A 57,671-nucleotide genomic window follows, 5' to 3' on the forward strand; every position below is an offset into this window, starting at 1 on the left:
ACCGGCGAAGAACACGAACACCCGGTCATCGCGCCCGGTGCGGTCGTCGGCCAGGCGGTCGTGGAAGGCGGCCAGGATGTTGTTGCGGGTGGCCTGCTGGTTCTTCAGCACGATCACCTGCGACGACGGGAAGCCGAACTGGCCGGTCAGGGTGTCGGCGATGGCCTGTGCATCGTGGCTGGCGTACTCCAGCTTTGGCCACTTGGCGTAGTCGTCGATGCCGATCACGATCGCCCAGGACTTCTGGTAACCGGTGGTGACGGTGGGCGCGCTGCCGGCCCCCTTGCGCGGGCGTGCCACGCTGAAGTCGCGGCCGTTCCAGCCGGCGAACTGGTAGCCATCGGCGATCAGCCGGTCCAGGATCTGCGGCAGCGCCTTGACCGCGCGGTCATGGATGTCGTGGAACAGGATGATGCCGCGCTGTTCCTTCTGCACCTGGTCGACCACGCGCTGCACGATCGACTCCGGCACCGGATCGGCCCAGTCCATCGAATCGATGTTCCACATGATCGACTTCAGGCCGGCCTCATTGAGCAGCTGCAGGCCTTCGGCGTTGCGCGCCCCATAGGGGAAGCGGAACAGCGGGGCGCGCTTGTCATCCACGTCCTTGAGCAGCGTGTCGGTGGACAACACCTGTTCGCGCAGTGCATCGCCGGTGGTACGTGACAGCTGCGCGTGGGTCAGGCTGTGGTTGCCCACCGCGTATCCCTGTTCCATCAGGTTGCGGCTGATGCCGGCCAGCGGGCCCAGCGTGACCTTGCCATCGGCCTTCACTTCACCAAGGTTGCGGCCTACTTCGAAGAACACGCCGGGCACGTCGTAGCGCTGCAGGATGGCCACCACTTCGTCGGTGTAGGCCTTGTGCGGGCCATCGTCGAAGGTGAGCACCACGGTCTTGGGCGGCAGGTCGCGGCCGAAGATCTCGCGGTCGCTGTCCTTCATCGACATCGGGTACGGCTCGATCACGCCGTAGTCGCGCAGGATGTCGTCGCGGCGGTACTGCGCGTGCAGGTGGGCGATGTAGCCGTCCCACTTCTCGCGCTTGAGCGCGATTGCCCGGGTGCGGTCGAAGCGGCTGAAAATACGGGTGATTTCCTGGTTGTAGTTGCGCTCGATCTCATCCAGCGCCTCCAGGTCCTCGCCGATCCGCTGGTGCAGTTTCACCGCCAGAAGCGACGAATCCTTGCCCACGCGCTCGTGCAGGTCACGCAGCACTTCGCGGAAGGCGAGGCGATCGGCATCGAACAGCTCCGGCGCCGATTCGATGTAGTCCAGCACCGTGCCCAGCGAGGCGAAGCGTTGCGGGCTGGAGCTGCGCAGCAGCGTGTCGAACTGTGTGGCGATCGCGGCGCGCTGCGCCAGGCCGTCGTGGAACAGCTGTTGGCCGATGCGGCTGGAGGTGGCGCGATCGGCCGGCGACTGTTGCGCCTCGTCGGCCAGCAGCACGACGATGCGGCGGTGGCCGTCGAGCTGCTTCTGCAGCGCGGCCAGCAGTGGCGCTGCGGCCGGGTCTGCCGCAGCGGCGGCCTGCGCGCTGGGCTGGGTCATCGCGCCGCTGTCGGCCGCCTCCTTGTCGCCACAGCCGGCCAACGCCAGGGTGAGCAGCAGCAGGGGCACGGGCAGGCGGAGCAGCGACGACGCAGGGGGCATGGGGTGGCTCGGGCAAACGGGGCAACGGTGGCGGCGATTGTATCGCCGCCAAAGAAAAACCCGCCGGATGGCGGGTTTTCCAGGGGCAACCGACCAAGGGTCGGTGTTATTTCTTCTTGATCGGCGCGGTGGTGGCGGGCACCGGATCGCTGCCGTGGCGCTTGGTCATCCACCACTGCTGCAGCAGGCCCAGGCCACCGTTGACCACCCAGTACAGCACCAGGCCGGACGGCATGAAGGCCATCATGACGCCGAACACCAGCGGCATCATCTGCATCATCTTGGCCTGCATCGGGTCCATGCCCGGCGCCGGGGTCAGCTTCTGCGTGGCCCACATCACCGCCACGTTGATCACCGGCAGGATGAAGTACGGGTCGCGTGCGGTCAGATCCTGGATCCAGCCCAGCCACGGCGCCTGGCGCAGTTCCACCGACTCCACCAGCACCCAGTACAGGGCGAAGAAGATCGGCATCTGGATCAGGATCGGCAGGCAGCCGCCCATCGGGTTGATCTTTTCCTTCTTGTACAGCTCCATCATCGCGGTCTGGAACTTCTGGCGGTCATCGCCATAGCGTTCCTTGAGCTGCGCGATGCGCGGCTGGAAGCGACGCATCTTGGCGCCGCTCTTGTACTGCACCGCCGACAGCGGATACAGCACCAGCTTCAGCAGCACCACCAGGCCGACGATGGCCCAGCCCCAGTTGTTGACCACCTTGTGGACCTGGTTCAACACCCAGAACAGGCCCTGGCCGATGATCGCCATCAGCGAGAAGCGGCTGTAGTCGACCACGCGGTCCAGGCCCTTCACGTCTTCCTTGGCGATCAGGTTGACCAGCTTCGGGCCCACCCACAGGCGCGCTTCGGTGCTGGCCTGCTGGCCGGCGGCAACGGTGAAGGCCGGGCCGGTGGCCTGGATCTGGTCGCGGCCGTCATGCTGGGACAGCACGTAGTTGGCGGCCTGGTCCGGCTGCGGGATCCACGCGGTGAAGAAGTGGTGCTGCAGCATCGCCAGCCAGCCGCCGGTGATGGTGCGGTTGAGGTTGCCGTCGTCCAGGTAATCCTTGAACGCGCGACGCTCATAGCCGTCCTGCGGGCTGAACCAGGTCGCGCCGTTGAAGCTGAACGAGTCTGGGTTGGTCATGCTGCGCGACAGGATGGTCGGGGTGCGGTCCAGCGTGCGGTACACGTAGCCGTTCCACGGCGCGGTGCTGCCGTTGACCACTTCGTCCTTCACCTTGATCGCGTACTCGTTGCGGCCCAGGGTGTAGGTGCGGCGGATGGTCACGCCGTTCGGACCGTTCCACACGAACGGGATCTGCAGTTCCTTCTGGCCCTTGCCCAGCACGAACGCATGGTTGTCGCCGACGAGCTTGAAGCCGTTGGCTTCCGGCACCGGCATGCTCTTGTCCTGACTGGTCCAGCCGCTCACCGCGCGATACGGGTGGGTGCTCTCTTCGGTCAGCAGGCGTACCGGCGGGCTGCCGTCAGCCTTGGTCTGCGGGAACTGCAGCAGCTCGGCGTCCAGCACCGTGCCACCGTCCAGCACCAGGCGCAGGACGTCGGTGGTGACGGTCACGCGGGCGGCGCCGGCCTGGGCCTGGGCGGCCGGCTGGTTGGCCGGTGCGCTGCCCGGGGCCTGCGGCACCGTCGCACCCGGGACCGACCCGGCGGCACCCGGCACGGTCGCCTGGGTCTGGGCTGCCACGGTCGGGGTGGCCGGCGCGGCCTTGTCGCGGCCCCACTCCATCCACAGCAACACGGCCACCATCAGCCAGGCAAAAATCAGGAAAACGCGGGTCTGGTTCATCAGCGGGCAGGCTCGACGGGGCCGGCAGGTGAGGCCGGCTCGGACTGGGAAAGGGGTGCAACGCCCAGGGGCGGCGGCATTGTGCCGTCCGCGCCCGGCATGGGCAATGCGCCAAGGCGGCGCAGCAGGCGTTCAAAGGCCTGACGGATGTCTGCATTGCTGGCGGTACGGGCGGCGCTACGGGCAACGACGACAAAATCGCCGGCACTCATCCACGGCCGTAGGTGGCGTGTGGCATCGCGCAGCACACGCTTCACTCGGTTGCGACCCACGGCTCGGGGATCGACTTTGCGCGACACGGCGAGACCCAGCCTGGCTGGCGTATCGCTCTTCAGCCAGTGCAGGGTCATCAGCGGATCGGACACACGGCGGGCGCCGTTGAAGACCGTTGTATATTCGGCACGCGTACGAACCCGCGCAGAGCGAGGAAATCGCTTGCGCGGGTCGGAACTGCTCACAGTCAGGATTGCGTCTGCCGCAGGAAGCGGCATTGCAATCAAGCGCTCAGGACTTTACGGCCCTTGGCGCGGCGACGCGACAGGATCTTGCGGCCGTCAGCGGTCTTCATACGGGCACGGAAGCCATGGTCGCGCTTACGCTTGAGGTTGCTGGGTTGGAAAGTGCGCTTGGTGGCCATGCGGGCCTCTATATGAAGGGGACGGAAAGAACCGGAAATTCTATAGACCCGACCAAGGTGCCGTCAAGTGTCTGGCACTACGGGATTTCATCGGGCTGTGCAATAGCTGTGGATCATTTTGTGAATAACTTTGGGACAACCATTCCCGCCCCCCCTCGTCGGTGGTAGTCTGCGCCATCCATTCTTCCCTCCTTCCGGCCTGCGGTGCGGCGGTTTCCTACGCCTGTACGCTGGCCCCAGACGATTATTGCCGATGGATGCCTGGTCCCGTTGTCTCGAACGCCTCGAAGCGGAGTTCCCGCCCGAGGATGTTCACACCTGGTTGAAGCCACTGCAGGCCGATCTGCGCGTGGACAGCCTGGTGCTTTATGCGCCAAACGCCTTCATTGTCGACCAGGTGCGCGAGCTGTACCTGCCGCGCATCAAGGAACTGCTGGCGCACTTCGCCGGTTTCGGCGACGTTTTTCTTGAAATCGGCTCGCGTCCGCGGGCCGTAGAGGCGCAGATTGCGCTCAATCCGGGCGTCAGCGCCCCGGCCGTGGCGGCCGAACCGCTGGTGCCGTTCGCCGGCAACCTGGATTCGCACTACACCTTCGCCAACTTCGTGGAGGGCCGCAGCAACCAGCTGGGCCTGGCCGCGGCGTTCCAGGCGGCGCAGAAACCGGGTGACCGGGCGCACAACCCGCTGCTGCTGTACGGCGGCACCGGCCTGGGCAAGACCCACCTGATGTTCGCGGCCGGCAATGCGATGCGCCAGGCCAACCCGGCTGCCAAGGTCCTGTACCTGCGCTCGGAACAGTTCTTCAGCGCGATGATCCGGGCGTTGCAGGAAAAAACCATGGATCAGTTCAAGCGCCAGTTCCAGCAGGTGGACGCGCTGCTGATCGATGACATCCAGTTCTTCGCGGGCAAGGACCGTACCCAGGAAGAGTTCTTCCATACGTTCAATGCCCTGTTCGACGGCAAGCAGCAGATCATCCTGACCTGCGACCGGTACCCGCGCGAAGTCGAGGGCCTGGAAGCTCGGCTCAAGTCGCGCTTGGCCTGGGGCCTGTCGGTGGCCATCGAACCGCCGGACTTCGAGACCCGCGCCGCGATCGTGCTGGCCAAGGCACGTGAGCGTGGCACCGAGATTCCCGACGATGTGGCGTTTCTGATTGCCAAGAAGATGCGCTCCAATGTCCGCGACCTCGAGGGTGCGCTGAATACCCTGGCCGCACGCGCCAACTTCACCGGCCGTGCGATCACCACTGATTTTGCGCAGGAAACCCTGCGCGACCTGCTGCGCGCCCAGCAGCAGGCGATCAGCATTCCCAACATCCAGAAAACCGTGGCCGACTACTACGGGCTGCAGATCAAGGATCTGCTGTCCAAGCGTCGGACCCGGTCGCTGGCCCGTCCGCGCCAGGTAGCCATGGCGCTGACCAAGGAACTGACCGAGCACAGCCTGCCGGAAATCGGCGATGCCTTTGCCGGCCGGGACCACACCACGGTGCTGCATGCCTGCCGTCAGATCCGGACGTTGATGGAAGCCGACGGCAAGTTGCGGGAAGACTGGGACAAGCTGATCCGGAAGTTGAGCGAATGATGCATGCACGCCGCACAGGCGTCATCGCATAAAACGGTGCAGAATCCGGTAGCAAGCAGGGGACAGGGTGTGGATAAGAAATCGGGTAAATTTCCCGGAGGATTTATCCACAGGTTCGCCCTCCCCCCGAGGGTTAGTAGTGCAGAGGGTTTCAATGCCTGAAACCTCTTTGTTTACAAAGACTTAGCTGTGTTTTCCAGCGATTCTGTTCCTACCATCACCACCAAGCTTTTGATTTATTCCATATTTTTTTAAAGCATAGGGGCACGGAACCACATGCGTTTCACACTGCAGCGCGAAGCCTTTCTCAAGCCGTTGGCACAAGTCGTCAACGTGGTCGAACGCCGCCAGACCTTGCCGGTTCTGGCAAATTTCCTGGTCCAGGTGCAGAACGGGCAGCTTTCGCTGACCGGTACGGACCTGGAAGTGGAAATGGTGTCGCGGATCGCGGTGGAAGATGCCCAGGACGGCGAGACCACCATCCCCGCCCGCAAGCTGTTCGAGATCATCCGCGCCCTGCCCGATGGCAGCCGGATCACCGTCTCGCAGACCGGTGACAAGATCACCGTGCAGGCCGGCCGCAGCCGCTTCACCCTGGCAACCCTGCCGGCCAACGACTTCCCGTCGGTTGACGAAGTGGAAGCCACCGAGCGTGTCGCCATCGGCGAAGCCACCCTGAAGGAACTGATCGAACGCACCGCGTTCGCGATGGCCCAGCAGGACGTGCGCTACTACCTCAACGGCCTGCTGTTCGATCTGCGCGGCGATGCCCTGCGCACCGTCGCAACCGACGGCCACCGCTTGGCGCTGTGCGAGACCGAGCTGGAAAAGGCCAGCGGCGCCAAGCGTCAGATCATCGTGCCGCGCAAGGGCGTGACCGAACTGCAGCGTCTGCTGGAAAGCGGCGATCGTGAGATCGAGCTGGAAGTCGGTCGCAGCCACGTGCGGGTCAAGCGCGACGATGTCACTTTCACGTCGAAGCTGATCGATGGCCGCTTCCCGGATTACGAGGCAGTGATCCCGATCGGTGCCGACCGTGAAGTGAAGGTCGACCGCGAAGCACTTCGGGCCTCGCTGCAGCGCGCTGCGATTCTGTCCAACGAGAAATACCGCGGCATCCGCGTGGAAGTCTCGCCGGGCAACCTGAAGATCAGTGCGCACAACCCCGAGCAGGAAGAAGCCCAGGAAGAGATTGAGGCCGACACCACGGTCAGCGATCTGGCTATCGGCTTCAACGTGAACTACCTGCTGGACGCCTTGTCCGCACTGCGCGATGAGCACGTGGTGATCCAGCTGCGTGATTCGAACTCCTCTGCCCTGGTTCGTGAGGCCAGCAGCGAGAAGTCGCGTCATGTGGTGATGCCGCTGCGTCTCTGACCTGACGCGTGGTTCCACGTGGAACCGATGCGTTGAAGAAGCCCGGTCTAGTGCCGGGCTTTTTTTTGTTCCACGTGGAGCATTGCGGTTTCGACGTAACGCGCAGCGGTTTGGATCCTGGTAGGCGGCCGCCGTGGAAGCATTGATCAACGACTCGCGACAGGGTTGTTCGCATCAGGTTTCGACGTAGGCAGATCCGACGGATTGCGCACCCGGTTCCCCCACTCCCAAGCCCTGCTTTCGCGTTCCATGCCGACGGCTCGTTTGGGTGCCCGGATCACTGCTCTATGCTTTAAAAACTGTATATAAATCTAAAGCTAGGTGGTGTTGGTAGGGCCAGATTTGGTTGAAAAGTACCTTATCTATTTGAAATTCAAAGGAATATTAGGTCTGAAACCCCCTACATAAGGCCCCCTGAGGCTGGGGGTGATCCTGTGGATATCTTTCAAGGCGGGTTTTTAGTCTGTTTTTATCCACAGTCCGTACATGGGTTGTGCATAAGTCATACAGAGCCCCTGTGGACAGCGAAATGCAGCCGCACGGTATTTCGCCAGATCTGAATACGCATGCCGGGTCCAGTGCAGCAGATTTCAGAGAATTCACCCACATGAGAAATCGGAGCACGCAGTGGGCGGACAAAAACGCATCAATTTTCTTGAAATCTGCAGGCCTGCCGCCCTGCCCGGCCGTCAGATTTCAAGAAATTCACGGTGCTGCGCGGGCAGGTGGCTGGCGTGGTCGCGCCCTGGCCGGTGGACGGGAGTGGATCCGGCCGCAGGAAGCGCGTTCACCCCGCGGCCCACGTGAAACACACCCGATGCAGTAAGCTGATCGATTACCCCTACCCGACTGCCGCCCTGTGCGGCCGTGATCGACTGCATGCACATCCGCCGCTTGTCCCTGCACCAGGTTCGCCGCTTTGAACGCGTGGAACTGGCCCCCGAGCCGGGCATCAACCTGATCACCGGTGACAACGGTGCCGGCAAGACCAGCGTGCTGGAGGCCCTGCATGTCATGGCGTATGGGCGCAGTTTCCGCGGCCGCGTTCGCGACGGTCTGGTGCGCGAAGGTCAGGATGCGCTGGAAGTGTTCGTGGAATGGGACGAATGCCGTGAAGGCGCGCCAAGTTCCACGCGGCGCAAGGCCGGGCTGCGGCACAGCGGGCAGGAATGGAAAGGCCGGCTGGATGGCGAAGACGTGGCGCAGCTGGGAAACCTGTGCGCAGCGTTGGCGGTTGTGACCTTCGAGCCCGGCAGCCATGCCTTGGTCAGCGGCGGTGGCGAACCGCGCCGTCGCTTCCTCGATTGGGGGTTGTTCCACGTGGAACCAGACTTTCTTGCACTGTGGCGGCGCTACTCGCGGGCGCTGAAGCAGCGCAATGCACTGCTGAAGCAAGGGGGCAACGCCCATGCGCTGGATGCGTGGGACCACGAGCTGGCCGAAGCTGGCGAACCGCTGACCACGCGTCGCCAGCACTACCTGGAGCGGCTGCAGGACCGAGCCATCGCGTTGGCCCAGGTGCTGGCGCCCAATCTGGGGGTACAGTCGATGTCGCTGAGTCCGGGCTGGCGCAAACAGGAGGTGTCCTTGTCGGATGCCCTGTTGCTGGCGCGGGAACGCGACCGCATGGCGGGCTACACCTCCGTCGGCCCGCACCGGGCGGACTGGAGCGTGGGCTTCGCCAGCATTCCGGGCCGCGACGCCCTGTCACGCGGGCAGGCCAAGCTCACCGCATTGACCTGCTTGTTGGCACAGGCCGAGGACTACGCCGAGCAGCGCGGCGAATGGCCGGTGATCGCGCTGGACGATCTGTCCTCCGAGCTGGATCGCAACCACCAGGCCCGGGTGCTGGACCGGCTGAAGTCCGGGCCCGCGCAGATATTCATCACCGCCACCGAGACCCCGGCGGCGCTGCACGACGCCACCGACATCACCCGGTTCCACGTGGAACATGGACAGGTCCAGCCTGTGCCATAGTGGTCGGGAGGGCGCATGCGCCCGGCTGGTATAATTGCTGTTGCAACCCCTTACCCACGGTGCCCCGCGTCAAGCGGCGGCCCGACCTGCGGAGCCTACGGCAAGCGCAATGACTGAAGAACAGAACACCCCGGCAAACAGCGGCAACTACGACGCCAACAGCATCACCGCCCTGGAAGGGCTGGAAGCTGTCCGCAAGCGTCCTGGTATGTACATCGGCGACGTCCATGACGGCACCGGTCTGCACCACATGGTGTTCGAGGTCGTCGACAACTCCATCGATGAAGCCTTGGCCGGCCACGCCGACCACGTGTCTGTGATGATTCACGCCGATGGCTCGGTCTCCGTCTCCGACAACGGTCGCGGCATCCCGACCGGCAAGCACGAGCAGATGAGCAAGAAGCTCGACCGCGACGTGTCTGCCGCCGAAGTGGTCATGACGGTGCTGCACGCCGGCGGCAAGTTCGACGACAACAGCTACAAGGTCTCCGGCGGCCTGCACGGCGTGGGCGTCAGCGTGGTCAACGCGCTGTCGCAGAAGTTGGTCCTGGACATATACCAGGGCGGCTTCCACTACCAGCAGGAATATGCCGACGGTGCAGCACTGCATCCGTTGAAGCAGGTGGCGGCGAGCACCAAGCGCGGCACCACCCTGCGCTTCTGGCCGTCGCTGAAGGCGTTCCACGACAACGTGGAATTCCACTACGACATCCTGGCCCGTCGCCTGCGTGAGCTGTCTTTCCTCAATTCCGGCGTCAAGATCGTGCTGGCGGACGAGCGCGGCGATGGCCGCCGCGACGACTTCCATTACGAAGGCGGCATCCGCAGCTTCGTGGAGCATCTGGCGCAGTTGAAGACGCCGCTGCACCCGAACGTGATCTCGGTAACCGGCGAGTCCAACGGCATCACCGTGGACGTGGCGCTGCAGTGGACCGATTCCTACCAGGAAACGATGTACTGCTTCACCAACAACATTCCGCAGAAGGACGGTGGTACCCATCTCGCCGGCTTCCGCGGTGCGCTGACCCGCGTGCTCAACAACTACATCGAGCAGAACGGCATCGCCAAGCAGGCCAAGATCAACCTGACCGGCGATGACATGCGCGAAGGCATGATCGCCGTGCTGTCGGTCAAGGTGCCGGACCCGAGCTTCTCCAGCCAGACCAAGGAAAAGCTGGTCAGCTCGGACGTGCGCCCGGCGGTGGAAAGTGCCTTCGGCCAGCGCCTGGAAGAATTCCTGCAGGAAAACCCGAACGAAGCCAAGGCGATCGCCGGCAAGATCGTCGACGCTGCGCGTGCCCGTGAAGCGGCCCGCAAGGCGCGCGATCTGACCCGCCGCAAGGGCGCGCTGGATATCGCCGGCCTGCCCGGCAAGCTGGCCGACTGCCAGGAAAAAGATCCGGCGCTGTCCGAACTGTTCATCGTCGAGGGTGACTCGGCAGGTGGCTCGGCCAAGCAGGGGCGCAACCGCAAGAACCAGGCGGTACTGCCGTTGCGCGGCAAGATCCTCAACGTGGAACGTGCCCGCTTCGATCGCATGCTGGCATCGGACCAGGTCGGTACGCTGATCACCGCGCTGGGCACCGGTATTGGTCGGGACGAATACAACCCGGACAAGCTGCGCTACCACCGCATCATCATCATGACCGACGCCGACGTCGACGGCGCGCACATCCGTACGCTGCTGTTGACCTTCTTCTACCGGCAGATGCCGGAGCTGATCGAGCGCGGCCACATCTACATCGGCCTGCCGCCGCTGTACAAGATCAAGCAGGGCAAGCAGGAGCTGTACCTGAAGGACGACCCGGCGCTGGATGCCTACCTGGCCAGCAGCGCGGTGGAAAACGCCTCGCTGATTCCGGCCGATGGCGAACCGGGCATCGAAGGTGTGGCCCTGGAAAAACTGCTGCTGTCCTACGCCTCGGCGCAGGAAGCCATCAGCCGCAACGCCCACCGGTACGACCGCCAGGTCCTTGAGGCCCTGATCGATTTCACCCCGATGGACCTGGAACACCTGCGCAAGGCCGGTGCCGATGAAGGCCTGGCCGCGCTGGCGACGCGTCTCAACCGCAGCAGCCTCGGCTCGCCGCGCTTCAGCCTGGAACTGCAGGAACCCACCGAGGAGCGTCCGGCCGCGCTGCTGGTCACGCGTCGCCACATGGGCGAAGCGTTGATCCAGGTGCTGCCGTTGTCGGCCTTCGAAACCGGTGAACTGCGTGCCCTGCACCAGTCCTCGCTGCTGCTGCACGGCCTGGTCCGCGCCGGTGCGAAGATCAGCCGCGGCGCCAAGTCGGCCGAGATCGAGAGCTTTGCACAGGCACGCGAGTGGCTGCTCGAGGAAGGCAAGAAGGGCCGCCAGATCCAGCGCTTCAAGGGCCTGGGTGAAATGAATCCGGAACAGCTGTGGGATACCACGGTCAACCCGGACACCCGCCGCCTGCTGCAGGTGCGGATCGAAGACGCCGTTGCGGCCGACCAGATCTTCAGCACCTTGATGGGCGATGTGGTGGAGCCCCGCCGTGACTTCATCGAAGACAATGCGTTGAAGGTCGCCAACCTGGATATCTGACACAATCGGGGCACGGCCGGCCGCCTGCGCACTGCAGGCGGGCCGGCCAACGTCTTCTGCTGCCAGGAATCCGATGTCTGCTACCGCACCGGCGTCCACCGCCACGCCCCCGTTGCCCCCTGCCTCGCCGTCGGCCTCCGGCGGCAAGCGCGGTTCCCCTGTTGCCGGCTTCTTCATCGACCTGGGCATCGCCGTGGTCGCGCTGTTCGGGCTCAGCCTGATCAGTGGACTGGCCTGGGGCCTGTATCGCGGTGCCGTCGTAGGTGCACAGGCGGCACGCGATGGCAGCACGCTCGATCCCGGCGCGTTGTCCCAGCAACTGGGCCAGCCCGGCGCCCTGGCGCAGATCCTGATGGCGTTGATCGCCACCGGCGGCGCCGCACTTCTGCTGTATTTCCTGCGACGTCGGGCCGACGCCGCCGAACGGCAGGCCTCGATGCAGGCCGCACGCCGTCCCTCCACCTGGGGTTGGACCCTGCTGGTGGCTACCGCTGTGGTGATCGGCAGCAACCTGATCGCCTATCTCGCCAGGCAGGCCGGCATCGAGCCGGTCCCCACCAACCTTGCCTTGATGGAACAGGCGCTCAGCCGTTTTCCGTGGTTCCTGGCCGTGTTCGCCGTCGTGCTCGCCCCCGCCTACGAAGAGCTGCTGTTCCGCCGCGTGCTGTTCGGGCGCTTGTGGAAAGCCGGGCGGATCTGGCTCGGCGTGCTGCTGAGCAGCTTGGCCTTCGCGCTGGTGCATGAAATTCCCGGCACCAGTGCCAACGGCCCGCTGGAAATCGCGCAGCTCTGGCTGGTGTACGGCGGCATGGGCGCCGCCTTTGCGTGGCTGTACCAGCGCACCGGTACCCTGTGGGCGCCGATCGTGGCGCACGGCCTGAACAACGCCATCGCCCTGGCCGCGCTGGTGTTTTTGGGCCTTCACTGATCCACCGCTTCGCTTGACGAAACTTTACGCCGCGCAGTTCCACACTGGGCACATGAACACGGGGGAGCTTCGATGAAACCAGTGCTGTTCGGGGTCGCGTTGGCGCTGCTGGTCAGCGCATGTGCCACCACCACTTCACCCACCGGCCGCCGGCAGATGGTGGGGGGCGTGTCGCAGGCCGAGCTGGACCAGCTCGGCGCGCAGGCATTCAACGAGACCAAGCAGAAGGAAAAGGTCAGCACCGACGGTCGGCAGAATGGCTACGTGCAGTGCGTGGTCAATGCACTGGTCGCGCAGCTGCCGCCACAGTACCGGGGCGTACGGTGGGAAACCGCCGTCTTCGTGGACGCCGAACCCAATGCATTCGCCCTGCCCGGCGGCAAGGTCGGCGTGAACACCGGCATCTTCACCGTGGCCAAGAACCAGGACCAGCTCGCGGCCGTGATCGGCCACGAGATCGGCCATGTCATCTCGCGACACCACGAAGAGCGCCTGACGCGCCAGATGGGCGCACAGACCGGCCTGGCCGTGCTTGGCGCGCTGGCCGGTGCCGCCTATGGCGATGGCGCGGCCGGCACGGTCAACCAGCTGGGCGGCATGACCGCGCAGACGGCCTTCCTGCTGCCGGGGTCCCGTACCCAGGAAAGCGAGGCCGACGTGGTGGGCCAGCGGCTGATGGCCGAGGCCGGCTTCGATCCGGGCCAGGCGGTCAACCTGTGGCAGAACATGATGGCCGCCAGCGGCGGGCGATCCCCGCAATGGTTGTCCACCCACCCCGATCCGGCCAACCGCATCCGCGAACTGCAGCGTGACGCGCCGGCCCTGAGTGGGGTATACCAACAGGCCCAGGCCGCAGGTCGCAGGCCGAAGTGCGGCTGATGCGACCAAAAGATGCTGTATTGCAGCATCGGAAACGATTTCTCACGCCATGAGTTTCTGATACGTTTGGCGGCTCAGATTTTTCTGACAGTCCGTTTTGATGCCGCTGCGGCGGTTCGATCGAGGTGAAAGATGATTTTCAGCAACTCAAAGCACGCCGTCCTTTCCGTCCTCATCGCGACCGCCATCGGTGGCGTCATGGTCACCGATGCGTTTGCCCAGTCGCGTTCGGCTGAGCGCAACAACGAGCGCCGCGGTGGCAAGAACAAGGCCACCAAGGCCGAGCCGCTGTATCCGCAGGCGACCCGCGTGGAGCCGGATGGCAAGTCCTCGGCCAAGCTTGGCACCAAGCTGCAGAAGCTGATTGACACCTACAACGACCAGAAGTTCCCCGAGACCCGCACGCTGGCCGATGAAATCCTGGCCAACAGCGCCGCCAACGACTATGACAAGTCCCTGGCCGCGCAGCTGGCCTCGCAAGCGGCCTACCAGACCGAAGACAACGTCGCGGCCAAGAAGTACCTGCAGCAGGTGCTGCAGTTCAACGGCCTGGACAACAACGGCCACTACCAGTCGCTGCTGATGCTGGCCCAGCTCCAGCTGCAGGACGACGAGACCGTTGCCGGCCTGGCCACCCTGGACAAGTACTTCGCCGAAACCAAGTCGACCAAGCCTGAAGAGCTGGTGATCAAGGGCCAGGCCCTGTACCAGACCCAGCGTTACGCCGAGGCCATCCCGGTGCTGCAGCAGGCCATCGCCGGCGCCACCGAGCCGAAGGACAGCTGGAACCAGCTGCTGATGGCGGCCATGGCCGAAGCCGGCCAGACCGGTGAAGCGGTCAAGCAGGCCGAAGCCATCGTCGCCCGCAACCCGAACGACAAGAAAGCCCAGCTGAACCTGGCCAGCATGTACATGCAGGCCGATCAGATGGACAAGGCCGCCGCGGTGATGGACAAGCTGCGTGCAGCCGGCCAGCTCACCGAAGAGCGCGAGTACAAGCAGCTGTACTCGATCTACGCCAATACCGAGAACAAGGAAAAGGACGTCATCGCGGTCATCAACGAGGGGTTGCAGAAGGGCATCCTGAAGCCGGATTACCAGGTTTACCTGGCCCTGGCCCAGTCCTACTACTATTCCGACGAGGTGCCGAAGGCGATCGAAGCGTGGCAGAAGGCCGCTCCGCTCTCCAAGGACGGTGAAACCTACTTGAATCTGGCACGCGTTTTGCATGCCGAAGGTCGCATCCCCGAAGCCAAGCAGGCTGCCCAGCAGGCCTTGGCCAAGGGTGTGAAGAATCAGGCCGATGCCAAGAAAATCATCAACCTGAAGTAAGTAGGAATAACGCCTGAACGCCTGCCACAGTGATGCGCAGGCGCTCAGGATTGGTATAAGCTTGGAGGTTCCTGCGGTGTCATGCACCGCTGATCATGGGCTACCTGTCCCCGGGTATCCCGGCCCCACTAATGAGCTCTTGGCGCATGACGGAACAACTAGTCGTTCACAGGTACGAACAACGCGATGACACCGGCTTAAGCTGGCCGCGAATCGTGGGTATCGCTTTTGTAATCGCACTGCATCTCGCCGCCTTCATGATGCTTCTGATCCCGGCTGTGGCTCCCAAGGCCGCTGCGGAGAAAGAACGCAACATCATGGTGACCCTGGTCGACGCTCCGCCGCCGCCCCCACCGCCGCCGCCGCCGCCGCCGCCGACGGAAACTCCGCCGCCGCCGGTGAAGAACCTGTCGCCGCCCAAGCCCTCGCCGGTGCCGCCACCGCCGCAGGCCCCCGTGGTCGACGTGCCGGAACCGCGCGCCAACGACATCGTCACCCCGCCGAGCCCGCCGTCGCCGCCCGCGCCGCCGAGCACGATCGAGGCAAGTGTCGATATCTCCTCGAAGAACATGAACCCCCCGCGTTACCCGCCGGCCGCATTCCGTGCAGGTATCCAGGGTGAAGTCATCCTGATCATTGATGTCGACGCCAATGGCAACGTCACCAATGTGTCGGTCGAACGGTCCAGCCGTAACCGTGACCTCGACCGCGCCGCAATGGAAGCAGCTCGCAAGTGGAGCTTCCGTTCTGCGGAGTCGGGCGGGAAGAAGGTCGCAGGTCGCGTTCGCGTCCCGGTCAACTTTGCGCTGAACTGATGGTCGCCGGTGGCCCGCCGGCCACCGCTCCGTCGGTCGTTTACAGCTACACCATTCATCACCACACACAACAAAGGTAAGCGTCATGCTGCAGGAACTCTTCATCGCCGCTGCTGCCGGGGGCAACCCGTCGAATGCCCTCTCGCAGATGGGCTTCGAGCATCTGATCCACGAAATGACCACCCAGCCGGGTGATTTCGCCGTCTCCTGGGTCGTGCTGCTGACCCTGATCATCATGTCGGCCATGTCCTGGTACTGGACCGTCATCAACATCTTCCGTGCTACCCGCCTGAAGAGCGCTGCCGACAAGGTCGTGAGCCTGTTCTGGGACACCCCGAACGCCCAGGACGCCATCCGTGCGATGGAAGAACAGCCGGCTTCCGAGCCGTTCTCGAAGATCGCTCTGGACGCTGCCCAGGCAGCTGCCCACCACCAGCGTGCCGAAGGCGGCGCAACCGGTGGCCTGGGTGAGAACCTGAGCCGTTCGGAGTTCGTCGATCGCGCCCTGCGTCAGGCCGTGACCCGCGAAAGCAACAACCTGCAGTCGGGCATGACCCTGCTGGCCACCGTCGGTGCAACCGCTCCGTTCGTCGGTCTGCTGGGTACCGTGTGGGGCATCTACGGCGCGCTGATCAAGATCGGTGCCACCGGTTCCGCCTCGATCGACGCCGTTGCAGGCCCGGTGGGTGAAGCACTGATCATGACCGCCATCGGTCTGTTCGTGGCTATCCCGGCCGTGTTCGCCTTCAACTTCTTCAGCAAGATCAACAGCGCCACGATCAGCAAGTTCGATACGTTCGCTCACGACCTGCACGACTTCTTCGCCACCGGTTCGCGCGTTCGCTAATTGCGACGCGCTTTACCTGGCGAGAACGTAGTCAACACGATCTAGACGGAGCCCGTTATGGCTTTCAGTAGTGGTAACAGCGGCGGCCCCATGGCCGACATCAACGTTACGCCCCTCGTGGACGTGATGCTGGTGCTGCTGATCATCTTCATCATCACGGCGCCCCTGATGTCCCACAAGGTCAAGGTGGATCTGCCGGAGGCCAACCTGGTGCAGAACCCGGAAGACGCTGAGAAGCGTTCGGGCCCGATCACCCTGGCAGTCAAGGAAGACGGCTCGATCTACTGGAACGACGAGGAAATCAACAAGCAGACGCTCGAGTCGCGCTTGTCGACCGCCGCCCAGCAGACCCCGCAGCCCCCGCTCAATCTGCGTGGTGACCGCACCACCAAGATGCGTGTCATCAACGAGATGACCAAGATTGCGCAGGAGCAGGGCATGCTCGACGTTGGCTTCGTTGCCACCAAAGAGAAGGGGCAGTAAGCCATGGCGTTCAGTACTGGTGGTAACAAGGGCCCCATGGCCGACATCAACGTCACGCCCCTCGTGGACGTGATGCTGGTGCTGCTGATCATCTTCATCGTCACCGCGCCGATCATGACGTACCCGATCGCCGTGGACCTGCCGCAGCGCGTGCTCAACCCACCGCCGCAGCTGGTCGAGCCGCCGCCGCCGATCGAACTCAAGATCGACGCCAGCAACCAGGTCTCGTGGAACAACAGCCCGGTAGCGACCGGCGAGTTGCAGCAGCGGATGGAACAGGAGGTCCAGAAGGACCCGACGAACCAGCCGGAACTGCGCATCGACGCCAGCCCGGACTCTGAGTACGACGTGATGGCCAAGGTATTGGCCGCTGCGAAGAACGCTCAGATGAAGAAGATCGGCTTCGTACAGCAGTAAATCGCACGACGCAGTCATGACGCGACTGGAAAACGCCCCTGGAGACAGGGGCGTTTTTTTATGGGCGGCTGCCGACCGCCGCGCCGGGTACGCGCGCAACGCACGCGGCCCGCTATCATCCGCGCATGCTCGCCACCTACCCTGCCCTTGCGGCCTGGCTCGACGCCATCCCGCACCTCCGTCCCCTGCTGGTGGCGGCCTACATCCTCTACCTGCTGTGGCTGACCGGCTGGATCATGCTGCAGAAACGCGAGCCGGTGGCCACGCTGAGCTGGATCCTGTCGCTGGCCGCCCTGCCCTACCTGGGGTTGTTCATCTATTACCTGCTGGGCCCGCAGAAGGTGAAGCGGCAGCGCCTGCGCCGCGGTCGCGCGCGCTCGGGCATGGAGCACTACAGCAGCGTGTGCCCGCCCGACGCGGACTGCACCGAGCTGGCCAAGATCGCCCAGGCCACGACCGGCCTGGCGCCCACCTCGGCCACCGAGGTGGAGTGGCTGGTGGATGGCGCGGCTACCTACACCGCACTTTTGGCCGCCATCGCGCAGGCGCGGGACCACGTGCACGTGGAGTACTACATCTTCAACCCCGACCATGCCGGTACCGCGCTGCGCGACGCCCTGGTCGAGCGCGCCCGCGAGGGCGTGCGGGTACGACTGCTGCTGGATGCGGTGGGGTCCTCGGCACTCCGCAGGCGCTTCCTGCAGCCGCTGCTGGATGCCGGTGGCGAAGTGGCGTGGTTCCATCCGCGTCAGCTGCTCAAGCCGTTCAAGCGCCCCGGGTTGAACATGCGCACCCACCGCAAGCTGGTGGTGATCGATGGGCGCACGGCGTTCACCGGCGGGATCAACATCACCGACGAGGAAGACGAACGCCGCCGCCCCGATGCCTACCGCGACCTGCACATGCGCCTGACCGGCCATGTGGTGCGCAGCCTGCAGCTGGTCTTCATCGAAGACTGGATCTACGCCACCGCCCAGCCGCCCGAGCGCTTCGCCATCGCCCAGCTGTGGCCCAACGACATGCCCTGCCGCGCCGACGGCAGCATCGATGCGCAGGTGCTGGTGTCCGGCCCCGACTCGGCCTGGGAAACCATCCACCGCCTGCAGGTGGCCGCCATCTACGAGGCGCGCGAGCGGGTCTGGCTGGTGACACCCTACTTCGTGCCCGGCGAGGCCGCGCGCATGGCGCTGACCTCGGCCGCCCTGGGCGGCCTCGATGTGCGTCTGCTGGTGCCGAAGATGAGCGATTCCTGGTTTGTCACCCAGGCCGCGCGCTCCTACTTCGACGAACTGCTGCAGGCCGGGGTGAAGATCTACGAGTACGGCCCGCGCATGCTGCACACCAAGGCCTTCATCGCCGACCACGACGTCTGCATCGTGGGCAGCGCCAACTTCGACCACCGCAGCTTCCGGCTCAACTTCGAGCTGTCGATGATGCTGGTGGACGCCGACCGCGTGGCAGCGCTGGAGCGCATCCTGGCGGCCGAGTTCGACGCCTCGGTGCGCGTGCACAACGACCGCGGCCGCTCCCTGTGGCGGCACCGGGTACCGGAAGCATTCGCCCGGCTGGCCTCGCCGCTGTTGTGACCGCGCACGTGGAACCACACCGGCCGGCGGCGCTACACTGGCGCGGTCAACGGGGAGAATGACGATGCATTGGCTGTTCCTGCTACTGGCGCTGGGCTGCTTTGCCCTGGCGTTGAAGGTGCCCCAGATGTCGCTGATGATGCTCGCCCTGTTCGGTGCGCTGGTGTTTCTGCTGGCGTGGGTGCGCGGGATGTACGTGGCGCGCTTCGGCACCCTCCAGCGCGACATCTCCAGCGTGATCGATCCCACTGAACTGCGCCGGCTGCGCGAACAGGCCCAGGCCCGTCGCCAGCTCGCCGAAGAAGACTCCGACCCCCTGTAGTGCCATGACCCAGCTCAGCGTCAACGTCAACAAGATCGCCGTCCTGCGCAACTCGCGCGGCGGCACCGACCCGGACGTGCTGCAGGCCGCCCGTGCCTGCCTGGACGCCGGCGCGCATGGCATCACCGTTCACCCGCGCCCGGACCGCCGCCACATCCATGCCGAGGACGTGCTGGCGCTGTCGGCGTTGACCACGGCACGTGGCGTGGAATTCAACATCGAGGGCAACCCGTTCGCGCCGCCGCGCGAGGGCTACCCGGGGTTGCTGCCGCTGTGCGCGCAGACCCGCCCGGCGCAGACCACCCTGGTGCCCGATGGCGACGGGCAGCTTACCTCCGACCACGGATTCGACTTCGGCCGCGATGCGGAGCGGCTGCGGCCGCTGATCGCCGAACTGAAGGCGTATGGCTGCCGGGTCAGCCTGTTCGTGGATGCCGGCAACCCGGACATCGCCCAGGCCGCGGCGATCGGTGCCGATCGCATCGAGCTCTATACCGGCCCCTACGCCGAAGCACATGCGGCAGGCGATGCCGGGGCCATGCTGGCTCTGTTCGCCGACGCTGCCCGCCGTGCCCAGGCCGCCGGCTTGGGCGTGAATGCAGGGCACGACCTGTCACAGGACAACCTGCGCGCCTTCCTGGCGGCGGTGCCGGACGTTCTGGAAGTGTCCATCGGACACGCGCTGATCAGCGAGGCGCTGTACGCCGGGCTGGACGCCACCGTGAAGGGCTACTTGGCGCAATTGGCCTCCTGACGGCCACGCGATGGCCGGTTCCCGGCCAGCGGCGATGTCCGATTCTGGCCTGTGGACAAGTATGGGGACCAATTTCGTCGATTTCGGTCGGAACCCAATGGTGGCAAGCCTTCCCCGGTTGACACAGGTCTGTGGTTAGCAATACTACTAACGCCGGTCGATGGGTTACCGCGCATGCTTCCCCACCCTGCCGTCGCAGCCACTGCGACACCCCGGCGATAGCCTCGACCGATGGGTATCGCGATCAAAGGCCGAGGTTCCACCACGCACCTGGCGGGCCGCTTCGAGGTCACCGTCAGCGAAGCCGTGCACGATGGCTGGGACGCCGGGGAGAGCGAGGAGTTTCTGGCACCGCGCCTGCGCACCGAGGTGCGGGCCGAGACCGCGCGCAGCATCATCAGCCGCAACAAGTCGCCGGACGTGGGTTTCAGCCAATCGGTGAACCCGTACCGCGGCTGCGAGCACGGCTGCTCGTACTGCTTCGCCCGACCGTCGCATGCCTACCTCAACCTGTCGCCCGGGTTGGACTTTGAAACCAAACTGTTCGCCAAGACCAACGCACCGCAGCTGCTGCGCAAGGAGTTCTCGCGCCCCGGCTACGTGCCGCAGCCGATCGCCCTGGGCATCAACACCGACGCCTACCAGCCGATCGAGCGCAAGCTGAAACTCACCCGCCAGCTGATCGAAGTCATGCTGGAAACGCGGCATCCGTTCTCGCTGATCACCAAGAACGCACTGGTCGAACGCGACATCGATCTGTTGGCGCCGCTGGCCGAACAGAACCTGGTGAGCGTGCACTTCTCGGTGACCTCGCTGGACCCGCACCTGTCGGCCAAGCTGGAGCCGCGCGCCTCGGCGCCGCACGCGCGCCTGCGGGCAATGCGCCGCCTGCACGACGCGGGTATCCCGGTCGGCGTGATGGTGGCCCCGGTGATCCCGTGGATCAACGACGCCGAACTGGAAGCGGTGCTGGAAGCCGCGCGTGATGCCGGCGCGTCCACCGCGGGCTACGTGCTGCTGCGCCTGCCGCTGGAAGTGGCCCCGTTGTTCCGCGACTGGCTGGATGCCCATCACCCCGATCGCGCCGCGCACGTGATGAGCACCATCAACCAGCTGCGCGGCGGCAAGGACTACAACAGCGAGTTCGGCAGCCGCATGCGCGGCGAAGGCGTGTACGCCGATCTGCTGTCGAGCCGCTTCAAGCTGGCGCGCAGGCGATTGGGGTTCGACGCGCAGAACAGCCACTGGCCGAAGCTGGACTGCGACAAGTTCGTCCGACCGCTGCCGCCGCGGGTGGATTCGCCGCAGGGGGCGTTGTTCTAGATCGTCACTGGGCGACAGGATGCGTGGGAACCTGTGCTGCAGGTCACGCTGGATCAAGGGCGTGCACAGGGCAGCATCAAGGACAGCGACATCTGCTCTGCTGTCTCGAATGGTGATGCGCTGCGGACGCGTCGCCGTGATGGCGACGGTCTTGCGGTGGGTCTGTCGGGAGCCGGCCAGCGGCCGGCACTACCGGGGCTTGCGTGTGTCGTCGTCAGTTTCCTGCAAACAGCTTCTGCGCGGTCTGGAACAAAATCCAGCTGGTGGCGATGAACTTGTCGCCACCCTGCGGACGATTTCCGCGATGCGTGTGGGTGAACGCCGTCGGGGCGATCAGCAGGCTGCCGGTGCGTGGGGCGATCTTGCGCTGCTGGAACAGGAACTCGGTTTCGCCCTGCTCGAAATCGTCGTTGAGGTAGAGCGTCCATAGCAGGTGGCGGTGCAGTGTTTCACCGGCGGGATCGCGTGGGTACAGCTCGCAATGCCAATAGGGATAGCCACCCTCGCCCGCGGCATACCATTGCAGATTGATGGCACCGGGACGCAGGCACGTACGGGCCAGATCCGACAGCGTGGCATCGTCCATGCCCGAGAAATCGTCGGCCGCCAGGCGCCGCGGTTTACCTTCGCTGTCTTGGATCTGCAACATCAGCGGCGAGATCAGTGCCTGTGGATAACGCCGTAGATAACTCAAAACACCGCGAAACACCGCCTGCTGCAACAGCATGTCCACATCGCGCCACGCCGCGTCGCCGCTGATGCGCAGATCCTTGCTGTGCTTGAGTTCCGGGAACACGCCGCTGCCCACTTCGCCGGGCCGCAACTGCGCACTGGTTCGCATCCTGGCCTGGATGGCGGCACACACATCGGCGGGGATGGCGTTGTGGATTACTTCAATGAAGTCGTGCTGCGTGTCGGCCGTCATGGGGTCATCCGTGGGCATCTGGCCCCGATGGTGACCGCTGCATTGGCCGATGTCACGCCGTTGCCACGTTGGGTTTTTCCATGGCACACACGGGGCCGGCAACGGGCCGGCCCCGTGCGTTGCGATCAGCCCTGCGCGCTGTCGTGCTCGTGGTGATAGCGGGTGGCTTCGGCCACTTCATTGCGCGAGCCGAGGAACACCGGCACGCGCTGGTGCAGCTGGTCGGGCTGGATGTCGAGGATACGCTCGCGCCCGGTGGTGGCCGCGCCGCCGGCCTGCTCGACCAGCAGGCCCATCGGGTTGGCTTCGTACATCAGGCGCAGCTTGCCGGCCTTGGACGGGTCCTTCTTGTCCCACGGGTAGATGAAGATACCGCCGCGGGTGAGGATCCGGTGCACGTCGGCCACCATGCTGGCGATCCAGCGCATGTTGAAGTTCTTGCCGCGCGAACCTTCCTTGCCGGCCAGCAGGTCCTGCACGTAACCCTGCATGGGGGCTTCCCAATGGCGCTGGTTGGACATGTTGATGGCAAATTCCTGGGTGTCGGCGGGAATCTGCATGTCCGGCGTGGTCAGCACGAACTCGCCCTTCTCGCGGTCCAGGGTGAAGGCATGGGTGCCGTGGCCCACGGTGAGCACCATCTGCGTGCTGGGGCCGTAGATGCAGTAACCGGCGGCGACCTGCGCGGTGCCCGGCTGCAGGAAGCTGGCGTCGTTGGGCTGTTCGGTGCCGGGCGGGCAGCGCAGCACCGAGAAGATGGTGCCGACCGAGACATTGACGTCGATGTTGGAGCTGCCATCGAGGGGATCGAACAGCAGCAGGAAGTCACCGCGCGGGTAGGTGTCCGGCACGGGCTGGCAGTGGTCCATTTCCTCCGAGGCGCAGGCGGCCAGGTGGCCGCCCCAGGCGTTGGCCTCGAGCAGGATCTCGTTGCTGATGACGTCCAGCTTCTTCTGCGCTTCGCCCTGCACGTTGCCGGTACCGGCCTCGCCCAGCACGCCACCGAGCGCGCCCTTGCTGACCGCGATGGAGATGCTGGTGCAGGCGCGGGCGACGACGGCGATCAGCTGGCGCAGGTCGGCGTTGATGCGGCCGGCATGCTGCTCTTCGATCAGGTACCGGGTAAGCGACGTACGGGACATGGAATGGCTGCCAAAGACATTTGGGGGCCGTATTGTCGCCCGTTGCCGCGGGCATTACGAGGCAGGCGCAGGACAGCGCGCCAGGTCAGGAAGGCAGGGCCGGGTGATCCGCGGGGATCTGGATACAGGAACGGCCGCACTGGGCGGCCGTTCCTGTGGGTGCTGCAGCGCGCGCCGATCAGCCCTTGGCGACGGTCGCCACGGCCTTGGCCACGTAAGCCAGGTTGCCCTGGTTCAGTGCGGCCACGCAGATGCGGCCAGTGCCGACGGCGTAGATGCCGAACTCGTCGCGCAGGCGGTCCACCTGCGGGCGGGTCAGGCCGGAGTACGAGAACATGCCGGCCTGGTCGTTGATGAAGGCGAACTCCGGCGCGCCGGCGGCGACCAGGTTCTCCACCAGGCCGTGGCGCAGGGCGTGGATGCGCTCGCGCATCTCGGTCAGTTCCGCTTCCCACACCTGGCGCAGCTCGACGCTGTTGAGCACGCCGGCCACCAGCGCAGCACCGTGGTTGGACGGGCTGGAGTAGATGGTGCGGATGATGCGCTTGACCTGCGACTGCACGGCCTTGGCCGAGGCCGCGTCCGGCGCCACCACCGACAGCGCGCCAATGCGTTCGCCATACAGCGAGAACGACTTGGAGTACGAGTTGGCGACCACGAAGCTGTCGATGCCGGCCTCGGCGATGATGCGCACCGCGGCGCCGTCTTCGCTGATGCCCTTGTCGAAGCCCTGGTAGGCCATGTCGATGAACGGGAACAGCTGGCGGTCCTTCAACAGCTCGGCCACCTGCTTCCACTGCGCGACGGTCAGGTCGGCACCGGTCGGGTTGTGGCAGCACGCGTGCAGCAGCACCACGGTGCCCGGCTGCAGCTTGCCCAGGTCGGCCAGCATGGCGTCGAAATCCACGCCGTGGGTGGTCGGGTCGAAGTAGCTGTACTCCACGACCTCGAAACCGGCGGCGCCGAACACCGCGCGGTGGTTTTCCCAGCTGGGGTTGCTGATGGCGATGGTGGCGTGCGGCAGCAGGCGGTGCAGCAGGTCGGCGCCCACGCGCAGCGCACCGCTGCCCCCGATGGTCTGCGAGGTGGCCACGCGGCCGGCGGCCAGCAGCGGCGAGTCCTTGCCGAACACCAGCTCGCGGGTGGCCTGGTTGTAGGCCGGCAGGCCGTCGATCGGCAGGTAGCCGCGCGGCTTGGCTTCATCGGCCAGCTGCTGTTCGATCTGCTTGACGGCGCGGAGCAGCGGAATACGGCCGCTTTCGTCGTAGTAGATGCCCACGCCCAGGTTGACCTTGGTCGAGCGGCTGTCGGCGTTGTAAGCCTCGGTCAGGCCCAGGATCGGGTCGCCTGGGACCAGTTCCACATTTGCAAAGAAGGACACGGCGGTACTCATTCGGATGACGGAAGGGGGAGGTTGGCGCGACGCAGGTTGCGGCAGAATCAGCCAAAACCAAGCCATCCTAACAAAGCCGCGGCGTGGGCGCGGCGGCGGCCGTCACGTGTTCTTCCGTACCATGGCGTGCGGCGTGCCCTGCCGCTGAGGACCCCTGCCCGTATGCTGCGTTTTTCCGCGTTTGTTGTCCCCTCCGCGCTGCTTTCAGCAGCGCTGTTGCCGAACCCGGCACAGGCCGCGCCTGCCCCGGCCGATACCCCGCCGGTCGAGCGCCTGCCCACGGTTCAGGTGCAGGCCGCACGGGTGCAGCAGGTGGACGATGCGGATCTGCCGGCATCTATCAGCACGGTCTGGCTGGATGACGACGCCAATGGAACCCTGGCCCAGATGTCCGAAGCGCTGGGCGGCATCCCGGGCGTGGTGGCGCGCGACCGCCAGAACTATGCGCAGGACACCCAGCTGTCGATCCGGGGCTTCGGCGCACGGTCCACCTTCGGGGTGCGCGGGGTGCGCGTGCTGGTGGACGGCGTGCCGGCCACCATGCCCGACGGCCAGGGCCAGCTGTCCCATGCCAGCCTGCTCTCGGCGCAGCGGGTGGACGTGCTGCGCGGCCCGTTCTCTGCGCTGTACGGCAACTCCTCCGGCGGTGTGGTGCAGGTGTTCAGCGCCGACGGCGCCCCCGGCGACCCGTGGCGGCTGCGGCTGGACACCGGCAGCGACAACAGCCTCAGCGCCGGCGCGCAGCTGCGCGGCCAGCAGGGACCGATCCGCTACAACGTGGCCGCCAATCACTTCCGCACCGATGGTTGGCGCGACCATAGCGCGGCCCGCCGCGAGTCGGTCAATGCGCGGCTGGGCACCGACGTGGGCGGCGGCCAGCTGGACCTGGTGCTGAACTACTTCGATTCCCCCGATGCGCAGGACCCGCTCGGCCTGAGCCGGACCCAGGTCAACGCCGACCCGCGCCAGGCCACCGCCGTGGCCAGCCAGTACAACACCCGTAAATCGGTCCGCCAGGCCCAGGCCGGACTGGTCTTCACCCGCACCGACGGCGCCCACACCTGGCGGGCGATGGGCTATGCCGGGCAACGCAGCGTGGAACAGTACCTGGCCATTCCCCCCGGGCCGCAGGCCAACCCGCTGCATGCCGGCGGGGTGATCGACCTGGACGGCGACTACGGAGGTGTGGACGCGCGCTGGAGCTGGCACGGCGACTGGGCCGGACGACCGCTGGATCTGGTGATCGGCGCCAATGCCGACCGTCAGCTGCAGGATCGCCGCGGTTACGAGAACTTCGGGGGCGATCAGCTGGGCATCAAGGGCCGCCTGCGCCGCGATCAGGGCGACCGCGTCGAGAACATCGACCAGTTCGCCCAGGCGTGGTGGCAATGGGCCCCGCGCTGGTCGCTGTTGCTGGGCCTGCGCCACAGCACCGTGCGGTTCCGCTCCAACGACCACTACGTCACCGCCAGCAACCCCGACGACAGTGGCGCGCGCCGCTACGCGGCCACCACGCCGGTGGCCGGGGTGGTGTTCCGCGCCAGCGACGCCTGGCGGTTGTACGCCTCGGCCGGGCGCGGCTTTGAGACGCCCACCTTCAACGAGCTGGGCTACCGCGCCGATGGCCAGGCCGGGCTGGCGCTGGACCTGTCGGCCGCGCGCAGCCGCAACCTGGAATTGGGCAGCAAATGGCATGCACAGAGCGGGGCGCGGCTGGAGGCGGCCCTGTTCCGGGCGGACACCGATGACGAACTGGCGGTGGCCAGCAACAGCGGCGGGCGTTCCACCTACCGCAACATCGGCCGTACCCGGCGGCAGGGCGCCGAAGCCACCTACGTGCAGCCACTGGGCGCGCAGACCGAGCTGGCGGTGGCCTACACCTGGATCGAAGCGACGGTGCGCGATGCGTACCCGCTGTGCGGTACCGCCGGCTGCAACACGGTGCAGGCCGGCGCGCGCCTGCCCGGCGTGCCCCGGCAGCAGTGGAACGCGCGCGTGCAGTACACGCCCGGACCGTGGCAGTGGGCCGCCGAGCTGGTGGCCTCCAGCGACACGGTGGTGAACGACCTGGCCACCGAGAAAGCGGCCGGCTATGCGCTGCTGAACCTGGAAGCGGCGCGGCGCTGGAAGACTGCGCAGGGCACGCTGCGGGCGTTTGCGCGCATCGACAACGTGCTGGACCAGCGCTACATCGGCTCGGTGATCGTCAACGATGGCAACCAGCGGTACTTCGAGCCCGGCCCGGACCGCCGGGTGGGCGTGGGCCTGCAGTGGCAGTGGGCGCCGTGATCAGCGGGCCGATGGCCGCTTGGCGGTCAGCGGCCACTGCTCGACGCTTACCGCGGGATCTTGGCCGGCACGAACGGCGAGGTTGGGTCGCTGGCCGGGAAGGTCTCGTCCAGGGCCTCATCCTGGTTGTTGCTGGCGTGTTCCTTGCGCGCCTGGCGCTGTTCCTGGTTTTCCCGCCCGCCCGGGTGCGGCACGCCGGTGGGGTCCTTGCGGTCGCGGTAGCCGTGGCTGGGGCCGGAGACCACCGGCAGGTGGTCGGCTTCGGTTGGGGGAGACATCCCGGCGCCGCGGTCTTCGGCGTCCTGGTTGTCATGTTTGGCGTGCTGTTCGCCAGGCACCGGGGTGCTGGCTTCGCGCAGGGGATCGCGTGGCATGGGAATCACTCCGGAACGGGGGAACTCCACTACAGCGCTTGGCAGGTGAAGTCCCTGCGAATCGCCTGCCATGAACAGATCTGTCACGGCTGGCTAACGGCGGCGGGACTATTCCTGCCTGCCCTGTACCGCCGGAGTCGTGCCATGCCCCGCCTGGACCGTCGCGCCGCCCCCGCGCTCTTCAACGCCTACCTGCAGCCTACCCGCAACACGCGCCGCGAGCGCACCGAGGAAGCACAGGCGGTCGCGCAGGACTACCTGCAGTACATGCGCAATGACTACGAGCGCCGCCGCGGGCATGGCCACCGCAGCTGGCGCGACCTGTACCCGGCGTATGCCTTCGCGCTGACCACCCACTATGCGGCCTGGCCGCGCGGCAGCGACGACGACACCGACGGCGAGCTGGCCGAGCACTGGGAACAGATGCGCGGGCAGTCGCGGTTGGGCTGGGGGCAGGCCCGCGGCATCGTCGAGGACGCGTGGCTGGCGCTGGACCACATGCCGCCGGCGGCGGTGCACGGCCTGCTGCAGTAGCCCGTAAAGGGCCCCTGCACGGCGCGGACACGGGCGTTTCACGTGTGTCGCGGTACAGCTGCCCTCCCCCTGTAGCGTTGGAGTGGCCCTGCCATGGCCCGACCGATCTGGACCGGTACCCTCTCGTTCGGCCTGCTCAATGTCCCGGTGTCGCTGATGTCCGGCGAACGCAAGGTCGACCTGCAGTTCCGCATGCTCGATTCACGCGACCGCAAGCCGATCCGCTTCGAGCGGGTCAACGCCGACACCGGCGAAGAAGTGCCGTGGAAGGACATCGTCAAGGCCTACGAGTACGACAAGGGCAGCTACGTGGTGCTGGAGGAGGACGATATCCGCTCGGCGGCGCCGGAAAGCCATGAGGCGGTCGAGGTGGAGACCTTCGTGGATGCCAGCACAATCGACCCGCGCTACTACGAGAAGCCCTACCTGCTGGTACCGGCCAAGAAGGCCGAGAAGGGCTATGTACTGCTGCGCGAAACCCTGCGGAAGACCGACAAGGTGGGCATTGCCCGGGTGGTGGTGCGCACCCGCGAGTACCTGTGCGCGGTGATGCCGCACGGCGACGCGCTGGTGCTGATGATCCTGCGTTATCCACAGGAACTGGTGGACCCGGAAGACTATAAATTGCCTGCCGGGTCACTGGCCGACTACCGGATCAACAGCAAGGAAACGGCCATGGCCGAACAGCTGATCGAGTCGATGTCGGGCGAGTGGAAGCCCGATGATTACCACGACGAATTCCGCGAACGCCTGCAGACGCTGCTGAAGAAGCGGATCAAGGCCAAGGGCGGCACCACCAAGGTGGACGAAGAGCCGGCGCCGCGCGAGGACGACGCCACCAACGTGGTCGACTTCATGTCGCTGCTGCAGAAGAGCCTGGACGCCAAGAAGCGCACACCGCCCAGGAAGACCGCGGTGACCGCCGCACCGAAGAAGGCGACGGCGAAGAAAGCCAAGGCACCGGCCAAGGCACCCGCCAAGGCGGTCAAGGCCGCGAAAAAATCCTCGACCAAGCGCGCCAGCCCTACGCGCAAGGCCGGGTAAACGCCGATGTCGCTGCAGGAATACCGCCGCAAGCGTCGTTTCGACGGCACCCCCGAGCCGGACGCCGACCGCCGCGGTGTGCCGGCGCGACGCCCGATCTTCGTGGTGCAGCTGCACCATGCCAGTTCGCGCCACTACGATTTCCGGCTGGAAGCCGATGGCGTGCTCAAGAGCTGGGCCGTACCCAAAGGGCCGTCGCTGCGCGCGGGCGAGAAGCGCCTGGCGGTGGAGGTGGAGGACCACCCGCTGTCCTATGCGGATTTCGAAGGCGATATTCCCACCGGTCACTACGGCGCTGGGCATGTGGACGTGTACGACCATGGCACCTGGGCCTGCGACGGCGACCCGCTGGAGGCGATTGCTGCCGGCAAGCTCGACTTCGTGCTGCACGGTGAGCGGCTCAAGGGCGGCTGGAAACTGGTACGCACGGCGATGAAGGGCAGGCAGCACCAGTGGCTGCTGATCAAGCGCGACGATGCGCAGGCACGCAACGCAGAGGCCGACGACATGCTGGACACACCGCCGCCACGCGGCACCGCGCGCACGCGCGCGGCAGCGACCAAGCGCGCACCCACCGCCGCTGCAGCCAAGGCCGGCAAACGCGCTGCCACGCCCGCGCGCAAGGCCGACGCGCGCTGGCGCACCCGCGCGTTGGTGCTGGATGGCGCGCGCGACGCCCCCTACCCGCCCGGCTTCAAGCCCCAACTGACCGACCACCGCGCCAGCGCACCGGACGGCGACGGCTGGCTGCACGAGATCAAATGGGACGGGTACCGCCTGCTGGCGGAGGTCCACGACGGGGTGGTCGCGCTGCGCTCGCGTGGCGGCCTGAACTGGACCGACGATTTTCCCGAGGTGGTGCAGGCCATCGCGGCATTGCCGGTGCGCGACCTGCGCCTGGACGGCGAGCTGGTGGTGCTTGATGCGCAGGGTCGCAGCGATTTCACCGCCTTGCAGAAGGTCATCGACGGCACCGCCAAACAGCCGCTTCGCTACGTGGTGTTCGACATGCCCGGCATCGCCGGGGTGGATATCAGCCGCTGCGGGCTGCTGCAGCGCAAGGCGCTGCTCAAGGACCTGATCGGTCCGGGGCCGGGCACGCTGGCCTACAGCGACCACGTGCTTGACCATGGACCGGCGGTGTTTACCGCCAGTGGCGAGGCCGGGTTCGAGGGCATCATCAGCAAGCGCGTGGACGCGCCCTACGTCAACGCGCGCTCGCCGGCGTGGATCAAGATCAAGCACGAGACCACCGACGAATTCCTGATCGTCGGCTACACCGACCCCAAGGGCGCGCGCAGCGGCTTCGGCTCGCTGTTGATGGCCACCCCGGACAAGGGCGGCCTGCGCTACGTGGGGCGGGTCGGCACCGGGTTCGATGATGCGCTCCTGGGGGCGCTCACCCGGCAGCTGAAGCCATTGGCCGTGGCCGACGCGGGGGTGGAACTGCCGGCGCACGTGCCGTTCAAGGCGCGCAGCGTGCATTGGGTGAAACCGGTGCTGGTGGCCGAGGTGGCCTTCCGCGGCTGGGCCAAGGAAGGGCTGCTGCGCCAGGCCAGCTTCAAACGGTTGCGCGAGGACAAGTCTGCCGGCGACCTGGGCGTGGCAGGCCAAGCGACGGAGAAGGCCAAGGGCATGAACAAGACAACGCGAAAGGCCAAGGCCGGTGCCCAGGCGGCAGGCGACGCGTCCGATGGCGTCAGCATCAGCCATCCCGAGCGGGTGGTGTTCGCCAAGGCCAAGATCACCAAGGGCGAGGTGGCCGACTACTACCGGCAGATGGCGCGCTGGGTGTTGCCCGAAGTTGCAGTGCGGCCGCTGTCGGTGCTGCGTTGCCCGGACGGCGTGGACAAGCCCTGCTTCTTCCAGAAACACCACGGCACGGGCCTGGGTGAGGCGGTGCGCGCGATACCGCTGGAACAAAAGAGCGGGCGCGAAGACTACCTGTACATCGAGGACGTGGCCGGGCTGCTGCAACTGGTGCAGATGAACACCCTGGAGCTGCATCCCTGGGGCGCCACCGTGGCCGATCCGGAGCATCCGGACCGGCTGGTGTTCGACCTGGACCCCGGCGACGGGGTGAGCTGGGCGCAGGTGAAAGCGGCCGCACGCGATGTACGCGACCGGCTGCTGGACACCGGCCTGCAGAGCTTCGTGCGGCTGTCCGGGGGCAAGGGCGTGCACGTGGTGGTGCCGTTGCAGCCCAAGGCCGACTGGGCCCAGGCCAAAGACTTCTGCGAGGCGTTCGCGCAGGCCATGGCCGAACATGCGCCGGACCGCTACGTGGCCACGATGAGCAAGGCCAAACGCACCGGGGTGATCTTCATCGACTGGCTGCGCAACGCGCGAGGCGCAACCAGTGTCAGTTCCTGGTCACTGCGCGCGCGGCCCGGAGCAGGCGTGGCGGTGCCGCTGCGCTGGGAAGAGCTGGGCCGCATCACTGCTGCCGATGCCTTCCCCATGGCCAAGGCGCTGCAGCGGGCGCGGCGTCTGAAGCAGGATCCGTGGGAGGGGATCGAGGCGGTGAAGCAGGTGCTGCCGGGGGCGTGACGCCGTAAGGCGTGCGCCACCGGCCCGTCGCCCTACTGTGGGCGATAACGCGCGCCCAGCCAGATGCCGGCGGCCTGCAGCGGCAGCGAGAGCAGCAGCACCAGCACGAACCAGAACGGGAAGTCGCTGCCCAGGTCCCAGGCGGCGTAGGCCGAGGCGGCGGCAATCACCGCCCACACCACTCCGCCGTGAAGGTAAGGCAGTGTCGGCGCGTAGCGCGCGGCGAATGCGGTGGCGGCCAGGCCGCCGAGAATGGTCCAGCCCAGATCCCAGGCCAGGCGCGGCTGCCCGCCGTCGCCCAGGCCGATCCACGGCGCGATCCAGCCGGCCGCGCCGCTGACCATGCCGAGCACGAACAGCGCCACCACCACGCACAGCACGGACAGCACGACAGTCTTGGCAAGCGACAACGCGGACATGGCGATCCAGGGCAACGGGACGGTGCCCATTATGGACGCGTGCGCGGGGTCAGACCTTGCCGGCGTCCTTCAGCTGCGCGAACTCGTCATCGCTGAACAGCCGCGAGCGCACCAGGAAGCGCACGCCCTCGCCGTTTTCCAGCGAGAACATGCCGCCGCGCCCTGGCACCACGTCGATGATCAGCTGGGTGTGTTTCCAATACGCGAACTGCGAGGCGCTGATGTAGAACGGCGCGCCGCCTATCTCGCCCAGCTGCACGTCGCGGTCGCCCACGATGAAATCCCCCTGGGCAAAGCACATCGGCGAGGAGCCATCGCAGCAGCCCCCGGATTGGTGGAACAACAGCGGGCCGTGGCGTGCGTGCAGCGTTTGGATCAGCTGCAGCGCGGCCAGGGTGGCGGTTACCTGGAGCGGTTGGGCGTTCATCGTTGGGAGATCCTGGAAGCCGGCCAGCGGCCGGCACTACCGGCGCGGGTGCGGCCTGCCTTCGTTGGGAGAGGGGGAACGAAGACAGGCCGCAGTGCAACGTGCGTCAGGCATTGAGGTCCAGCACCACGCGGCCTTCGATCTTGCCGGCGTGCATGCGCGCGAAGATGTCGTTGATGTTCTCGAGTGAATCGCTGGTGACCGTTGCGGCGACCTTGCCCTGCTCGGCGAATTCCAGCGATTCCTGCAGGTCCAGGCGGGTGCCGACGATCGAGCCGCGCACGGTGATGCCGTTGAGCACCATGCCGAAGATGTCCAGCGGGAAATCGCCCGGCGGCAGTCCGTTCAACGACACCGTGCCACCGCGGCGGACCATGCCCAGTGCCTGCTCGAAGGCCTTCGGCGATACCGCCGTGACCAGCGCACCGTGTGCGCCGCCGATCTCCTTCTTCAGGAACGCGGCCGGGTCGGTAGTGCGTGCATTGATGGTGATCGTGGCACCCAGCCGCTCGGCCAGGGCGAGCTTGCCGTCGTCGATGTCCACGGCGGCCACGTTCAAGCCCATCGCCTTGGCGTACTGGACCGCCATGTGGCCCAGCCCGCCGATGCCGGAGATCACCACCCATTGGCCGGGCTTGGTATCGGTGACCTTCAGGCCCTTGTACACGGTGACGCCGGCGCACAGGATCGGTGCGACCTCGATGAAGCCGATACCCTTGGGCAGCAGCCCCACATAGTTGGCATTGGCCAACGCGTACTCGGCGAAGCCGCCGTTGACCGAATAGCCGGTATTCTGCTGCGCTTCGCACAGCGTTTCCCAGCCGCCCAGGCAGTGCTCGCAGTGGCCACAGGCCGAATACAGCCACGGGATGCCGACACGGTCGCCCTCGCGGATATGGTTGACGCCTGCGCCCACCGCGACCACGTGGCCCACGCCTTCATGGCCGGGAATGAAGGGCGGGTTGGGCTTGACCGGCCAGTCGCCGTCGACCGCATGCAGGTCGGTGTGGCATACGCCGCACGCTTCGATCTTCACCAGGATGTCGCCCGGGCCGGGGCGCGGCACCTGCACTTCCTCGATGCGCAACGGCTTGCCGAACTCGCGGACGACAGCGGCCTTCATGGTCTTGTTCATGCGTGGATCTCCGTGGATTGCCAATGACAGCACTGTGGCGCCGGCCTCATGCCGGCGCCTTGATCGTGATCAAGCAGGGCGCGGGCTCAGAAGAAGCCCAGTTTCTTCGGCGAGTAGCTGACCAGCAGGTTCTTGGTCTGCTGATAGTGGTCGAGCATCATCTTGTGGTTCTCGCGGCCGATGCCGGACTGCTTGTAGCCGCCGAACGCGGCATGCGCCGGATAGGCGTGATAGCAGTTGGTCCACACGCGGCCGGCCTGGATGCCGCGGCCCATGCGGTACAGACGCGAGGCATCGCGGCTCCATACGCCCGCGCCCAGCCCGTACAGCGTGTCGTTGGCGATCTCCAGCGCCTCTTCCTCGGTCTTGAAGGTTGTCACCGACACTACCGGCCCGAAGATTTCTTCCTGGAACACGCGCATCTTGTTGTGGCCCTTGAACACGGTGGGCTTCACGTAGAAGCCACCGGCCAGGTCGCCGTCGAGGGTGGCCTGTTCGCCGCCGATCAGCACCTGCGCGCCTTCCTGCCTGCCAATATCGAAGTAGGACAGGATTTTCTCCAACTGTTCGGACGACGCCTGCGCGCCGACCATGGTGTTGGGGTCCAGCGGGTTGCCCTGCTTGATCGCGGCCACGCGCTTGAGCGCGCGTTCCATGAACGTGTCGTAGATCGACTCCTGGATCAGCGCGCGCGACGGGCAGGTACACACTTCGCCCTGGTTGAAGGCGAACAGAACGAACCCTTCGATGGCCTTGTCCAGGAAATCGTCGTCCTCGGCCATCACGTCGGCGAAGAAGATGTTGGGTGACTTGCCGCCCAGCTCCAGCGTCACCGGGATCAGGTTCTGGCTGGCGTACTGCATGATCAGCCGGCCAGTGGTGGTTTCACCGGTGAACGCGATCTTGGCGATGCGCGGGTTGGACGCCAGCGGCTTGCCCGCCTCCACGCCGAAACCATTGACCACGTTGAGTACGCCCTTGGGCAGCAGGTCGCCGATCACCTCCATCAGCACCAGGATCGAGGCCGGTGTCTGTTCGGCTGGCTTGAGCACCACGCAGTTGCCGGCGGCCAGTGCTGGCGCCAGCTTCCAGGCGGCCATCAGCATCGGGAAGTTCCACGGGATGATCTGCCCGACCACGCCGAGCGGCTCGTGGAAGTGGTAGGCGATGGTGTCCTTGTCGATCTCCGACAGGCTGCCTTCCTGCGCGCGCACCGCACCGGCGAAGTACCGGAAGTGGTCGGCCATCAGCGGGATGTCGGCGTTGAGCGTTTCGCGGATCGGCTTGCCGTTGTCCCAGGTCTCGGCATGCGCAAGCAGCTCGAGGTTCTCCTCGATGCGGTCGGCGATCTTGTTGAGAAGGTTGGCGCGGTCGGCGATGGAGGTGTCGGCCCAGGCGCGTTTGGCGGCATGCGCCGCATCCAGCGCGGCCTCGATGTCCTCGGCGTTGGAGCGGGCCACCTCGGTGAAGACCTTGCCGGTGACCGGCGTGGTGTTCTCGAAGTACTGGCCGTTGCGCGGTGCCACCCACTCCCCGCCGATGTAGTTGCCGTAGCGCGGCTTGAAGATGGACCGCGGGTCGGTGGCGTGCGGCTTGGCGGACGTGACGGCATTCATGGGTGCATCTCCGGCAGGTAGGGAAAGGCCCGTAAGGGTCCTTCCCTGCCGCAAGGACGGTGCCAACTCTGGCCTGCTGCGCTGCGGCACGCCTTCCGGCCCCGGCCGGCCACGGGACATGCCTGTGATCTGCGGCGGTGCAGCAGCGAAGGTCATTGCGCAGTAACGCTGCCTGTGCTGTTTATCGGAACAGGTCCCGCTACAACTGTCGCAGATTGCGACACTGGAGAAACAGGTGTCCCAGCAGCCGCTCCTGCACCGTGTCGGCAACGCGCGTCGTTCGTTCTTCGAGCGCGGCGCAACGCCGGTTGGCATCGTGCCCGACACCATCCTGCAGTCGTGGCAACGCTGCCTGCGTGGTGGGCTGTCGGTGGATGCGCAGCCGGACGTGGAGCCGTTGCCGGATGCACGCCTGCGCGAACTGCGCGAGCGCCAGCAGAAGCTGTGGCGGTTGGCCCGCCCCGAGCTGGACGGGCTGGCCGCCGACATCGCCGCCGCCGGCAGCATCGTGCTGCTTACCGATGAGGATGGCTGGATCCTGGATGCCGAAGGCAGCCCGGGCTTCCTCGACAAGGCCGGGCGCGTGGCGCTGATGCCGGGCGTGCGCTGGGACGAGACCACGGTGGGCACCAACGCCATTGGCACGGCCATGGTGGAGGGCCGCTCGGTGGAAGTGCGGGGCGGCGAGCACTACTTCGCCCCGCACGGCATCCTGACCTGCTCGGCCACGCCGATCTTCGACCCCTACGGCCAGCGCGTGGGCGTGCTGGACATCTCCGGCGATGCGCGATTGCAGCACCTGCACGCGCGGGTACTGGCGCGGCAGGCCGTGGCGCACATCGAGCACCGTTACTTCGACGCGGGGCTGGCGGACTGCGAGCTGGTGCGGCTGCACCACGACGCCACCCTGCTGGGCACCCCACGCGAGGGCATCCTGGGCTTCCGCGGCGGCCGCCTGGTGGCTGCCAACCGTACCGGCCTTGCCCTGTTCGGGCTGGAGCATGCCGACATCGGCCATGCGCCGTATGCCGCGCTGTTCGATGGGCCGCTATCGCGGCTGCACGACGACGGTGCGCTGATCGACCGCCAGGGCCGCGCGCTGTATGGGCAACTGGGCGAGGGCCAGCGTGCGCCGGTGCGGGGCCGTGCGGATGCGCGGCCGGCGGCGTTGCCGATCGGGTCACGCCGACCGGCGGTCACCGCAGTGGATGCCACCCCGCTGTTCGATGCCGAACAGCAGCGCGCGCTGGACCGCGCCTGCCGCGTGCTGGATGCGCAGTTGCCGGTGCTGCTGCAGGGTGAGACGGGCACGGGCAAGGAGGTCTTCGCCCGCGAACTGCACCGGCGCAGCCTGCGCGCCGACAAACCCTTCGTCGCGGTCAACTGCGCGGCCTTGCCGGAGGGCCTGATCGAGGCCGAACTTTTTGGCTATGAGGAAGGCGCGTTCACCGGTGCGCGCCGCCAGGGCAGCACCGGCCTGCTGCGCCAGGCGCAGGGCGGCGTGCTGTTCCTGGACGAGATCGGCGACATGCCGCTTGCGCTGCAGCCGCGGCTGCTGCGCGTGCTGCAGGAACGCACACTGTCGCCACTGGGCGGCGGCAAGCCGGTGCAGCTGGATTTCACGCTGATCTGCGCCACCCACCGCGACTTGGATCTGGCCATGCAGGCAGGCGATTTCCGCAGCGACCTGTACTACCGCATCGCCGACCACGCGGTAGTGCTGCCACCGCTGCGCGAGCACCCGGATCGCGCGACGCTGGTTGCCGGCCTGTGGGCCCGCCTTGGACAGGGCCGTGAACTGGATACTGCCGCGCGCGCCGCGCTGGCCGCACATGCATGGCCAGGCAACGTACGCCAGCTGTGCGCGTGCCTGCGCACGCTGGTGGCGTTGAGCGATCCGGGCGATGTCATCGGGGTGGACGCGTTGCCGGCGCAGGTCCGTCACCGCGCCCCACCGGCGCCGCTACCGGCGAGCGCAGGCGATGGCCTGGAAGCGATGACCCTGGCGGCCATGCGCGAGGCACTGGCCGTCAGCGGCGGCAACGTGGCCGCCGCCGCACGGGCGCTCGGCATCAGCCGCAGCACCCTCTACCGGCGCCTGGGCGAGGCCGCGCACCGGCACTGAGCCGGCGTGTCGGCTCAGCCGACCAGCGCGGCCGAATCGCGGGCCAGCTGCTCGATCGCGGCCCAGTCGCGGGCCTGCAGCAGCGCGCGCGTGGTCAGCCACGAGCCGCCCACGCACAGCACGTTGGGCAGGTGCAGGAAGTCGCGCGCGGTCTGCGCGCTGATCCCACCGGTCGGGCAGAAGCGCACGTCGCCGAACGGCCCGTTCCACGCCGACAGCATCGCCGCGCCACCGGCCTGCACCGCCGGGAAGAACTTGAAGGTATCCAGGCCGTGCTCCAGGCCCAGCATCAGCTCGGACGAGGTGGCCACGCCGGGCAGGAACGGCAGGTCGGTATCGCGCGCAGCCGCATACAGGCGCGGGGTGGCACCGGGCGATACCGCAAAGCGCCCGCCCACCTGCTTGACCTGCTCCATCTGCGCGGCGGTCAGCACCGTGCCGGCCCCCACCACCGCGTCGGGCACGGCCTCGACCATGGCCTTGATCGCCTCCATCGCAACCGGGGTGCGCAGGGTCACCTCGATCACCGGCAGGCCACCGTTGAACAGGGCGCGCGCCACTTCAACGGCATCGTCGATGTTCTCCGGGGTGAACACCGGAATCACCGGGGCCAGTTTCAGGACTGCACGTACACGTGGATCAGCGCCGGACATCGAATCGCTCCTCGCCCGTCAGGGCCATCACGTCAGCCTCGCTGACAGGGTTGAAGTCGCCCGGGATCGAGTGCTTGAGGCAGGCCGCAGCCAGGCCGAAGCGCACGATCGCCTCCGGTGCGAAGCCGCGCATCATGCCATGCAGGATGCCGGCGGCGAAGGCATCGCCGCCGCCGATGCGGTCCACGATGCCCACCATCTCGCGGGTCGGGGCCACCGCGCGCGTGCCGTCGCGGCCGAGCAGCATCGCGCCCAGTGCGTGGTTATCCACGCTGTGCGGGGTGCGCTGGGTGCAGGCCATCCACTGCAGCCGCGGGAAGGCGGCAAAGGCCTGCGCGGCCGCAGCGTCCACGCGATCGGCGGGGTCCGGGTGCGGAAACTCCCCGCCCAGCACCACGCCGATGTCGCGGTAGTCGGCAAACAGCACGTCGGCGCAGGCGAACAGCGCGCGCAGGATGGCCGGCGCATCGCCCTGCCAGCGCGCCCACAGGGACGGCCGGAAGTTGCCATCGAAGGACACCCGTACGCCACGCGCGCAGGCCGCCTGTGCCGCAGCCAGCGTGGCCTGGGCCATGGCCGGGTTCAGCGCCGGGCTGACCCCGGACAGGTGCAGCCAGTCGGCGCCGTCCAGCAGCGCGTCCCAGTCGTAGTCGGCGGCGGTGCCGCTGGCGAACGCCGAGTCCGCGCGGTCGTAGACCACTTCGCTGGCGCGCTGCACCGCGCCGGTGGTGAGGAAGTACAGGCCCATGCGGCCGGGTCGGACCTGCACGTGGCCGGTGTCCACCCCATGCCGGCGCAGCTCGCCGCTGACGAACCGGCCCAACGGGTTGTCCGGCAGCTTGCTGACCATCGCCACCGCATGGCCCAGGTGGGCCAGCGACACGCCCACGTTGGCCTCCGCGCCGCCGGGATGCACCGCCAGCTGCGCGCTCTGCAGCAGCAGCTCGCGGCCCGGTGCGCTCATGCGCAGCAGCAACTCTCCGAAACAGACAACACGACTCATGGCGGTGGATCCTTGTGAAAGCGAGGGCGCGTGCGGCGGCACACGGATGGAATGGCTAGCGGTGTCATTCTAGCCATGGGCGGCCGTGCGTCTACCGCGCCGAATGTCGAAAGCTTTGTCCCGCAAGCCTCCGGGGGACATTGAAAATCTGTTGCGCTGCAAGATGCTCCTTCTGGAACGGGCTGTTAACGTCCGCCCTGACCAGCGGTGTCATTGCACTGACATGTCGCCGGATAGCTGTTTCATGTAGCACCTTGGGAGAGGGAAAACATGCAATCTCGAAACATCCAGAAAAAGACACCGGTTACCTTGCTTGCCCTGTCGATCGGCCTGGCGCTGAGTGGTACCGCGCTGGCCCAGGAAACGCCTACCGACCTGGACACCGTCACCGTGACCGGCTACCGCGCCAGCGTCGAGAAGGCGCTGGACATCAAGCGCGGCGAAGCCGGCGTGGTCGATGCCATCGTCGCCGAGGATATCGGCAAGTTCCCGGACCTCAACCTGGCCGAGTCGCTGCAGCGCATTCCCGGCGTGGTCATCACCCGTGAAGCCGGCGAAGGCCGCAACATTTCCGTGCGTGGCCTCGGCCCGGACTTCACCCGCGTGCGCATCAACGGGATGGAAGCGCTGACCACCGTCGGCGCCGGCGACCAGAGCGGCGGCACCAACCGCGGCCGCGGTTTCGACTTCAACGTGTTCGCCTCGGACCTGTTCTCGCAGATGCTGGTGCGCAAGACCGCCTCGGCCGACGTCGAGGAAGGGTCGCTGGGCGCCACCGTGGACCTGCGCAGCGCGCGCCCGTTCGACTACGACGGCTTCACCTTCGCCGCCAGCGGCCAGGCGGGCTACAACGCCATGGCCGAAAAGGCCGACCCACGTCTGGCGGCCCTGATCTCCAACACCTTTGCCGATGGTACCTTCGGTGCGTTGCTGTCGGTGGCCTATTCCGAGCGCCAGGCGCTGGAAGAAGGCTCCAACACCGGGCGCTGGGCCAATGGCACCAGCAACGGTAACTTCGCCCTCAGTCCGGCCTTCCCGGCCGCGCGCAGTGCCGGCGTCTACCACCCGCGCTTCCCGCGCTATGTGCAGCTGGAACACCAGCAGGAACGTCTGGGCATCACCGGTTCGCTGCAGTGGAAGCCCAGCGATGCCACCGAGATCTCGCTGGACGCGTTGTATTCCAAGATCGACGCCACCCGCGACGAGCACTACATCGAAGCCATTTCCTTCAGCCGCAACCGCGATACCGGCAATCCGCGGCGCCCCGAGCGCGACGGCAAGCCGACGATGGTGGTGCGCAACGGCGAGATCCGCAACAACGCGCTGGTCTACGGCGAGTTCGACAATGTGGACATCCGCACCGAGAACCGCCACGACGAGTGGAGCACCGAGTTCAAGCAGGCCAGCCTCAACTTCGATCATCGTTTCAGCGACGCGTTCTCGATCAACGGCAAGGTGGGCGCCTCGCGCTCGGCGCACGAAAACCCCGTGCAGACCACCATCATCATGGACAAGTACGACGTTGACGGGTACAGCTACGACTACCGTGGCAACAGCCGTGCGCCCATCCTGAACTACGGTATCGACCCGACCGATCCCAACGGCTGGGAGCTGGCCGAAATCCGCCTGCGTCCGCAGTACGTGGACAACGATTTCGACACCGCCGAAGTCAACTTCAACTGGAACATCAGCCCCGGCTTCCGCCTAAAGGGCGGTGTGCTGGCCAAGAACTACACCTTCAGCACGGTGGAACTGCGTCGCAACAGCGAAGTGGTCGTGCCAACGTTTGCCGACGGCACCCGCATCGTGTCGCCGGACCTGACCAGCCAGGCCGGTCTGAAGGGCATCTCCGGTTCGCCGTCCAACTGGGTGGTGCCCAACCTGGATGCCATTGCAGACGCGCTGGACATCTACAGCAACACCGGCACCTTCGCCGTTGCGCCCCGCGCCAACAACAGCCGCAGCGTGGAAGAGAAGGACCGCGGCATCTGGCTGATGGGTGAGTTCTCCACCGACCTGGGGTCCATTCCGCTGTCGGGCAACTTCGGCGTGCGCTACGTGCAGACCGAGCAGACCTCCAGTGGCGCGGCCACGGTGGCCGGCGCGCTGGTACAGGCCACCACCAACCGCAAGTACAACGACACCCTGCCCTCGTTCAACCTGGTGGCGGAAGTCGCCCCGGACTTCCTGATCCGCCTGGGTGCGGCCAAGGTGATGAGCCGTCCCGGGCTGGGCAACCTGACGCCGGGCGTCACCGTGGCGGTGGCTGGCGGCGCACGGACCGTGGCCGGTGGCAACCCGAACCTGGATCCGTTCCGCGCCACCAACGTGGACATGAGCTTCGAGTGGTACTTCAACGAAGGCGCCATGGCCGGCATCGGCCTGTTCTACAAGGACATCGAATCGTTCGTGCAGACCACCCGCGAAGTGCGTCCGTACTCCAGCAGCGGCCTGCCGGCCAGCCTGCTCGACGGCACCGGCGCGTCGGTCAACGATGACTTCACCTTCACCATTCCGCTCAATACCCCAGGCGGAGAACTGTACGGCGTCGAGGCCAACTACACCCAGCCCTTCACCTTCCTGCCGGGCAAGTGGTCCAACCTGGGCGTGCAGTTGAACTACACCTGGGTGGACACCAGCATCCAGTACGTCAACGGCGCCGGTGCGCCGGTGATGAAGAACCAGCTTACCGGCACCTCGAAGAAGGCCTGGAACGCCACGCTGTTCTACGAAGGTGAGGTGTGGTCGGGCCGTGTATCGGCAACCAACCGCAGCGACTACCTTACCCAGGCCCCGGGTCAGGAAACCGGCTTCAACGAGGACGGTTACCACGGCATGACCGGCACCACCGTGCTGGACGCTTCCCTGCGCTACCGCATCAGCGACCAGCTGGAACTGAGCCTGGAAGGCATCAACCTCACCAACGAGGCGTCCGACGAGTGGGTGTACTCGCCGAGCACCGGCGAGCTGCCGCTGCAGTACACCGAGAGTGGCCGCCAGTTCCTGCTCGGCGTGCGCTACAAGTTCTGATTCACCGGCAGGACCCAGCGGCGGCGTGAGCACTCACGCCGCCGGCTGCGCGCGCCGCCGTCGTTGCCATCCACACCCGTCACTGCATGCACGCTGCTGCGGCGCAAGATGCCGCCGCGTGAGGGGTTTGTTACGTTTCGGATGACCAACGGTGTCACAGCGGCACATGCGCGACAGACGCTCCGGGGAGGCCGGACGTCCATGACTCATCACCATCACGCTCGCATGGCGGCGCACCCTGGAAGGAAACACACGATGGATCGACCGCTCCCACGAAAAAAGACACCGGTTACCTTGCTCGCAGTTGCCATCGCGTTCGCCCTGCAGGGCACCGCCGGCATCGCCGCCGCCCAGCAGACGCCGGAAGCCGCCGCCGCACTCAACGCGGTCGATCTGGACAAGGTCGAGGTCAAGGCAACCTACCGCGAAAGCCTGCAGCAGTCGCTTGATGAAAAGCGCTACAGCGTCGAGCAGGTGGATGCGATCTACGCCGAAGACATCGGCAAATTTCCCGATCTGAACCTGGCCGAGTCGATGCAGCGCATTGCCGGCGTGTCGATCGACCGCGAAGGCGGCGAAGGCCAGCAGATCTCCGTGCGCGGCCTGGGCTCGGACTTCACCCGCGTGCGCATCAACGGCCTGGAAGCACTCTCCACCGCCGGCAGCGGCACCACCGGGGTCAACCGCAGCCGCGGCTTCGACTTCAACACCTTTGCCTCTGAACTCTTCAGCCGGGTCAAGATCAACAAGACCCAGTCCGCGCAGACCGACGAAGGCTCGCTGGGCGCCACGGTCGATCTGCGCGGTTCGCGGCCGTTCGACTTCGAGGGCTTCCAGGCATCGCTTGGCGGCCAGTACGGCTACAACGAGCTGTCCAGGAACAAAGACCCGCGTATCTCCGGGCTGATCAGCAACACCTGGGCCGACGGTCGCTTCGGCGGGCTCATGTCGGTGGCCTACAGCAAGCGCACCATCTTTGAAGAAGGCTACAACCCGGTCCGCTGGGAGCATGGCAACTACCGCAACTCCAACCAGAGCACCGCGGCCAACAACGGCACCTACGGCTTCTGCAGCCCGGTCGGCTACGACCCGCAGACCCCGCGCAATCCGCTGGCCAATGAAACCGCCGCCGGTGTCGGCAGCGCCGCCAACCAGGCGCGCAGCAACGGCTGGGGCAGCTACGGTATCGATGCCACCCACTGCGGCCCCGGCCTGGACCGGCCCGCCGCCACGGCGGAAAACATCGCCGCCTACGAGACCGCGACCAATGCGTGGATCCCGCGCTACCCGCGCTACGTCCGCACCGAACACGAGATCGAGCGCCTGGGCGTCACCGGCGCGCTGCAGTTCAAGGTCAGCGACGACACCCAGCTGAACCTGGACATCCTGTATTCAAAGCTCGACAAGGACGTGCGCGAAGACTCCATCGGCGCCAACCTGCACCGCACCGCGCAGTACGGCGGCAAGACCCAGATCGTGGTGCGCCAGGCGCAGGCCGACGCGCAGAACCGCCTCACCTACGGCGTGTTCGACAACGTAGACTTCCGCACCGAATCCACCGCGATCGAAGAAAGCACCGCGTTCAAGCAGTTCAGCCTGAACCTGGAGCACCGCTTCAACGACGCGGTGCGGCTGGACGCGGTGGTCGGGCATTCCGAGTCGAACTACGAACGGCCGGTGTTCTCGATGGTCAGCTTCGACAACAGCAACCTGGACGGCTTCGTGCTGGACATGCGCAACGGCAAGGTGCCGGCGATGTCGTTCCCGTTCGACCTCAGCGCCGTGGACAACTGGAAGTGGCTGGGCTACGGCAGCACGCCGGTCAATGCCAACGGCACCGCGCGCGGCGGCAACATCAGCGAAGTGCGGCTGAACCCGCAGTACGTCGACAACGCGTTCGACACGGCCAAGGTGGACCTCACCTTCGTCATCACTCCCACCTTCACCCTGCGCGGCGGTCTGGCCTACAAGGACTACGACATGAGCACGCAGGAGTACCGCAACATCAGTTACGGGCGCCTGTCGCAGGCGCTCCCCGACGGGGTCACCGTGGGTGACCTCAGCAGCTCGCTGAGCGGCTTCGGCAAGGGCATGGACGGCAGCCTGCCCAACGCGTGGCTGGTGCCGGACTTCAAGCAGATCGCCAACCTGCTGGACATCTACTGCAACTGCAACACCGGCACCCTGGGCGGTGACTATCGGCTGGCCAGCGTGGGCCACTTTGGCGCGTCCAACAACAATTTCGACGTCAACGAAAAGAGCTACGGCAGCTACCTGCAGCTGGACTTCAACACCGACCTGCTGGGCCGCGCGTTCCGCGGCAACCTGGGCGTGCGCTACGTGCAGACCCGCATCACCGCCGATGGCTATGCGCCGTGCACGGCTACCAACGCGAACGATCTGTCCTCGGCGTGCGAACCGTTCTTCGGCGTGGCCAGCGCCACGGCTGATCCGGGCGAGCGCCTGCAGGTCGGCACGCGGGTCGGCCACAAGTACGACGACTGGCTGCCCTCGTTGAACCTGGCCTGGGACCTGAGCGACACCTTCGTGCTGCGCTTCGGCGCGGCCAAGACCATGGCCCGCCCGACCCTGTCCAACCTGTCGCCGAGCGTCAGCGGTGGTCCCACCGCCTACTTCGATGACGACCGCAGCTACTCGATCAACCTGGGCAATCCCAAGCTGGATCCGTTCCGCTCGACCAACTACGACCTGAGCGCGGAGTGGTACTTCGACGAGGGCGCGCTGCTGTCGGCGGCGGTGTTCTACAAGGACATCGACAGCTACGTGCAGCGCACCCGCCTGATGACCACCTGGGCCGACATGGGCTATTCGCTGGACCTGTTGCCCGCTGGCTTCAGCGCGGACACCGTGTTCAACGTGCAGAGCTACTTCAACACCCCGGGCGGCCCGCTCAAGGGCTACGAAGTCTCCTACCAGCAGCCCTTCAGCTTCCTGCCTGGCTTCTGGCGCAACTTCGGCGTGCAGCTCAACTACACGCACGTCGAGTCGAAGATCAAATACATGTTCAGCTCGGGCACCGGCAGCACCATCGTCACCACCTACACCGAGAACGACCTGCTGAACCTGTCGCCGAACTCATACAACGCCACCCTGTACTACGACGATGGCCGCTTCAGCGCCCGCGTCTCCACCAGCTACCGCGACGCGTACATCAGCACCATCCTCTCGCAGGAAAACGTATGGGACCTGGACGGCAAGCAGCTCGCCACCGCCGATGTGCAGGGCAAGTACAGCGTGGAGAACGTGGACTTCAACATGTCCTACAAGGTCAACAAGAACCTCTCGCTGACCTTCGAAGCGATCAACCTGCTCGACACCGCCGATGAGCGCTACGTCGACTCGGCGCTGTCGCTGCCGGACCGTTACACGCACACCGGCCGCCAGTACTACCTCGGCCTGCGCTACAAGTTCTGACCGTGCTGGGCCTGCCGCCACCTGTACCGCGTCCGTCCCCGTCCTTCTCTCCGGGATGGCGGGCGCGGTGCCGGGGCGGGAGGCCACCGTGAGCGGCTGACGCTACGCCGGTGGTTCCGCTGTACTGTTTCTGCTGTCGAAAGGAAGGTCCCATGCATCGCCCTGTCGCCCCCTCGATCCGTCCCTCCCGCCTGTCGGCCAGCCTGCTGGCCCTTCTGCTTGCGGGCAGTGGCACCGCCTGGGCGCAGACCGCCCCGCAGCTGCTGTTCCACGTCTCGGCCGACCAGGGCCTGCAGGCCGACACCGCCGCGGGCGATCCGGTACCGAACTTCGTGGACAAGGTGAAGCGGGTGCCGAACGGGGCGCGCGGCAGCGCTATCGAATGGGCCGACGACGGCGTACTGTCGTGGAACGCGCCGGGCAACATCCAGGCCCAGCGCGGCACGCTCGGCTTCTTCTGGCGCTCCCGCTACGCGGTGGGTGACGCACCGTTCGTGATCTTCCGGGTCGGCTATGCCGACCACAGCAGCTGGGACATGGCCTGGCTGCGCATCGACTGGAACGGCCACGGCTTCGATGCGTTCGTCACCGATGCCAACCTGGCGCGCACGCGCGTGTCGTTCAAGCTCGACCAGAACCCCTCGCCGCAGCAGTGGCAGCACATCGCCTTCGGCTGGGACGAAAACCACGGCGTGCGCCTGTACGTGGACGGCGAGGAGGTCGCCCGCCAGGAGACCACCGCCGACTACGATGCCGCACTCGATCAGCTGGGCCTGGCCGCGCGCGTGATGGCGCCCTACCAGGTGCAGAGCCGCTACAACTTCCTGCGCGGCAGCGACTTCGACGAGATCCGCGTCTACGACCGCCTGCTCGATCCGGCCGGCATGGCCGCCCTGGCGCGCAACGCCGCCCCCACCACGGCGGTGGCCGCGCCGGACCCGATGCGCGCCTGGCGCCACCGCCATGGCTGGGATGCCAGCCCGCCGCCGGCGCTGACCGCCGCGACCACGACGATCCGCAAGGTCGAGTTCGCCGATACCAAAGACCACAAGCAGTGGATGTGGAAGGCCACCGACGGCATCGCCGAAACCACCTGGCCGGGCGTATACAACCGCTCGCGCCTGCCCGGCCGCAACGACTACTTCCAGCTGCCCGACTGGAACACCTACGTCGAGGGCGGCCAGCAGCTGGACCTGACCCTGCCGGCCGGTGAAACCGTCAACCGCATCGAAGTGCGTGGCGCCGCCTTCGGCGGGCTCAGCCACAGCGCCGATGGCCAGCCGCCGCAGACCCTGTTCCAGCGCCCGCAGGGCGTGGTGCGCAGCGTGAACGCCATTGCCGCACAGACCGGCGGCGTCCTGCACTTCCGCAATACCGAACAGGAAACGCCGATCCAGGAAATCTGGGCCTACCAGGTCAGCGACGCGGCCGAGCCGGAAGGCACGGTCAAGCAGCGCTACCTGGTCGACAGCCAGGCCCTGCCGGACTACACCAACATTGCGGCACTTCGGGACTACATCGACGGCCGCTACCCGGCGGCCGAACGCAGCACGGTGATGGCGCTGCCCAAGGGCGCCGGCGCACGCAGGCGTGCCGCCGACACGCTGCCCGCGCAGCCGCTGCCGATCGTGCACGTGCTGATTCCGTCCGGCGTCAGCGATGCACCGGCCGCGCAGCCGCTGATCCGCAGCTGGGCGCACAGCTGGGAGAACATGCACGATGGCCTGGATGGCGTGGCCATCGACCTGCCCGCGCTGGACCTGCAGGCGACCCACGATGGGCTGATCCCACTCAACATCCGCATCAAGGACCCGATCTGGCCGGCGCGCGACATGATCGACGTGTCGGTGTCGGTCAAACCGGGCCAGAAGCGCACCCTGTGGCTGGACCTGCGTGACCGCATCCTCACCGCCGACAGCCTGTGGATCTCCGTCGCCTCGGCCGCGCCCGGCTTCAACGCCGCGTCGCTGGACGGTGCGGAAATCCGCATGGTCTACAAGGACCGCGAGCAGGCGAAGAAGGAGCACATCGCCGACCGCTTCAACCAGGTGCGTGACAACTGGGGGTTCCTGGTCGAAGAACACACCACGTCCAAGCGGCAGCGCCTGTACGCGCGCGTCTACGCCGACCTCAGCGACCTGTTGCGGGTCGACCCGGACCACATCAACGGCCGCCTGTACTGGAACTACATCAGCTACAACAGCCAGGGAAAACCGCCCTTCACCCAGCCGCAGGCCCCCAAGGGCGTGCCGCAGTGGGCCTTCGCGCAGACCGAAGACCTCAAGTACGTGCGCCGCTTCATCGACTGGTGGATCGACAACCGCCAGATCGCCTACGGTGACTTCGGCGGCGGCATCTCCGACGACTCCGACCTGACCCAGCAGTGGCCCGGCCTTGCGCTGATGGGCGTGCAGCCGGACAAGCTCAACGCCTCGCTGACCGCGCTGTCCGATGCGGTGTACCGCAATGGCATGTTCAGCAACGGCCTGAGCACCATCGAGACCGACGAGCTGCATGCCTACGAGGAAGGCATCAACACCAACAGCGCGATGCTCTACCTCAACTGGGGCGATCCGCTCACCGTCGAGCGCCTGATGAAAACGGTGAAGGCCTTCGACGAACGCATCATCCTGCCCAACCCGCAGGGGCACCTGCTGTTCTCCAGCAACTGGTTCGGCGGCAACAAGGTCTACCGCGAACCGAACTGGCAGTGGCAGAAGCCGTACTCCTTCCCGGTGCTGCACCCGGCCTTCCTGATGGGCCAGTACAACGCCGACCCGACCGGCCGCAAGCTGGTCACCGGGCTGGCCGACAGCTACCTGGCCCACGCCTACACAGACGACAAGGGCCGCTGGGCGCTACCGAACGAGATCCACTGGGCCACCGGCAAGACCCGTGGCGGCGAGCTCAACAACGGCTCGGGCAGCGGCGACATCATGCACACCTTCTGGGCGGCATGGCGCTGGACTGGCGATGACAAGTACCTCAAGGCGCTGGACTATCGCGTTGAGCGCGGTGGCCCGGGGGCGCTGTCCAACCTGGGCGAGAACTATGTCGAAGCACTGGGGCGCGGCGCCGAGTGGAACCCGCGTTTCATCAGCGATGCCGACGGTGGCAGCACCGGCTTCGCCAGCCTGATGGCATGGCAGGCCACCGGCGACAAGAAATACCTCGAAGCGCTGCACGCCGACGGTATCCAGGCCAAGGCGCAGCGCGAATACATGAACACCGAAGGCCACTGGTGGTCCGACCGTGTCGAGGCGCCGAGCGAATTCCTGCAGCGTGCACGCCTGGGCGGCATCGCGCTCAAGCGCAACCAGAGCTGGCCGGGCCACACCGTGAGCTGGCGCTTCGCCCAGCCGCAGGCCGCCGAGCAGGTCGCGCTGCTGGTGCACGCGCCTTCGCCGGACCGCTTCAAGGTGATCGCCTACAACCTGGGCAAGCACGCAGTGGATGCGGAGATGAGCACCTGGAATGTCACCGCTGGCCAATGGCGGATGACCAGCGGCGTGGACCGCGACGGCGATGACGCCATCGACGGCAAGATGACCACGCGGGACCTCACCCTGGAGCGTAGTGCATCAACCACGTTGCGCTTCGCACCGGGCCAGAGCCAGGTGTTCGAGTTCGAGCTGGTGCAGGCCGGCACGCCGGTCGAACAACGCGCCGACCTCGGCATCGGCCGCGGCGATGTGCGCGTGGACGGGCAGCACCTGCACGTGACCGTGCACAGCCTGGGCCACGTGGCCACGGGCGCGGGCGTGGCGGTGCTGGAGGATGCCAGGGGCCGTGAACTGGCACGGGCGGACATTCCCGTGCTGGCTGCACCGACCGACCTGCTCCCGAAGACCGCCACGGTGCGCCTGCCGTTGCCGGCCGGCAACCGCAGCGGCTGGCGGGTGCGCGTGATGCAGGCCGATGGCGCGGTCGAGGTGACCCAGCGCAACAACGTGGTAACGCTCGACCGGTAGCGCCCCTGCCATGCGCGGCTGCCATGGCTTACAGCGTGACCCTGCCCTCGATGCAGGTCACGCAGTCGCCCCCGATCCACAGCGCATCGCCCACCCGCTCCACGCGCAGCCGCCCGGCACGCCCGATCGCCGTGCCCTGGCTGATCACATAGCGGTCCGCCGCTTCACCGGTGGCCAGCAGCCAGCGCGCGATGCCGGCATTGAGGCTGCCGGTGGCCGGGTCCTCCGGTGCGCCATCGCCGGCGATGAAGGCACGGCTCTCGTACTGGGCCTGGCTGCCATCGCTGGCCAGCCACGGCCCGAACACGCCCACCTTCAGGCCCATCAGCTGCGCATAGTCCGGCTGGATCGCCAGCACCGCGGCACGATCGCGCAGCCGCAGCGCGAGCCAGCCGGTGCCGTTGTCGGCCCAGCGTGCGTCCACCACGTCCTCGGCCGCCACCCCCAGGCCACGCCGCACCCGCTCGCGCAGGTCCGCCGCCAACGCCTCACCGCGCAGCAACGGCGGCGCCAGGAAGGCCAGGCCGGCGTCGCTGCGGCGGATCCGCACCAGCCCGATCCCGCACTCCTGCACGATCTCCTCGCTCTTGGGTACGCCGCCGTGGGCCAGCCAGGCATGACAGCTGCCCAGGGTGGGATGCCCGGCGAACGGCAGCTCTTCCAGCGTGGTGAAGATGCGCACGCGGTAGTCCGCCTGCGGATCGGTGGGCGGCACCAGGAAGGTGGTTTCGCTCAGGTTGGTCCAATGCGCGAACGCGGCCATCCGTGCGTCGTCGATGCCTTGGGCATCGAGCACCACGGCCAGCGGATTGCCCCGCAGGGGATCCTGGCTGAACACATTGACCTGCTGGAACGGAAACGTACGCATGGCGGAGCATCGAAAGGCGGGAACCGGATGATGCGCGCGGCGCAGGCCGCGGGTCGAGCGCGGCACTAGGCCGCGTCGGTTTCCATCACCTGCACGCGGCGCTGGTACCAGTCGCCTGCGTCGGGTTCGAAGATCGCGCTGCGGGTCATCTCGCCTTCGTACACATGCACCGAGATGGCCAGGTCTTCATCGCTGGTGTTGCGGATGGTGTGGTACTCGTGCGGCGGGATCAGGCTGCCGGCACTGCCGCAGTCGCCCAGTACCGCCGGTTCGGCGCGGAAGCGGAAGCGCTCGCCGTCGCGTTCGAGCAGCCGGTACTGGGTGATTTCCAGCTGGCCCAGCCACACCCCTTCCACGCACCACAGCCCGCTGTGGTCATGCAGCGGCGTGCCCTGCCCCGGCCCCCAGCTCATCGCCACGATGCTGTAGCCGTGCGCGGCGCTGCGGTACAGCTCGCGGCGGGCGTAGTGGTCTTCGATGGGGTGGTGCACGCAGGCAGGCAGCTGGATGCGGCTGTCGGCGATGGCCTCGCGCAGCGCGCTGCGCAGGGTGGCGGCGATCTGCTGCGGGCTCTCGTGCTGCACCGCGTGGTCGATGGCCGCGATCAGTCGATCACGGCCATGGAACGGCGGAAAGAGATTGCTGTGGTCTTGCATGCCCTGAGTCTAGGCCATCGCGGTGAATGCCGTGTTTGATCTGAATCACATCCAATCGCCTCACGATCACCGAAATACCCATCCATTCTAAGAAAATCGTGGGATATGCCTATCGATCAGGGGATCAGCAGCGGCCGCAAGGACGGCACCTGCCGGGCCAGTTCCTCGGTCACCAGCGTGGCAAACAGCGCCGCGCCCTCCGGGCCCAGGTGGGTGTAATCGAACGCGACCTTGGCCTGGCCCATCGGCTCGGTAACGGCGTTGTCCTGTGCGGCCGGTGCCCCCACAACGGGCGCCGCCCCCACCGTGGTGCCGCCCAGCGCCGCGCTGACCTGCGCCGGGGCAGCCGCCGCCTGCGCCAACGGCATGGCCGCCACCGGGCCCAGCGCCTGCACCACCGCACGGCTGCGGGCGTGCAGGTCGACCAGCGGCACGTCCATCTCGCGCGCTACGCTGCGCACCGCCTCGGCCCAGGGCGCCAGGTCGTCGATCAGCACGCCGTCGGCAAACTGGCGGCGGGTCAATGGGGTCAGCAGCACCGGTTGCGCGCCCGCCGCGCGGATCTCGCGCACGTAGCGGCGCAGGTTGTCCGGGAACTCGCGCCGCAGGTCGGTCGAGCGCCCCGGCTTGCCGGGCTGGTCGTTATGGCCGAACTGCACCAGCACCCAGGTGCGCGCGTAACCGGGCGTGCGCATCTCCGCGTCGGCCAGCACCCAGGAGCCTTCGGCGCGGTAGTTGTACGTGCTGCGCCCGCCCCGGGCCAGGTTGGTGCAGGTCAGGAACGAGGTCACGTGGCGCGCGCAGAAGGCCGGGCCCCAGCCCCCCTGCACGGCGGTGGTGGAATCGCCGACCAGCACGATCTTGCTGGCCCGGATCGGCGTCGGGGGCGGACGATCCAGCACCGCCGGATCCGCGGCGGCGTGCGCCGCGCCCAGTGCACCGAACAGCAGGCTGCCCAGCAGCCAGATCGACGCGCGCATCAGAACGTACCGCGCTGGATGAAGGGCGCCTGCTGATACAGACGACGCTCGCCACCGCGCGGGTCGTTGGTCTGCTGCGGGGTGGCATCGAACAGCATCGTTTCGCGGCGGGCGAGTGAATAGGTCTGCCAGCGTGGCAGTCCGCCATGATTCGGATCGCCATGACGGGCGAAGGCGATCAAGGCCTCGCTCATTGTGGCCGCCACGCGGGTGGCCTCGTCGCTGTCACCGGTGCGTGAGCCGGGGCGATCGGTGGTATCGAACACCAGCGGGATATCCAGCGTGTGGAACGCGCCGAACTTCCCGCCGTCCAGCGGCGAGCCCCAGTCGAGTTGATAGGCCCAGGTGGGGGCGCCCTGGCGCGCACGCGCCTCCAGTTCCTCCACCGCACCCCGCCAGGAGCGGCCGGCGGTGGTGGCCGCGAAGAACACCTCCGAGGGCGTGTAGTGCGGATACAGGCGGCGGTACTCGGCGATCACCACCGAGGGCAGCAGGTCCACGTACTGTTCTTTTTCCAGCTTGGCCGGCAGCGTTTCCCAGGTCAGCGCGAAGTTGGCCGGGTCGTTGCCGAGGAAGGCGCGGGTCTCATCGTGGGTGTTGCCGATCACCATCGGAATCCCGGCGGACTGCGCGGGCGCCTCCGGCCAGAACGGATGCACCGGCAGCGAACGCCCGTCGAGCACTGGCCCGACGTAGAGACTGCTGTTCTCCACGCGCGACGGGTCGCGGGCACGGGTGGCGGCCAGCAGAGCGTCCATCGGCAGCGTGCGCAGCGCGTCGGCATCGGCCGCCCCCACCGCCTGCATCGCGATCTGCGCGCGCTGGGTGGCCGCCCGCGGGCCGGCCGCGGTGACCTGCTGCCCGCTCATGGTCCAGGCGCGCTGGAACAGGCCGCGCGCGGCCGGCATGGCCATCAGCGTAGCGATCTTGGCGCCGCCGCCGGATTGCCCGACCACGGTGATGTTGCCGGCATCGCCCCCGAATTCGGCGGCATGCTGGCGCACCCAGTGCAGCGCCTGCACCAGGTCGAGCTGGCCGACATTGCCCGAGTCGGCAAAGCGCGCATCGCCCAGTTGCGCCAGGTATAGATAACCGAACACATTGAGCCGGTGGTTGACCGTGACCACCACCACGTCGCCGCGCCGGCACAGTGCGCTGCCGTCGTACAGCGGGTCACTGCCGGAGCCGTTGTTGTAGGCGCCGCCGTGGATGTAGAACACGATGGGCCGCTTGCCGCCGTCGCGCAGCGCCGGGGTCCACACGTTGAGGTAGAGGCAGTCTTCGCTGCCCGGCCCTTCCTTGCCGGTCTGCGGGGCGGCGTTGCCGTAGTCCAGCGCATCGCGCACGCCACGCCAGGCCACCTCGGGCAGCGCCGGCTGGAACCGCCGGGGCGCAGTGTCGGCCCCATAGGGGATGCCGCGGAACACATTTACCCCCTGCTCGCGTTGCCCGCGCAACCGGCCACTGCGCACCCGGGCCAGCGGCGCGGCGTCAGGGCGCGGCCCGGGCACCCCGGCGAAGGCCGGCAGCGCGGGCAGGCTGGTGGCACCCAGCATCAGGGCATAGCGCGCGCTGTCGCGCAGGAAACGTCGACGCTGCAGGTCGGCGGGGGACTCACTCATGGCGCGCGGGCTCCGTGTGGCGCGAAGGGATCCAGCGCAGGGCCAGTTCGGGCCACTGCGCAACGGTCAAACCGGGCGGGATGCGCACGCCGAAGCCGTGGCCGCCCTGCGGGAACAGGTGCATTTCGGTGGACACGCCGGCCCGCAGCAGCGCCTGGTAATAGACCAGGCTGTTGTGCACCGACACCACGGTGTCGTCCTGTGCATGCACGAGGAACGTGGGCGGGGTATCGGCGCGGACCTGGTCCTGCATCGAGAACTGCTGCTGCAGCGTGCTGTCCGGATGCGGCCCGAGCAGGCGCGTACGCGAGCCGGTATGGGCATGGCTGCCCATGTCGATCACCGGGTAGATCAGCAGCGCGACATCCGGGCGTGCGCTGAGCGCATCGGTGGCATCGCGATGCGGGTACACCGGCGTATCGAAGCCGTTGCTCAGCCGCGCGGCGACATGCCCGCCGGCCGAAAACCCCATCACCCCGATGCGTGCCGGATCCAGCTGCCAGCGCGCGGCCCCGGCGCGGATCACCCGCATCGCGCGCTGTGCATCGGCCAGCGCCGCCTGCCGATCGCTGCGACCGGCGGGCAGCCGGTAGCGCAGCACGAACAGGGTCACCCCGCCCTGCGCGACGAACGCCGGCACCAGGGCGGTACCTTCCTTGTCCAGCACGATGCGCTGGTACCCGCCACCGGGCACCACCAGCAGCGCGCTGCCATTGGGCCGCGCTGGCCGGTAGACCACCAGGTAGGGCGCGCTGATGGTGTCGATGTAGCGGTCCGGCAGCGCGGGGTCGGTGCTGCGTTCAATCACGTTGGGCGCGCTGGCCGGGCCGGTCTCGCCGGGGACCTGGCCCTGCGGCCACAGATCGATGCGGTCGGGCGCACCGGCCACCGGTTCGGTCGCCGGCACCGGGCGTTCGGCCGCGCGGGTCAGGGCCAGCGGACTGGCAAGCAACAGCAGCATCAACAACGGCAGCAACAGGGGGCGGCGCATCCGCATCGGTCCTTTCCAGTTGGGGTATACCCCGGATCGTGCCTGACGATGGCGCCTCTGATGCGCTGCACATTGCCAATGACACCGGTTTACCATATACAGCTCATCCAGCCACTGTCGATTGGCAGTGCACCATTTCTCCGGGAGACCCGCTTGAGCAACGACAACGGCAAACAGGACCTGCCAGACCACGGTTTGAGTGAGATCGCCCGCCACTTCGTCGGCGCCCGCCAACACGGCCGATCCCTGCCGGATTTTCCGGGCACGATCCCCGCCGACCTGGTGACCGCCTACCAGGTACAGGACCAGGCCATCGCGCTCTGGGATGACCGGGTGGTTGGCTGGAAAGTGGGCTACATCGCCGCCGAACGCCGCGATGCCTCGGGCGATGACCGCCTGCTGGGCCCGATTTTCTCGCGCAATCTGCAAAATGCTACCGGTGGAACAGTGGACATTCCGGTGTTCGTCGGCGGCTTCGGCGCGGTCGAGGCCGAGTACGTGATCCAGCTGCAGGAAGACGCCCCGGCCGACAAGCTGCACTGGACGCCCGAAGAAGCCGAGGCGCTGGCCGCCAGGCTGTTCATCGGCGTGGAAGTGGCCAGCAGCCCGCTGGCCACCATCAACAAACTCGGCCCGCGCGTGGTGGTGTCCGATTTCGGCAACAACAACGGCCTGGTGCTGGGTACCGAGATCGCCGACTGGACCCGCCTGTACGATGCCGACCTGCGTGCGGAAACCCGCATCGACGGCGAGGTGGTCGGTACCGGCGGTGCCACCCTGCTGCCCGGTGGCCTGCGTACCGCCTATGCCTTCGCCCTGGGCCGTTCGGCGCAGCGCGGGCGGCCGTTGAAGGCCGGCGACCTGATCGCCAGCGGCAACGCCACCGGCATCCACGACATTGCCGTAGGCCAACAGGCACTGATCCGTTTCGCCGGTTACGGCGACATTACCTGCAGGGCCATCGCTGCCGGGTAACCGCGCAGCCATGGACAGTCCGCTTGGGAGGGCGCAGATGTTCACTCGCAGAAGTTTCCTTGGCACCGGTCTGGGCGCGCTTGCCGTGCCTGCGCTGGCGGCCTGTTCGCGGTCAACGGTTAGCGCGCCGGCCGGTGCGCAGCTGCTGACCGCCACCGACGTCCATGTGGCCGACTACCCCACCGTCACCGCGGTGAAGTGGATCGGCCAGCAGCTGGAACACAAGACCGGCGGCCGCCTGAAGCTGCGCCAGTACCACTCCGGCCAGCTCGGCCGTGAGTCCGAGGCGATCGACATGGCCCGCTTCGGCGCCATCGACATCACCCGGGTCTACTCCGGTGCACTCAACAACGCCTTTCCGCTGACCCAGGCGCTGTGCCTGCCTTACGTGTTCGAGTCGGTGGCGCACATGCGCCGCGCGCTGGACGGCGGCATCGCCGACGCGGTGCTGAAAGGCTTCGAGACTCGCGACCTGGTCGGCCTGGCCATCTACGATTCCGGCGCGCGCTGCTTCTACAACACCAAGCACCCCATCGTGGAGCCCAAGGACCTGCACGGCCTGAAGCTGCGCGTGGCGTCGTCGGACATCTTCATCCAGCTGATGCGCCTGCTGGGCGCCAACCCGACCCCGATGTCGCTGGGCGACACCTTCTCGGGCATGGAAACGCACATGATCGACGGTGCGGAGAACAACATGCGCAGCTTCCATTCCAGCCGTCATTTCGAGGCCGCGCACTACTGGTCGCAGAGCGACCATTCCTACGCGCCGGACGTGCTGCTGATGTCGCGGCAGAGTCTGGAGGCACTCACCCCGGCCGACCGCGCGCTGGTGATCGAGACCGCGCGTGAATCTGTCACGGTGATGCGCGAGCAGTGGGATGCCTCGGAAAACACTGCCCGGCAGGCCGTGGCCGACTTCGGCGTCACCTTCAACGCCGTGGACATGCCGGCCTTCCGCAAGGCCGCCGACCCGCTGCTGCAGCAGTACCTGCAGCAGCCGGCGCTGGCCGCGCTTACCCGTCGCATCCGCGACTTCGCCTGAGGCCCCGACGCGATGTCCGACCCGACTTCCGAAACCCCCGTCATCGTCAGTGCGCCGCAGCGCGTGCTCAACGTCATCGCCGACGTGGCCATCCATATCGCCGTCATCGCCCTGCTGGGGCTGGTGGTGGTGCAGGGCTGGCAGGTATTCGCACGCTACGTCATCAACGATTCGCCCAGCTGGACCGAGCCGGTCACGCTGCTGCTGCTGGCCACCGCGATGAGCCTGGGCGCGGCCACCGGCGTACATACCCGCCGCCACTTCGGCTTCTTCCTGCTGGCCGCGCACATGCGCCCGGGGCTGCGCCGCGCGGTGGACGTGTTCGCCGCGCTGGTGGTGGCCGTGCTCGGCGTCGTGATTGCCTGGTGGGCCGCGGTGCTGCTGCTGGATGGCCTGGACATCAAGGCGGCCGGTGCCAACCTGCCGCAGAGCATCAACTACCTGCCGCTGTCCATTGGCGGCGCACTGATGGCGATCTTCGCCGTGAACCAGATGGTGCAGGCCGTGCTGCCCGTCGACGCCGACACCGTTGCCGAGGGAGACCGCTGAGCCATGGGTATCACGATCCTGTTTACCGTTTTTGCGGTACTGCTGCTGCTGGGCGTGCCGGTGGCCTATGCGTTGGCCGCGGCCGCCCTGGCCACGTTGTGGTACCTCGACCTGCCTACCCTGGTGCTGGTCCAGCAGATCTCGGCCGGTACCGGTTCGGCCTCGCTGATCGCCATTCCGCTGTTCATCTTCGCCGGCGAAATCATGATGCGCGGCGGTATCTCCGAACGCCTGATTTCGCTGGCCTCGTCGCTGGTGGGGCGCATGCGCGGTGGCCTGGGCCAGGTATCGATCCTGTCTTCGCTGTTCTTCGGTGGCGTGTCCGGTTCGGCAATCGCCGATGTCTCGGCAGTGGGCGGCACGATGATTCCGCAGATGGTCAAGCGTGGCTATGACCGCGACTTCGCGGTCAACGTGAGCATCACCGCCGCACTGGTGGCGCTGCTGGTGCCGCCGTCGCACAACCTGATCCTGTTCTCGGCCGCGGCCGGCGGCGGGCTGTCGATCGCCGACCTGTTCGCGGCCGGTATCGTGCCGGCGCTGTTGATGACCGTGGCGCTGATGATCACAGGTTACGTGGTCGCGCGCCGTCGCGGTTATGGCGTGGAAATCTTCCCCGGCTGGCGTGCGGT

General features: G+C 66.8%; 46 protein-coding genes (2 of these 46 running past the window's edge). 27 read left to right on the plus strand and 19 right to left on the minus strand.

All coding sequences use genetic code 11. The features are described from left to right. From GQ674_RS19645 to rpmH, 4 genes are all read right to left on the minus strand, one after another. Positions 1-1,650, minus strand: partial view of a polysaccharide deacetylase family protein gene (locus GQ674_RS19645; protein WP_159498587.1) — the 5' portion only. It extends 1,026 nt beyond the left edge of the window; only the first 1,650 of its 2,676 coding nucleotides appear in the window; the start codon lies at positions 1,648-1,650; its stop codon lies beyond the left edge, outside the window. A 106-nt stretch (positions 1,651-1,756) separates the two neighbouring features. Continuing rightward, positions 1,757-3,457: a membrane protein insertase YidC gene (gene yidC / locus GQ674_RS19650; protein WP_159498589.1), complete on the minus strand. Its 1,701-nt coding sequence runs from the start codon at positions 3,455-3,457 to the stop codon at positions 1,757-1,759. Continuing rightward, positions 3,457-3,948: a ribonuclease P protein component gene (rnpA, locus tag GQ674_RS19655; protein ID WP_081797298.1), complete on the minus strand. Its 492-nt coding sequence runs from the start codon at positions 3,946-3,948 to the stop codon at positions 3,457-3,459. Before rnpA ends, yidC begins: the two co-directional genes overlap by 1 nt. Positions 3,949-3,953: 5 nt before the next feature. Continuing rightward, positions 3,954-4,094, minus strand: a complete 141-nt coding sequence (gene rpmH / locus GQ674_RS19660) for a 50S ribosomal protein L34 (RefSeq protein ID WP_006404565.1) — start codon at positions 4,092-4,094, stop codon at positions 3,954-3,956. 253 nt (positions 4,095-4,347) lie between these two features. On the opposite strand from rpmH, the gene dnaA reads away from it, so the two are divergent. From dnaA to GQ674_RS19735, 15 genes are all read left to right on the plus strand, one after another. Then, positions 4,348-5,682 (plus strand): chromosomal replication initiator protein DnaA, encoded by a 1,335-nt coding sequence (gene dnaA / locus GQ674_RS19665; RefSeq protein WP_159498591.1) that lies wholly within the window; start codon positions 4,348-4,350, stop codon positions 5,680-5,682. A 276-nt stretch (positions 5,683-5,958) separates the two neighbouring features. After that, entirely contained in the window at positions 5,959-7,059 is a 1,101-nt protein-coding gene (gene dnaN / locus GQ674_RS19670; RefSeq protein ID WP_019184048.1) for a DNA polymerase III subunit beta, read from the plus strand. A gap of 879 nt (positions 7,060-7,938) precedes the next feature. Then, the gene (gene recF / locus GQ674_RS19675) at positions 7,939-9,036 is read left to right on the plus strand and encodes a DNA replication/repair protein RecF (RefSeq protein ID WP_159498593.1); all 1,098 of its coding nucleotides are present in this window, start codon (positions 7,939-7,941) and stop codon (positions 9,034-9,036) included. 109 nt (positions 9,037-9,145) lie between these two features. After that, positions 9,146-11,605 (plus strand): DNA topoisomerase (ATP-hydrolyzing) subunit B, encoded by a 2,460-nt coding sequence (gyrB, locus tag GQ674_RS19680; protein ID WP_159498595.1) that lies wholly within the window; start codon positions 9,146-9,148, stop codon positions 11,603-11,605. A gap of 73 nt (positions 11,606-11,678) precedes the next feature. Then, positions 11,679-12,533, plus strand: a complete 855-nt coding sequence (locus tag GQ674_RS19685; protein ID WP_159498597.1) for a CPBP family intramembrane glutamic endopeptidase — start codon at positions 11,679-11,681, stop codon at positions 12,531-12,533. Between the two features lie 72 nt (positions 12,534-12,605). Beyond that, the gene (locus tag GQ674_RS19690) at positions 12,606-13,412 is read left to right on the plus strand and encodes a M48 family metallopeptidase (RefSeq protein WP_159498599.1); all 807 of its coding nucleotides are present in this window, start codon (positions 12,606-12,608) and stop codon (positions 13,410-13,412) included. Between the two features lie 132 nt (positions 13,413-13,544). Next, positions 13,545-14,744 (plus strand): tetratricopeptide repeat protein, encoded by a 1,200-nt coding sequence (locus GQ674_RS19695; protein ID WP_128095250.1) that lies wholly within the window; start codon positions 13,545-13,547, stop codon positions 14,742-14,744. Between the two features lie 257 nt (positions 14,745-15,001). Continuing rightward, positions 15,002-15,559 (plus strand): energy transducer TonB, encoded by a 558-nt coding sequence (locus tag GQ674_RS19700; protein WP_201290289.1) that lies wholly within the window; start codon positions 15,002-15,004, stop codon positions 15,557-15,559. An 85-nt stretch (positions 15,560-15,644) separates the two neighbouring features. After that, positions 15,645-16,406 carry a TonB-system energizer ExbB gene (gene exbB / locus GQ674_RS19705; RefSeq protein ID WP_137191471.1) on the plus strand — a complete coding sequence of 254 codons (762 nt, stop codon included), beginning with the start codon at positions 15,645-15,647 and terminating at the stop codon, positions 16,404-16,406. A 57-nt stretch (positions 16,407-16,463) separates the two neighbouring features. Next, positions 16,464-16,889, plus strand: coding sequence for a biopolymer transporter ExbD (locus GQ674_RS19710; protein ID WP_038691526.1), 426 nt, complete (start codon positions 16,464-16,466; stop codon positions 16,887-16,889). A 3-nt stretch (positions 16,890-16,892) separates the two neighbouring features. Further along, positions 16,893-17,306 carry a biopolymer transporter ExbD gene (locus GQ674_RS19715; protein ID WP_038691524.1) on the plus strand — a complete coding sequence of 138 codons (414 nt, stop codon included), beginning with the start codon at positions 16,893-16,895 and terminating at the stop codon, positions 17,304-17,306. Positions 17,307-17,431: 125 nt separating this feature from the next. Beyond that, positions 17,432-18,892, plus strand: coding sequence for a cardiolipin synthase (gene cls, locus GQ674_RS19720; protein ID WP_159498603.1), 1,461 nt, complete (start codon positions 17,432-17,434; stop codon positions 18,890-18,892). Between the two features lie 64 nt (positions 18,893-18,956). After that, positions 18,957-19,214, plus strand: coding sequence for a hypothetical protein (locus GQ674_RS19725; protein ID WP_159498605.1), 258 nt, complete (start codon positions 18,957-18,959; stop codon positions 19,212-19,214). Between the two features lie 4 nt (positions 19,215-19,218). Beyond that, positions 19,219-19,968 carry a pyridoxine 5'-phosphate synthase gene (locus tag GQ674_RS19730; RefSeq protein WP_159498607.1) on the plus strand — a complete coding sequence of 250 codons (750 nt, stop codon included), beginning with the start codon at positions 19,219-19,221 and terminating at the stop codon, positions 19,966-19,968. Positions 19,969-20,199: 231 nt separating this feature from the next. Next, a complete protein-coding gene (locus tag GQ674_RS19735) occupies positions 20,200-21,291 on the plus strand; it encodes a PA0069 family radical SAM protein (protein WP_159498609.1) in 1,092 nt (363 codons plus the stop codon). Positions 21,292-21,505: 214 nt separating this feature from the next. On the opposite strand, the gene GQ674_RS19740 is transcribed toward GQ674_RS19735, so the two are convergent. From GQ674_RS19740 to GQ674_RS19750, 3 genes are all read right to left on the minus strand, one after another. Beyond that, positions 21,506-22,216 (minus strand): 2OG-Fe(II) oxygenase, encoded by a 711-nt coding sequence (locus GQ674_RS19740; protein WP_159498611.1) that lies wholly within the window; start codon positions 22,214-22,216, stop codon positions 21,506-21,508. Between the two features lie 125 nt (positions 22,217-22,341). Beyond that, positions 22,342-23,358: a class 1 fructose-bisphosphatase gene (locus tag GQ674_RS19745; protein ID WP_159498613.1), complete on the minus strand. Its 1,017-nt coding sequence runs from the start codon at positions 23,356-23,358 to the stop codon at positions 22,342-22,344. Positions 23,359-23,536: 178 nt separating this feature from the next. Beyond that, the gene (locus GQ674_RS19750) at positions 23,537-24,739 is read right to left on the minus strand and encodes an amino acid aminotransferase (protein ID WP_038692727.1); all 1,203 of its coding nucleotides are present in this window, start codon (positions 24,737-24,739) and stop codon (positions 23,537-23,539) included. A gap of 174 nt (positions 24,740-24,913) precedes the next feature. Between GQ674_RS19750 and GQ674_RS19755 the strand changes: the two genes are divergently transcribed. After that, entirely contained in the window at positions 24,914-27,040 is a 2,127-nt protein-coding gene (locus GQ674_RS19755; RefSeq protein WP_159498615.1) for a TonB-dependent receptor, read from the plus strand. Positions 27,041-27,087: 47 nt separating this feature from the next. Here the strand turns inward: GQ674_RS19755 and GQ674_RS19760 are convergent, their stop codons facing one another. After that, positions 27,088-27,414 (minus strand): hypothetical protein, encoded by a 327-nt coding sequence (locus tag GQ674_RS19760; protein ID WP_159498617.1) that lies wholly within the window; start codon positions 27,412-27,414, stop codon positions 27,088-27,090. Positions 27,415-27,558: 144 nt separating this feature from the next. Between GQ674_RS19760 and GQ674_RS19765 the strand changes: the two genes are divergently transcribed. The 3 genes from GQ674_RS19765 to ligD all read left to right on the plus strand — a co-directional run bounded on the left by GQ674_RS19765 (position 27,559) and on the right by ligD (position 31,542). Then, the gene (locus tag GQ674_RS19765) at positions 27,559-27,948 is read left to right on the plus strand and encodes a hypothetical protein (protein WP_159498619.1); all 390 of its coding nucleotides are present in this window, start codon (positions 27,559-27,561) and stop codon (positions 27,946-27,948) included. A 93-nt stretch (positions 27,949-28,041) separates the two neighbouring features. Further along, positions 28,042-28,992 (plus strand): Ku protein, encoded by a 951-nt coding sequence (locus tag GQ674_RS19770; RefSeq protein WP_159498621.1) that lies wholly within the window; start codon positions 28,042-28,044, stop codon positions 28,990-28,992. Between the two features lie 6 nt (positions 28,993-28,998). Next, on the plus strand, positions 28,999-31,542 hold the full coding sequence (gene ligD, locus GQ674_RS19775) for a DNA ligase D (RefSeq protein ID WP_159498623.1): 2,544 nt from the start codon (positions 28,999-29,001) through the stop codon (positions 31,540-31,542). Positions 31,543-31,574: 32 nt separating this feature from the next. Here ligD and GQ674_RS19780 read toward each other — a convergent pair whose 3' ends face one another. From GQ674_RS19780 to adh, 4 genes are all read right to left on the minus strand, one after another. After that, entirely contained in the window at positions 31,575-31,961 is a 387-nt protein-coding gene (locus tag GQ674_RS19780; protein WP_159498625.1) for a hypothetical protein, read from the minus strand. Positions 31,962-32,010: 49 nt separating this feature from the next. Then, a complete protein-coding gene (locus tag GQ674_RS19785) occupies positions 32,011-32,388 on the minus strand; it encodes a DUF779 domain-containing protein (protein WP_159498627.1) in 378 nt (125 codons plus the stop codon). 106 nt (positions 32,389-32,494) lie between these two features. Further along, the gene (adhP, locus tag GQ674_RS19790; protein WP_159498629.1) at positions 32,495-33,523 is read right to left on the minus strand and encodes an alcohol dehydrogenase AdhP; all 1,029 of its coding nucleotides are present in this window, start codon (positions 33,521-33,523) and stop codon (positions 32,495-32,497) included. 86 nt (positions 33,524-33,609) lie between these two features. Continuing rightward, positions 33,610-35,139: an aldehyde dehydrogenase gene (adh, locus tag GQ674_RS19795; RefSeq protein WP_159498631.1), complete on the minus strand. Its 1,530-nt coding sequence runs from the start codon at positions 35,137-35,139 to the stop codon at positions 33,610-33,612. A gap of 235 nt (positions 35,140-35,374) precedes the next feature. Between adh and GQ674_RS19800 the strand changes: the two genes are divergently transcribed. After that, positions 35,375-37,264, plus strand: a complete 1,890-nt coding sequence (locus GQ674_RS19800; RefSeq protein ID WP_159498633.1) for a sigma-54-dependent Fis family transcriptional regulator — start codon at positions 35,375-35,377, stop codon at positions 37,262-37,264. Between the two features lie 14 nt (positions 37,265-37,278). On the opposite strand, the gene eda is transcribed toward GQ674_RS19800, so the two are convergent. Together eda and GQ674_RS19810 are read right to left on the minus strand one after the other, a co-directional pair. Next, a complete protein-coding gene (eda, locus tag GQ674_RS19805; RefSeq protein WP_137191457.1) occupies positions 37,279-37,917 on the minus strand; it encodes a bifunctional 4-hydroxy-2-oxoglutarate aldolase/2-dehydro-3-deoxy-phosphogluconate aldolase in 639 nt (212 codons plus the stop codon). After that, entirely contained in the window at positions 37,904-38,920 is a 1,017-nt protein-coding gene (locus GQ674_RS19810; RefSeq protein ID WP_159498635.1) for a sugar kinase, read from the minus strand. The genes eda and GQ674_RS19810 overlap by 14 nt, the downstream gene beginning before the upstream one ends. A 270-nt stretch (positions 38,921-39,190) precedes the next feature. Between GQ674_RS19810 and GQ674_RS19815 the strand changes: the two genes are divergently transcribed. From GQ674_RS19815 to GQ674_RS19825, 3 genes are all read left to right on the plus strand, one after another. Then, positions 39,191-41,950, plus strand: a complete 2,760-nt coding sequence (locus GQ674_RS19815) for a TonB-dependent receptor (protein ID WP_159498637.1) — start codon at positions 39,191-39,193, stop codon at positions 41,948-41,950. 255 nt (positions 41,951-42,205) lie between these two features. Further along, complete coding sequence (locus tag GQ674_RS19820; RefSeq protein WP_159498639.1) at positions 42,206-45,385, plus strand: TonB-dependent receptor; 3,180 nt, start codon at positions 42,206-42,208, stop codon at positions 45,383-45,385. 152 nt (positions 45,386-45,537) lie between these two features. Continuing rightward, a complete protein-coding gene (locus GQ674_RS19825) occupies positions 45,538-49,356 on the plus strand; it encodes a LamG-like jellyroll fold domain-containing protein (RefSeq protein WP_201290188.1) in 3,819 nt (1,272 codons plus the stop codon). Positions 49,357-49,384: 28 nt separating this feature from the next. Here the strand turns inward: GQ674_RS19825 and GQ674_RS19830 are convergent, their stop codons facing one another. The 5 genes from GQ674_RS19830 to GQ674_RS19850 all read right to left on the minus strand — a co-directional run bounded on the left by GQ674_RS19830 (position 49,385) and on the right by GQ674_RS19850 (position 54,473). Next, positions 49,385-50,224 (minus strand): PhzF family phenazine biosynthesis protein, encoded by an 840-nt coding sequence (locus GQ674_RS19830; protein WP_159498641.1) that lies wholly within the window; start codon positions 50,222-50,224, stop codon positions 49,385-49,387. 65 nt (positions 50,225-50,289) lie between these two features. Then, the gene (locus tag GQ674_RS19835) at positions 50,290-50,880 is read right to left on the minus strand and encodes a cysteine dioxygenase family protein (RefSeq protein ID WP_159498642.1); all 591 of its coding nucleotides are present in this window, start codon (positions 50,878-50,880) and stop codon (positions 50,290-50,292) included. A gap of 116 nt (positions 50,881-50,996) precedes the next feature. Further along, positions 50,997-51,860 (minus strand): rhamnogalacturonan acetylesterase, encoded by an 864-nt coding sequence (locus GQ674_RS19840; protein WP_159498644.1) that lies wholly within the window; start codon positions 51,858-51,860, stop codon positions 50,997-50,999. After that, positions 51,860-53,482, minus strand: a complete 1,623-nt coding sequence (locus tag GQ674_RS19845; RefSeq protein WP_159498646.1) for a carboxylesterase/lipase family protein — start codon at positions 53,480-53,482, stop codon at positions 51,860-51,862. Before GQ674_RS19845 ends, GQ674_RS19840 begins: the two co-directional genes overlap by 1 nt. Then, positions 53,475-54,473, minus strand: a complete 999-nt coding sequence (locus GQ674_RS19850; protein ID WP_236546133.1) for an alpha/beta hydrolase — start codon at positions 54,471-54,473, stop codon at positions 53,475-53,477. Before GQ674_RS19850 ends, GQ674_RS19845 begins: the two co-directional genes overlap by 8 nt. Positions 54,474-54,626: 153 nt before the next feature. Between GQ674_RS19850 and GQ674_RS19855 the strand changes: the two genes are divergently transcribed. The 4 genes in view from GQ674_RS19855 to GQ674_RS19870 are tightly spaced (at most 37 nt apart) and all read left to right on the plus strand, a layout consistent with a single transcriptional unit that may run on beyond the window. Further along, positions 54,627-55,448 carry a 2-keto-4-pentenoate hydratase gene (locus GQ674_RS19855; protein WP_159498648.1) on the plus strand — a complete coding sequence of 274 codons (822 nt, stop codon included), beginning with the start codon at positions 54,627-54,629 and terminating at the stop codon, positions 55,446-55,448. Positions 55,449-55,485: 37 nt separating this feature from the next. Continuing rightward, the gene (locus GQ674_RS19860; protein ID WP_159498650.1) at positions 55,486-56,490 is read left to right on the plus strand and encodes a TRAP transporter substrate-binding protein; all 1,005 of its coding nucleotides are present in this window, start codon (positions 55,486-55,488) and stop codon (positions 56,488-56,490) included. 12 nt (positions 56,491-56,502) lie between these two features. After that, positions 56,503-57,039: a TRAP transporter small permease gene (locus tag GQ674_RS19865; RefSeq protein WP_159498652.1), complete on the plus strand. Its 537-nt coding sequence runs from the start codon at positions 56,503-56,505 to the stop codon at positions 57,037-57,039. 3 nt (positions 57,040-57,042) lie between these two features. Then, a protein-coding gene (locus GQ674_RS19870; RefSeq protein ID WP_159498654.1) for a TRAP transporter large permease crosses the window boundary here: on the plus strand, positions 57,043-57,671 show its 5' end (the start). The gene runs 655 nt beyond the window's last position; 629 of the gene's 1,284 nt are visible here — the first part of the coding sequence; it begins with the start codon at positions 57,043-57,045; its stop codon lies beyond the right edge, outside the window.

It is taken from the genome of Stenotrophomonas sp. 364, assembly GCF_009832905.1.
In the GTDB taxonomy this organism is placed as follows: domain Bacteria; phylum Pseudomonadota; class Gammaproteobacteria; order Xanthomonadales; family Xanthomonadaceae; genus Stenotrophomonas; species Stenotrophomonas maltophilia_AP.

What these genes read in the sequence shown, in the direction of transcription:
- GQ674_RS19865 (WP_159498652.1), top strand. Translation starts at nt 56,503, where the DNA reads ATGTCCGACCCGACTTCCGAAACCCCCGTCATCGTCAGTGCGCCGCAG.
- recF (WP_159498593.1), top strand. Translation starts at nt 7,939, where the DNA reads ATGCACATCCGCCGCTTGTCCCTGCACCAGGTTCGCCGCTTTGAACGC.
- GQ674_RS19715 (WP_038691524.1), top strand. Translation starts at nt 16,893, where the DNA reads ATGGCGTTCAGTACTGGTGGTAACAAGGGCCCCATGGCCGACATCAAC.
- exbB (WP_137191471.1), top strand. Translation starts at nt 15,645, where the DNA reads ATGCTGCAGGAACTCTTCATCGCCGCTGCTGCCGGGGGCAACCCGTCG.
- GQ674_RS19830 (WP_159498641.1), bottom strand. Translation starts at nt 50,224, where the DNA reads ATGCGTACGTTTCCGTTCCAGCAGGTCAATGTGTTCAGCCAGGATCCC.
- rnpA (WP_081797298.1), bottom strand. Translation starts at nt 3,948, where the DNA reads ATGCCGCTTCCTGCGGCAGACGCAATCCTGACTGTGAGCAGTTCCGAC.
- GQ674_RS19765 (WP_159498619.1), top strand. Translation starts at nt 27,559, where the DNA reads ATGCCCCGCCTGGACCGTCGCGCCGCCCCCGCGCTCTTCAACGCCTAC.
- GQ674_RS19700 (WP_201290289.1), top strand. Translation starts at nt 15,002, where the DNA reads ATGATGCTTCTGATCCCGGCTGTGGCTCCCAAGGCCGCTGCGGAGAAA.
- GQ674_RS19770 (WP_159498621.1), top strand. Translation starts at nt 28,042, where the DNA reads ATGGCCCGACCGATCTGGACCGGTACCCTCTCGTTCGGCCTGCTCAAT.
- dnaA (WP_159498591.1), top strand. Translation starts at nt 4,348, where the DNA reads ATGGATGCCTGGTCCCGTTGTCTCGAACGCCTCGAAGCGGAGTTCCCG.
- GQ674_RS19785 (WP_159498627.1), bottom strand. Translation starts at nt 32,388, where the DNA reads ATGAACGCCCAACCGCTCCAGGTAACCGCCACCCTGGCCGCGCTGCAG.
- GQ674_RS19840 (WP_159498644.1), bottom strand. Translation starts at nt 51,860, where the DNA reads ATGCGCGCGTCGATCTGGCTGCTGGGCAGCCTGCTGTTCGGTGCACTG.
- GQ674_RS19685 (WP_159498597.1), top strand. Translation starts at nt 11,679, where the DNA reads ATGTCTGCTACCGCACCGGCGTCCACCGCCACGCCCCCGTTGCCCCCT.
- eda (WP_137191457.1), bottom strand. Translation starts at nt 37,917, where the DNA reads ATGTCCGGCGCTGATCCACGTGTACGTGCAGTCCTGAAACTGGCCCCG.
- GQ674_RS19825 (WP_201290188.1), top strand. Translation starts at nt 45,538, where the DNA reads ATGCATCGCCCTGTCGCCCCCTCGATCCGTCCCTCCCGCCTGTCGGCC.
- adh (WP_159498631.1), bottom strand. Translation starts at nt 35,139, where the DNA reads ATGAATGCCGTCACGTCCGCCAAGCCGCACGCCACCGACCCGCGGTCC.
- GQ674_RS19760 (WP_159498617.1), bottom strand. Translation starts at nt 27,414, where the DNA reads ATGCCACGCGATCCCCTGCGCGAAGCCAGCACCCCGGTGCCTGGCGAA.
- GQ674_RS19850 (WP_236546133.1), bottom strand. Translation starts at nt 54,473, where the DNA reads ATGCGCCGCCCCCTGTTGCTGCCGTTGTTGATGCTGCTGTTGCTTGCC.
- GQ674_RS19835 (WP_159498642.1), bottom strand. Translation starts at nt 50,880, where the DNA reads ATGCAAGACCACAGCAATCTCTTTCCGCCGTTCCATGGCCGTGATCGA.
- GQ674_RS19745 (WP_159498613.1), bottom strand. Translation starts at nt 23,358, where the DNA reads ATGTCCCGTACGTCGCTTACCCGGTACCTGATCGAAGAGCAGCATGCC.
- ligD (WP_159498623.1), top strand. Translation starts at nt 28,999, where the DNA reads ATGTCGCTGCAGGAATACCGCCGCAAGCGTCGTTTCGACGGCACCCCC.
- GQ674_RS19755 (WP_159498615.1), top strand. Translation starts at nt 24,914, where the DNA reads ATGCTGCGTTTTTCCGCGTTTGTTGTCCCCTCCGCGCTGCTTTCAGCA.
- GQ674_RS19740 (WP_159498611.1), bottom strand. Translation starts at nt 22,216, where the DNA reads ATGACGGCCGACACGCAGCACGACTTCATTGAAGTAATCCACAACGCC.
- GQ674_RS19780 (WP_159498625.1), bottom strand. Translation starts at nt 31,961, where the DNA reads ATGTCCGCGTTGTCGCTTGCCAAGACTGTCGTGCTGTCCGTGCTGTGC.
- GQ674_RS19695 (WP_128095250.1), top strand. Translation starts at nt 13,545, where the DNA reads ATGATTTTCAGCAACTCAAAGCACGCCGTCCTTTCCGTCCTCATCGCG.
- yidC (WP_159498589.1), bottom strand. Translation starts at nt 3,457, where the DNA reads ATGAACCAGACCCGCGTTTTCCTGATTTTTGCCTGGCTGATGGTGGCC.
- GQ674_RS19730 (WP_159498607.1), top strand. Translation starts at nt 19,219, where the DNA reads ATGACCCAGCTCAGCGTCAACGTCAACAAGATCGCCGTCCTGCGCAAC.
- gyrB (WP_159498595.1), top strand. Translation starts at nt 9,146, where the DNA reads ATGACTGAAGAACAGAACACCCCGGCAAACAGCGGCAACTACGACGCC.
- GQ674_RS19845 (WP_159498646.1), bottom strand. Translation starts at nt 53,482, where the DNA reads ATGAGTGAGTCCCCCGCCGACCTGCAGCGTCGACGTTTCCTGCGCGAC.
- GQ674_RS19820 (WP_159498639.1), top strand. Translation starts at nt 42,206, where the DNA reads ATGGATCGACCGCTCCCACGAAAAAAGACACCGGTTACCTTGCTCGCA.
- rpmH (WP_006404565.1), bottom strand. Translation starts at nt 4,094, where the DNA reads ATGGCCACCAAGCGCACTTTCCAACCCAGCAACCTCAAGCGTAAGCGC.
- dnaN (WP_019184048.1), top strand. Translation starts at nt 5,959, where the DNA reads ATGCGTTTCACACTGCAGCGCGAAGCCTTTCTCAAGCCGTTGGCACAA.
- adhP (WP_159498629.1), bottom strand. Translation starts at nt 33,523, where the DNA reads ATGAACAAGACCATGAAGGCCGCTGTCGTCCGCGAGTTCGGCAAGCCG.
- GQ674_RS19710 (WP_038691526.1), top strand. Translation starts at nt 16,464, where the DNA reads ATGGCTTTCAGTAGTGGTAACAGCGGCGGCCCCATGGCCGACATCAAC.
- GQ674_RS19735 (WP_159498609.1), top strand. Translation starts at nt 20,200, where the DNA reads ATGGGTATCGCGATCAAAGGCCGAGGTTCCACCACGCACCTGGCGGGC.
- GQ674_RS19815 (WP_159498637.1), top strand. Translation starts at nt 39,191, where the DNA reads ATGCAATCTCGAAACATCCAGAAAAAGACACCGGTTACCTTGCTTGCC.
- GQ674_RS19690 (WP_159498599.1), top strand. Translation starts at nt 12,606, where the DNA reads ATGAAACCAGTGCTGTTCGGGGTCGCGTTGGCGCTGCTGGTCAGCGCA.
- GQ674_RS19860 (WP_159498650.1), top strand. Translation starts at nt 55,486, where the DNA reads ATGTTCACTCGCAGAAGTTTCCTTGGCACCGGTCTGGGCGCGCTTGCC.
- cls (WP_159498603.1), top strand. Translation starts at nt 17,432, where the DNA reads ATGCTCGCCACCTACCCTGCCCTTGCGGCCTGGCTCGACGCCATCCCG.
- GQ674_RS19810 (WP_159498635.1), bottom strand. Translation starts at nt 38,920, where the DNA reads ATGAGTCGTGTTGTCTGTTTCGGAGAGTTGCTGCTGCGCATGAGCGCA.
- GQ674_RS19725 (WP_159498605.1), top strand. Translation starts at nt 18,957, where the DNA reads ATGCATTGGCTGTTCCTGCTACTGGCGCTGGGCTGCTTTGCCCTGGCG.